Origin of the sequence: Paludisphaera borealis, assembly GCF_001956985.1 — a bacterium.
Classification (GTDB): Bacteria; Planctomycetota; Planctomycetia; order Isosphaerales; family Isosphaeraceae; genus Paludisphaera; species Paludisphaera borealis.
In genome coordinates this window covers 7,199,615-7,257,285 of record NZ_CP019082.1, presented here as the reverse complement: position 1 = coordinate 7,257,285, position 57,671 = coordinate 7,199,615, and the positions used below count along the sequence as shown (strand labels likewise).

At 66.5% G+C, this 57,671-nt stretch carries 37 protein-coding genes, 1 tRNA gene and 1 pseudogene (2 of these 39 running past the window's edge); 16 read left to right on the top strand and 23 right to left on the bottom strand.

Going from position 1 to position 57,671, the window contains the following annotated elements:
- The 3 genes from BSF38_RS28040 to BSF38_RS28030 all read right to left on the bottom strand — a co-directional run.
- Positions 1-537: the start of a cystathionine beta-synthase gene (locus tag BSF38_RS28040; protein WP_076350314.1), read on the bottom strand. The gene continues 816 nt to the left of window position 1, outside the view; 537 of the gene's 1,353 nt are visible here — the first part of the coding sequence; its start codon is at positions 535-537; its stop codon lies beyond the left edge, outside the window.
- Positions 538-751: 214 nt separating this feature from the next.
- Positions 752-1,765: a DUF1573 domain-containing protein gene (locus tag BSF38_RS28035; RefSeq protein WP_076350313.1), complete on the bottom strand. Its 1,014-nt coding sequence runs from the start codon at positions 1,763-1,765 to the stop codon at positions 752-754.
- A 188-nt stretch (positions 1,766-1,953) separates the two neighbouring features.
- The gene (locus tag BSF38_RS28030; protein ID WP_076351562.1) at positions 1,954-2,382 is read right to left on the bottom strand and encodes a hypothetical protein; all 429 of its coding nucleotides are present in this window, start codon (positions 2,380-2,382) and stop codon (positions 1,954-1,956) included.
- Positions 2,383-2,570: 188 nt separating this feature from the next.
- Between BSF38_RS28030 and BSF38_RS28025 the strand changes: the two genes are divergently transcribed.
- Positions 2,571-4,985 carry a hypothetical protein gene (locus tag BSF38_RS28025; RefSeq protein ID WP_210405658.1) on the top strand — a complete coding sequence of 805 codons (2,415 nt, stop codon included), beginning with the start codon at positions 2,571-2,573 and terminating at the stop codon, positions 4,983-4,985.
- A 4-nt stretch (positions 4,986-4,989) separates the two neighbouring features.
- On the opposite strand, the gene BSF38_RS28020 is transcribed toward BSF38_RS28025, so the two are convergent.
- From BSF38_RS28020 to BSF38_RS27985, 8 genes are all read right to left on the bottom strand, one after another.
- Positions 4,990-5,544, bottom strand: coding sequence for a hypothetical protein (locus BSF38_RS28020; RefSeq protein ID WP_237170655.1), 555 nt, complete (start codon positions 5,542-5,544; stop codon positions 4,990-4,992).
- Positions 5,545-5,770: 226 nt separating this feature from the next.
- Positions 5,771-6,001 carry a ferredoxin gene (locus tag BSF38_RS28015; RefSeq protein WP_076350312.1) on the bottom strand — a complete coding sequence of 77 codons (231 nt, stop codon included), beginning with the start codon at positions 5,999-6,001 and terminating at the stop codon, positions 5,771-5,773.
- A gap of 51 nt (positions 6,002-6,052) precedes the next feature.
- Complete coding sequence (locus tag BSF38_RS28010) at positions 6,053-6,961, bottom strand: hypothetical protein (protein ID WP_145952364.1); 909 nt, start codon at positions 6,959-6,961, stop codon at positions 6,053-6,055.
- Positions 6,962-6,981: 20 nt separating this feature from the next.
- The gene (ilvC, locus tag BSF38_RS28005; RefSeq protein ID WP_076350310.1) at positions 6,982-7,986 is read right to left on the bottom strand and encodes a ketol-acid reductoisomerase; all 1,005 of its coding nucleotides are present in this window, start codon (positions 7,984-7,986) and stop codon (positions 6,982-6,984) included.
- A gap of 175 nt (positions 7,987-8,161) precedes the next feature.
- Positions 8,162-8,719 carry an acetolactate synthase small subunit gene (gene ilvN, locus BSF38_RS28000; protein WP_076350309.1) on the bottom strand — a complete coding sequence of 186 codons (558 nt, stop codon included), beginning with the start codon at positions 8,717-8,719 and terminating at the stop codon, positions 8,162-8,164.
- A gap of 338 nt (positions 8,720-9,057) precedes the next feature.
- Positions 9,058-10,599: a DUF4340 domain-containing protein gene (locus BSF38_RS27995; protein ID WP_237170653.1), complete on the bottom strand. Its 1,542-nt coding sequence runs from the start codon at positions 10,597-10,599 to the stop codon at positions 9,058-9,060.
- Between the two features lie 55 nt (positions 10,600-10,654).
- Complete coding sequence (locus BSF38_RS27990; RefSeq protein WP_076350307.1) at positions 10,655-13,429, bottom strand: Gldg family protein; 2,775 nt, start codon at positions 13,427-13,429, stop codon at positions 10,655-10,657.
- Between the two features lie 149 nt (positions 13,430-13,578).
- The gene (locus BSF38_RS27985; protein ID WP_076350306.1) at positions 13,579-14,307 is read right to left on the bottom strand and encodes an ABC transporter ATP-binding protein; all 729 of its coding nucleotides are present in this window, start codon (positions 14,305-14,307) and stop codon (positions 13,579-13,581) included.
- A gap of 533 nt (positions 14,308-14,840) precedes the next feature.
- Between BSF38_RS27985 and BSF38_RS27980 the strand changes: the two genes are divergently transcribed.
- Both BSF38_RS27980 and BSF38_RS27975 read left to right on the top strand, forming a co-directional pair.
- The gene (locus tag BSF38_RS27980; RefSeq protein ID WP_076350305.1) at positions 14,841-16,535 is read left to right on the top strand and encodes a DUF1549 and DUF1553 domain-containing protein; all 1,695 of its coding nucleotides are present in this window, start codon (positions 14,841-14,843) and stop codon (positions 16,533-16,535) included.
- A gap of 81 nt (positions 16,536-16,616) precedes the next feature.
- Positions 16,617-17,903: a DUF1501 domain-containing protein gene (locus tag BSF38_RS27975; RefSeq protein WP_076350304.1), complete on the top strand. Its 1,287-nt coding sequence runs from the start codon at positions 16,617-16,619 to the stop codon at positions 17,901-17,903.
- Between the two features lie 110 nt (positions 17,904-18,013).
- Here the strand turns inward: BSF38_RS27975 and BSF38_RS27970 are convergent, their stop codons facing one another.
- From BSF38_RS27970 to BSF38_RS27955, 4 genes are all read right to left on the bottom strand, one after another.
- Positions 18,014-25,189, bottom strand: coding sequence for a hypothetical protein (locus tag BSF38_RS27970; protein ID WP_076350303.1), 7,176 nt, complete (start codon positions 25,187-25,189; stop codon positions 18,014-18,016).
- A 63-nt stretch (positions 25,190-25,252) separates the two neighbouring features.
- Positions 25,253-28,813, bottom strand: a complete 3,561-nt coding sequence (locus tag BSF38_RS27965; protein ID WP_076350302.1) for a hypothetical protein — start codon at positions 28,811-28,813, stop codon at positions 25,253-25,255.
- 289 nt (positions 28,814-29,102) lie between these two features.
- Positions 29,103-31,085 (bottom strand): hypothetical protein, encoded by a 1,983-nt coding sequence (locus BSF38_RS27960; RefSeq protein ID WP_076350301.1) that lies wholly within the window; start codon positions 31,083-31,085, stop codon positions 29,103-29,105.
- Between the two features lie 154 nt (positions 31,086-31,239).
- Positions 31,240-33,483: an ArnT family glycosyltransferase gene (locus BSF38_RS27955; RefSeq protein WP_076350300.1), complete on the bottom strand. Its 2,244-nt coding sequence runs from the start codon at positions 33,481-33,483 to the stop codon at positions 31,240-31,242.
- Between the two features lie 297 nt (positions 33,484-33,780).
- On the opposite strand from BSF38_RS27955, the gene BSF38_RS27950 reads away from it, so the two are divergent.
- From BSF38_RS27950 to BSF38_RS27935, 4 genes are all read left to right on the top strand, one after another.
- Positions 33,781-34,392, top strand: coding sequence for an SIS domain-containing protein (locus BSF38_RS27950; protein ID WP_076350299.1), 612 nt, complete (start codon positions 33,781-33,783; stop codon positions 34,390-34,392).
- 5 nt (positions 34,393-34,397) lie between these two features.
- Entirely contained in the window at positions 34,398-35,369 is a 972-nt protein-coding gene (locus BSF38_RS27945) for an ROK family protein (RefSeq protein WP_076350298.1), read from the top strand.
- A 164-nt stretch (positions 35,370-35,533) separates the two neighbouring features.
- A complete protein-coding gene (locus BSF38_RS27940) occupies positions 35,534-35,794 on the top strand; it encodes a toxin-antitoxin system protein (RefSeq protein ID WP_237170652.1) in 261 nt (86 codons plus the stop codon).
- 41 nt (positions 35,795-35,835) lie between these two features.
- Entirely contained in the window at positions 35,836-36,189 is a 354-nt protein-coding gene (locus BSF38_RS27935; protein WP_076350297.1) for a type II toxin-antitoxin system PemK/MazF family toxin, read from the top strand.
- Positions 36,190-36,206: 17 nt separating this feature from the next.
- On the opposite strand, the gene BSF38_RS27930 is transcribed toward BSF38_RS27935, so the two are convergent.
- Together BSF38_RS27930 and BSF38_RS27925 are read right to left on the bottom strand one after the other, a co-directional pair.
- Positions 36,207-36,644 (bottom strand): protein-tyrosine phosphatase family protein, encoded by a 438-nt coding sequence (locus BSF38_RS27930; RefSeq protein WP_076350296.1) that lies wholly within the window; start codon positions 36,642-36,644, stop codon positions 36,207-36,209.
- 99 nt (positions 36,645-36,743) lie between these two features.
- The gene (locus BSF38_RS27925; RefSeq protein WP_076350295.1) at positions 36,744-36,986 is read right to left on the bottom strand and encodes a hypothetical protein; all 243 of its coding nucleotides are present in this window, start codon (positions 36,984-36,986) and stop codon (positions 36,744-36,746) included.
- An 826-nt stretch (positions 36,987-37,812) separates the two neighbouring features.
- Here BSF38_RS27925 and BSF38_RS27920 point away from each other — a divergent pair.
- From BSF38_RS27920 to BSF38_RS27905, 4 genes are all read left to right on the top strand, one after another.
- Complete coding sequence (locus tag BSF38_RS27920; RefSeq protein WP_076350294.1) at positions 37,813-39,432, top strand: ArnT family glycosyltransferase; 1,620 nt, start codon at positions 37,813-37,815, stop codon at positions 39,430-39,432.
- 1,079 nt (positions 39,433-40,511) lie between these two features.
- The gene (gene hslV, locus BSF38_RS27915; RefSeq protein WP_210405657.1) at positions 40,512-41,096 is read left to right on the top strand and encodes an ATP-dependent protease subunit HslV; all 585 of its coding nucleotides are present in this window, start codon (positions 40,512-40,514) and stop codon (positions 41,094-41,096) included.
- The gene (hslU, locus tag BSF38_RS27910; RefSeq protein WP_076350293.1) at positions 41,078-42,463 is read left to right on the top strand and encodes an ATP-dependent protease ATPase subunit HslU; all 1,386 of its coding nucleotides are present in this window, start codon (positions 41,078-41,080) and stop codon (positions 42,461-42,463) included. Before hslV ends, hslU begins: the two co-directional genes overlap by 19 nt.
- Positions 42,464-42,857: 394 nt before the next feature.
- Entirely contained in the window at positions 42,858-43,520 is a 663-nt protein-coding gene (locus BSF38_RS27905) for an MIP/aquaporin family protein (RefSeq protein ID WP_076350292.1), read from the top strand.
- Positions 43,521-43,574: 54 nt separating this feature from the next.
- On the opposite strand, the gene BSF38_RS27900 is transcribed toward BSF38_RS27905, so the two are convergent.
- Positions 43,575-44,087: an opioid growth factor receptor-related protein gene (locus BSF38_RS27900; protein WP_076350291.1), complete on the bottom strand. Its 513-nt coding sequence runs from the start codon at positions 44,085-44,087 to the stop codon at positions 43,575-43,577.
- Between the two features lie 101 nt (positions 44,088-44,188).
- On the opposite strand from BSF38_RS27900, the gene tadA reads away from it, so the two are divergent.
- Complete coding sequence (tadA, locus tag BSF38_RS27895; protein WP_076350290.1) at positions 44,189-44,686, top strand: tRNA adenosine(34) deaminase TadA; 498 nt, start codon at positions 44,189-44,191, stop codon at positions 44,684-44,686.
- A 16-nt stretch (positions 44,687-44,702) separates the two neighbouring features.
- Positions 44,703-44,790, top strand: a tRNA-Ser gene (locus BSF38_RS27890).
- A 173-nt stretch (positions 44,791-44,963) separates the two neighbouring features.
- Here BSF38_RS27890 and BSF38_RS27885 read toward each other — a convergent pair.
- The 4 genes and pseudogenes from BSF38_RS27885 to BSF38_RS27875 all read right to left on the bottom strand — a co-directional run bounded on the left by BSF38_RS27885 (position 44,964) and on the right by BSF38_RS27875 (position 48,706).
- The gene (locus BSF38_RS27885; RefSeq protein WP_076350289.1) at positions 44,964-46,187 is read right to left on the bottom strand and encodes a hypothetical protein; all 1,224 of its coding nucleotides are present in this window, start codon (positions 46,185-46,187) and stop codon (positions 44,964-44,966) included.
- Positions 46,188-46,393: 206 nt separating this feature from the next.
- Positions 46,394-47,551 (bottom strand): hypothetical protein, encoded by a 1,158-nt coding sequence (locus BSF38_RS27880; protein ID WP_076350288.1) that lies wholly within the window; start codon positions 47,549-47,551, stop codon positions 46,394-46,396.
- 193 nt (positions 47,552-47,744) lie between these two features.
- Positions 47,745-47,882: a hypothetical protein gene (locus BSF38_RS31565; RefSeq protein WP_168189481.1), complete on the bottom strand. Its 138-nt coding sequence runs from the start codon at positions 47,880-47,882 to the stop codon at positions 47,745-47,747.
- 55 nt (positions 47,883-47,937) lie between these two features.
- Positions 47,938-48,706, bottom strand: a pseudogene (locus tag BSF38_RS27875) (IS5 family transposase).
- 306 nt (positions 48,707-49,012) lie between these two features.
- Between BSF38_RS27875 and BSF38_RS27865 the strand changes: the two are divergent.
- Both BSF38_RS27865 and BSF38_RS27860 read left to right on the top strand, forming a co-directional pair.
- The gene (locus BSF38_RS27865) at positions 49,013-52,153 is read left to right on the top strand and encodes a PSD1 and planctomycete cytochrome C domain-containing protein (RefSeq protein WP_237170651.1); all 3,141 of its coding nucleotides are present in this window, start codon (positions 49,013-49,015) and stop codon (positions 52,151-52,153) included.
- A 3-nt stretch (positions 52,154-52,156) separates the two neighbouring features.
- On the top strand, positions 52,157-53,620 hold the full coding sequence (locus tag BSF38_RS27860) for a DUF1501 domain-containing protein (RefSeq protein WP_076350285.1): 1,464 nt from the start codon (positions 52,157-52,159) through the stop codon (positions 53,618-53,620).
- A gap of 10 nt (positions 53,621-53,630) precedes the next feature.
- Here the strand turns inward: BSF38_RS27860 and treS are convergent, their stop codons facing one another.
- Positions 53,631-57,002, bottom strand: a complete 3,372-nt coding sequence (treS, locus tag BSF38_RS27855) for a maltose alpha-D-glucosyltransferase (protein WP_076350284.1) — start codon at positions 57,000-57,002, stop codon at positions 53,631-53,633.
- Positions 57,003-57,359: 357 nt separating this feature from the next.
- Here treS and BSF38_RS27850 point away from each other — a divergent pair, with 357 nt between their 5' ends.
- A protein-coding gene (locus BSF38_RS27850; protein WP_168189480.1) for a YifB family Mg chelatase-like AAA ATPase crosses the window boundary here: on the top strand, positions 57,360-57,671 show its start. It continues 1,314 nt past the right edge of the window; only the first 312 of its 1,626 coding nucleotides appear in the window; the start codon lies at positions 57,360-57,362; the stop codon falls past the right edge of the window.

The window sequence follows — 57,671 nt, the reverse complement described above, 5'->3', positions numbered from 1 at the left end:
CCCCGCCCCCGCGACGAAGGCCGTGATCTTCCCCTCGGTCTGCTCCCAGATCTCCGGCGCGGTGGTCCGGTAGTGGACCTCCGGATTCGCGAGGTTGGCGAACTGGTTGGGACGCCAGGCGTCGGGGATCTCGCGCGCCAGGCGGTCGGCGACGCCGTTGTAGCTGTCGGGCGAATCCGGCGGCACCGCGGTCGGCGTGATGACGATCTCGGCGCCGTAGGCCGTGAGCAGGCGGATCTTCTCGGCGCTCATCTTGTCGGGCAGGACGAAGATGCAGCGGTAGCCCTTGACCGCGCCGGCCATCGCCAGGCCGACCCCCGTGTTGCCGGCGGTCGCCTCGATGATCGTCCCGCCCGGCCGCAGCCAGCCTTGCCGCTCGGCCTCGTCGATCATCGCGATCGCGACCCGGTCCTTGATGCTCCCCCCCGGGTTGAGCGACTCCAGCTTCACGCAGACGGTGGGCAAGATCCCCTCGCCGAGCCGCCGGAGCGGGATCAGAGGGGTTCGCCCGACGTAATCCAGGATACTCCCCTGCATGGTCGCTCCTCCGCTTCGCTGCGTCGGATGAGGCTCGATACGTCCGCAAGAAAGGATAGGTCGCGGTTTCGCCGAACACCCTGATTATAGCAGGCGGTCTCTTGGCGAGGCAGTCCGAGGCTCTGGCGCGGCCTCGCCCGAGGCCGCGATGAATCGCGGAAGCCTCGGGCGGAAGAGGGGTTGCGTCGGGGGTGTCGATCCGTCCGTTGCGACGTCAGGGCGCGACGTGGAGGGTCGCGGTCAGGTCGAGCGGGGGCTCGCCGGGGATGTCGGTCGAGACCCGGAAGATGCGGCGGAGGTCGCCTCGGGTCGTCCCTTCCTCGGGCTTGTAGGCGACGGTCAGCATGTGCAGAGTCTTTCGAGCGGCGTCGGGAGGCGCGATGGAGAAGCCGTCGCCGGCGCCGTCGACCTGGGTGATCGCGAACGGCTTCGAGGCCCGGATGACGAACCGGCCCTGCTTGCCCTCGGTCGAGTTCACCTCGCCCATCGTGAGGAGCGACGGCGAGGCCGTCAGGTCGCCCCGGACCCAGCCGGTGACCATGATCGGGATGCTCGGGGTCTCGCGGTCGTTGCTCAGCAGGCGGATCTCCTCGCGGAGCGGCCCAGCCGGTGCGTCGGACTTGACGCCGACTTCCAGCTTGTACGAGACCGATCCGTTCGGGTCGCGCTTGGTCTCGACGAGCTGGGCCGTCAGCGCCCGGCTGCCGGAGACCATTCTCTCGAATCGCCAGTCGCGGCCGTTGATCCGGTCGATGGTCAACGTCTGGCTGGCCCCCTGGCCCTTGAGGACCGCGCCGAAATCGATTGAGCCGGGGTTGAGGACGATGTCGGCCAGGATGTTCGAGACGACGTTGAGTCGGACCTCGGCCTCCCGGCCGCTCGCGGTGACGAGCGTGACGAACAGGATCGTCGCCTTGTGGCCCAGAAAGTTGCGGGTGTCCATCTGAGCTTCGACGACCGCCGACTCGCCGGGGCCGACGTTCGACGTGCTGGCCTTGCCGCTCGTGCAGCCGCACGAGGGGCGGAGGTTGAGGATTGTCACCGGTTCCGCGAGCCGGTTGTTCAGCACGAACTCGTGCTTGACCTTGGCCCCGCGCGGCACCGGACCGAAATTGTGCGATCGTTCCGCGAACAGCGAATCCGCCCAGTTCGCGGCCTGGGCCTTCGGCGTCGAAAGCCCCGCCAGAACGCAGCCCGCAAGGGCCGCCCAAATCATGCGCCGAGCCATTATCGCCTCCTGCGATCAATACCTGGCATCGAGAAAACTTCCCATCAGGAAGGTTTTCACACTCTTCTTCTATCGGAAAGAGCGTCGGCGGCGCTCAATCTTGCAAGGCGACGCCGGTGATTGGCGGTCGTCGGGACGGCGCAAGTCGGGGCGATGCAACGGTGGTCGGCGACAATCCACGCGCCGGGTCAATGGCTGGCGAATCGGACGAACTTGTGGCACTGCACGCAGTTCATCGTCAACTTGACGTAGGCGAGCGTCGCCCCGTCGATGTTCTTATCCTTGGCTTGCTTCGATAGGTCGTCGGCGATCCGCTGGAAGTCGGTCGTGAACGCGACGTAGTCGGTTGCATTGGGGATGGTGGGGACTTCCCACTCGGCGGCCTGGCTCAGAATCTTGAGCGCTTTGGCGTTCTTTCCGATGGTCTCGTAGTTCTCCATTGCGAGTCCTTCGAGGAGGTTCTTGGAGAATTCGAGCTTCTGACGCATGAACTCGCTGCGCGTCCGCTTTTGATCCTGCGCCGCCGGTGCGGAGGTCCTTGCGGCGAGGACGGCCAGCGCGATCATCGCGAAGACGATCGGGACGAGTGCGATCCGGCGCCTGGTACGTGCTGTCATGGCTTCCTCGATTCCCAAACGAAACAGGGCGGCGACATGATGAAACACGGGCGAAGCGCGCGTTTCGGGTAGAGCGTCGATCGACCGACTTGGACGACGTCGATCGACGGAATACCATGATACCCAGCCCGAAACGGGTCGGGAAGAATCCGAGCGCGGGGCGATCTACTACGATGCGAAGGGGCGACATGGCGACGATGCACTTCCGAGGCGCTCTTGGGCTCGGCTTGGTTCTGGTTTGCGGCGGGCTCTTACGCGCGGACGACGCGACGATCGATCTCGCGCGCGCGGTGGTCGTCGAGCCCGCGACGGCGACGGCCGCCGAGAAGCGCGCGGTGCGACTGCTCGTCGACGACGTGGCCCGGCGGTCGGGCGTGACCTGGCCCGTGGTCCAGACCTGGCCGGACGACGCGCCGGCGGTCGTCGCGGTGGGCGCGTACGCGGCGGTCGCCGATCTCGCGGGCCCTCGCGGCGGCGCGTTCGCCAACCTGCCGCGCTCGATCGGCCCGGAAGGCTATCGCATTCACACCGAGCCCGGCCAGGGCAAGCCCGCCGTGCTGGTCGCCGGCGTCGACTCGCGAGGCGTCCTCTTCGGGGCCGGGCGGTTGCTTCGCGAGCTGAGGACGTCGAAAGGACGGATCGCGCTCCCGGCGAGTTTTCAGATCGCGACCAGCCCGAAGTATCCGCTCCGAGGCCATCAGCTCGGCTATCGCCCCAAGACGAACTCATACGACGCCTGGGACCTGCCGCGCTGGGAACGCTACATTCGCGACCTCGCCATCTTCGGCGCCAACGCCGTCGAACTGCTCCCGCCGCGCACCGACGACGACGCGTACAGCCCGCACTTTCCGCTCCCCCCCATGGAGATGATGGTCGGGATGTCGAAGCTGCTCGACGACTACGGCCTGGACGTCTGGGTCTGGTATCCGGCGATGGACCCCGATTATTCCAAGCCCGAGGCGGTGGAGGCGGAACTCAAGCAATGGGATGAAGTTTTGAGCAAGCTCCCGCGCGTCGACGCGGTCTTCGTTCCCGGCGGCGATCCCGGGCACACGCCGCCGAAGGTCTTAATGCCGTTCCTCGAACGGGTGGCCGGAGTTCTTCATCGGTCGCATCCCAAGGCCGCGCTCTGGGTTTCTCCGCAGGGTTTCAACCAGGAGTGGACCGACGAGTTCGTCGCGATCCTCAAGCAAGAGCCCGCCTGGCTGGCCGGCGTGGTCCACGGGCCGCAGGTCCGGCTGAGCATGAGCGACCTCCGCAAGGCGGTTCCCGCCCGCTATCCGATCCGAGCCTATCCCGACATCACCCACAACCAGCAGTGCCAGTTCCCCGCGCCCGACTGGGACCTGGCGTTTTCGAACTGCGAGGGCCGCGAGTCGATCAACCCGCGTCCCACCCAGCAGGCGGCGATCTTCAAGTATTACCAGCCGGGGACGATCGGCTCTCTCACCTACTCCGAAGGCTGCAACGACGACGTCAACAAGTGCGTCTGGAGCGCCCTGGGCTGGGACCCCGACGCCGACGTGGCCGAAATCCTCCGGCAGTACGCGCGAGCGTACATCGACGACGCGCAGGCCGACCGCTTCGCCGAGGGATTGCTGGGGCTCGAACGCAACTGGCGCGGACCGATCGCGACGAACCCCTCGATCGACAAGACGCTCAATCTGTTCCGCGATCTTGAAAACGAGGCCGGCCTCGCGACGCGGGCCAACTGGCGGTTCCAGCAGGCCGTCTACCGCGCCTATTACGACGCCTACGTCCGCGATCGCCGGGCCGTCGAGCAGGATCAAGAGAAGCAGGCGTACGACGTCTTGCGGAAGTATTCAAGCCTCGGCGCCGGCGCCGCCGTCGAGCAGGCCGACGCGATCCTGGCGAAGGCCGCGGCCGAACCGTTCGCCGGGCCGCTCAAGGCCCGCCTGCGCGCGCTCGCCGAGGACCTGTTCCTGAGCATCGGCATGCAGCTCAGCGTGCCGCTCTACGACGCGATCGGCGTCGATCGCGGGGCGAACCTCGACACGATCGACGTCCCGCTCAACGACCGGCTCTGGCTGCGGGCCCGGCTGGCCGAGCTGAAGCGAAACCCGAACGAGGCCGAGCAGGCCGATGGCGTCCGGGCGATCGTCGAGCGGACCGACCCCGGCCCGGGCGGGTTCTACGACGACCTCGGCGATCTCGCCCGGCAGCCGCATCTGGTGCGCCCGGTCGACTACGCCGACGACCCGGATTTCCGACGCTCGCCGGTGGTCGGCTTCGGTACGCGCGCCGGCTGGCCTGTAGCCTGGAGTCAGAACGCCCAAATCGTCTACGACGCCCCGGTTCAGGTCCATTACGACGGCCTCGACCCCAAGGCGGCTTACCGGGTCAAGGTCGTGTACGCGGGGGACAGCTTCCGCAACAAGCTCCGCCTGGACGCCGACGGCGAGGTGGTTCACGACTGGCTGCAGAAGCCCGTCAATCCCGCCCCGCTGGAGTTCGCCGTCCCGGCCAAGGCGACGGCCGACGGCTCGCTGACGCTGTCGTGGCGGCAAGAGCCCGGAAAGGGGGCCAACGGTCGGGGGAATCAGATCGCCGAGGTCTGGCTGCTGCGCAACGGCTCTCGCTGACGACTCAGCGGAGGCTCTCGTGGTAGTTCCGCTCGGCGTCCTCAAGCTCCAGCCGCTTTTCCGTCAGCAACGTGAACCGGCGGCCGAGGTCCTTCTTTTGCTCGGCGATGAACGCCGCTTCCTGCTTCGCCATCTCCTCCGCGGCTTTGCTGTTTTCCAGCGCCGCCTTCTTTTCCTCTTGTTTCGCGGCTTTCGCCGCCTCGGCCGCCTTTCCCTGGTCCGGCTCCGGCACCTGCCCCGGAGCCAGGCCGGGCGGCTCCGCTTGCGGTTCGTTGATCGCGGCCTGGAGGCCGCCGAAGGCTCCCATGAGCTGTCCGGCCATCTTCATCGATCTGCCCATCTTCAGCTCTTCCAGGACGCCGTCGCGGGCGAGTTCGTAATCGAACCGGAGCATCTCGGATTCGGTTCGGAGCTTGATGACCTCGGCGCGGAGCTTGTCCCGTTCCGCCTGCGCCGGAGCTGCTCGCTGGGGTTGGGGCGGTTGGGCCCACAGGAGCGTCGCCCCCGTCCCGAGGAGGGCCGCTCCAGAAAACCACGCCGCGAGGTGTCGCATTCTCATCCGAGGCTCCTTCCGAGGTTCAGGATCGCCGGGAACGTCCGGCCCGACCGCCCGAGAGTCGCGGCGGCCGGGGGAATGGGGGCATGCTGGTTCGCATGATAACCCGAACGTCCCCGTTTGTCCCGCGGAAGATCGAGCCCGGCGCCGAGGTCTCCGGAGAGTCTGCCACCGCGGTGTTCGACCCGGGCGCGCGGGCTCGAAGGCGACGGACGTCCCGGGAAGCCTCTCAGCCGTCGTCGCCGATGGCTTCGACGGGGCATTCCAGCATCGCCAGGTGGCAGGCGGCTTCCTCGTCGGGCGACTTTGGTTGCTTGACGACGAAGGTATGGCCGTCGTCGTTGTTGCGGACGAAGTGCGCGGGCGCGGTCTCGCGGCAGAGGTCGCAGTCGATGCACGTCAGATCGACGTAGTATCGGCCCGAGACGTTCTCCGGCGCTTTCTGAATGGGGTCGGCCATGGCTTTGAAAACAACCTTGATGGGAACGGGCTGGCGGATCGACCGCGAAAGCTAAAGCTCGTAGTTCTGGACTTCCTTGGAGGCCGTCAGCAGGAGGCCGGCGGATTCCCGTTCGGTGCGTGCTTCCCAGTAATAGAGGAACAGCACGATCGAGTAGAAGATGGCGAAGACATCGACCAGGCTGTCGAAGGCCGCGCGGGTCAAGGGGTCGTCGAACAGTCCCGCCTGGCCGGCGAGATCGCGGGTCAGCTCGAAGAAGGCGGCGATGAGGAAGAATGAGACGAGGCCGGCCAGAAAGATCTTGAGTTCCTTCCCCGCCGTCAGGGCGGAACTGCGGGCGCGTGAGTCGGCGACGGTTGCGCCTTCGAGCACCACCGCTTCGTCGATCAGGCTGTAGCGGATGGCGAGGATGATCCCCGGGATGATGAAGAGGATCACGCCGCAGAGGATGAAAAACCCCGAGACGATCCGAGCGGCGAACAGCGAGGCCCAGTTGTGGAGGCCCGCCTGGGCCGCCTCGCGGAACGTCGTCGGCAGGCCCGACATGCGGTTCGCCAGCAGGGTGACGATTCCGGCCATGTAGATCGGGCCGAAGAAGAGATCGACCAGGATCTTGAGGCGAAGGATCTCGACCGGGTCGACGCGGTTGGGGTTCTGGTCGGCGATCAGCTCGATTCCGATGTTCGACGGCAATTTGATGAGGAGCATCAGGCCGGCGATCAGCGCGAATTGCTCGAAGAGCAGGAACAGAGCCGTCGCGAGCTTGCCGCTCAGGGTCGCGGGGGCCGAGAGCGGGACGAGCGGACGCCGCCGCCGGGTGTCCGGGGCGGCGTCGGGGCTCGCAAACTCGCCATGGGCTCCGACCCGGGCGTCGCAATAGGGGCACAGCCCCTCGGAGGTCGTAAGCTGGTCCTCCGTGAGCAGGGCTCGGCAGGAAGGACACTCCCGGTAGAGCGGCATGAAAAACGACCTCGGATGGGTCAGACCGTCTTGGCTTTGATCCACGGCATGAGAGCGCGGAGCCGCTTGCCGACGGTCTCGACCGGGTGCTTGCGTTCGAGCTTCTTGGTGGCGTTGAACACGGGGTTGTTGGCCTTGTTTTCGAGAATCCACTCGCGGGCGAACTGGCCCGACTGGATCTCGCGGAGGATCTTCCGCATCTCCTCGCGGGTCTGCTCGTTGATGATCCGCGGGCCCCGGCTGTAATCGCCGTATTCGGCCGTGTTCGAGATGCTGTACCGCATGTAGTCGAGGCCGCCCTGATAGATCAGGTCGACGATCAGCTTCAGCTCGTGGACGCACTCGAAGTACGCGCTCTCCGGCTGGTAGCCGGCTTCGACCAGCGTCTCATAGCCCATCTTGACCAGGGCGCTGAGGCCGCCGCAGAGCACGACTTGCTCGCCGAACAGGTCGGTCTCGGTCTCTTCGGCGAAGGTGGTCTGCAAGACGCCGGCGCGGGCGCCGCCGATGCCCTTGGCGTAGGCGAGGGCCAGGGCCTTGCCGGCGGGGGAGCAGTCGTCGGCGGTGGCGATCAAGCAGGGGACGCCGCCGCCACGAACGTACTCGCTGCGGACGAGGTGCCCGGGGCCCTTGGGGGCCACGAGGGCGCTGTCGACGCCCTTCGGCGGCACGACCTGTCCGAAGTGGATGTTGAAACCGTGGGAGCAGAGCAGCAGGTTGCCGGGGCGAAGGTGCGGCTTGACGTCGTTGGCGTAGATGTCGCCCTGGACTTCGTCGGGGAGCAGAAGGTTGACCAGGTCGCCCGCTTCGGCCGCCTCGGCCGCCGAGACCGGCTTGAACCCGTCGTTGACGGCGATGTCGTAGTTGGCGGAGCCCGGCCGCTGGCCGACCACCACGTTGCATCCCGAATCGCGGAGGTTCTGGGCGTGGGCGTGACCCTGGCTGCCGTAGCCGATGATCGCCACCGTCTTGCCCTTGAGCAGCGAAAGGTCGGCGTCCTGATCGTAGTACATCTGGGCGGGCATCGCGTTCTCCTCGGTGGCTCGTCTTGTCGTAAGAGTAGGAATAGAAGACCCGGGGCCTGATCGGCTCAGTCCCGGGCGGGTTGGTTCGGCGGGCGTCGCTTGAAGGCCGGGCGGGAAAGCGACGCAAGGCGACGGGCTCGCGTCGCGGGGCGACGACGGCGTGGGCCGAAACAGCTCAAAGCTCGGAATGCCCATGAACCATCGGCTCTGCGTCCTCGACGGGCGACGACGCGTCCGGGGCGTTTTCCTCGATGCTCCGGCAGCCGCGGACCAGCGCGATCCGGCCCGTCCGGGCCATCTCGAGAATCCCGTAGCCGCGGACGGCTTCGATGAAGGCCTCGACCTTCTTCTCCTGCCCCGAGATCTCGATCATGACTTCTTCAAGACTGACGTCGACGATCCGTCCCCGGAAGATCTGCACCAGAGACTGGATTTCCATCCGGTTGGCCGGCGTCGCCTTGATCTTGATCAGCATCAAGTCGCGTTCGACGTAGTCTTCCTTCGAGATGTCATGGACCTTCACCACGGTGACGATCTTCTCGAGCTGCTTGCGCACCTGCTCGAGATACCGGTCGTCGCCCATCACCACCACGGTGATCCGCGAGAGCAAGGGGTTCTCGGTCTCGCCGACGGCCAGGCTGTCGATGTTGTAGCCCCGCGAGGCGAACATCCCCGATACGTGGGCGAGTACCCCGGGCCGGTTCTGAACCAGGGCGGAAAGGACGTGGCGCATCCCCCTGGTCTGCGAGGCTTCCCTGGTCGAAGGATTCGAGGTATCGATGCCCGTGCTGCTAGCCATCGCCGCTTCCCCAGTTCGGCGGCCAGGGCGCGGACCGAAATTCGGCCGGTCCCCTGGCTGCCTCTTCAAGAACAGAACATTCAAGACTTTACGTCTGACCACGGGATCGTTGCAAGACCCGTTCGGCCGCACGCGCCGGTCTGGCGTGCCGCCATTCTACCATAGTCGGGCCGAGACTCCCATGCGCCGGAAGCACAGACGCCCCGGCGGCCGTCGAGGTTCGGACTCGACGGCCCCGGGGGCGGGTCCGCTGGAAGGTCGTCGGCGAGGCGTCAGGGGTGGACCTGAGGCAGTCCGCCGGCGCCGTCGGGGAACGTCGGCATTTCGCCGCCGCCGGGGAATCCTGGGAATCCGGCGGCGCCTCCGGGCGGGGCGGGCACCTGCTTGGGGCGGACGAGGGCGGCGCGGTCGAGGTTGATCGATCGGAAGCTGGCGCCGGGCGTGACGTAGTACCACGACGCGAACCGGTCGGTCAGCTCCTTGGCCCGCTTCTTGCCGTCGGCGATCTTCTTCTCGTACTCGGCCTTCTCCATCTCGGCCTTCTTCTTGGCGACTTCCTCTGCGGCGATCGTCTTGGGATCTTTGGGATCGGGGGCGAGCACGTCGGCGGGGAGCTGGCCGACGGGGACTGACGGCTTGGCCTCCTCGACCCTGGGCTCGGGGATGAGCGTGGGGTCGAACGAAACGGTGACCATCACGTAACGGTTTTCGGCCGTCGCGCCGTCCTTCTTCTTGGGCTCGTCCTTCTTCTTCTCGGCGTCGTCGCGCTCGCCGACTTCGAGTTCGTCGCCGGCGCCGAACGTGACTTCGCCGAACCGAAGGGTGTAGACGACCCCCTCGTCGGTGTAGACCCGGACGTCTCCCTGGTTCGAGAGAAGCTGGCCGTCCTTGGTCATGTAGAAGCCCTTGCCTTGGAGCGAGGCGACGGTGGGCGCCGTGAGGGTGATCCCCTTCTGGTCGCTTTTCTTGAGGTCGCGCGTCAGGCCGGCGGGCTTGAGCCGCACGCCGACGATCTTGAGATCGGCCAGGGCGTCGGTGACGGCTTTCATCTTGTCGGGGTTGACCTCCTGGCCGGCTGCGAGGCCGGGCATCGTCCAGGGGGCGGCGGAATCCTTGCGGTCGACGTCGAGGACTTCGCCCTTTTGATAGCCCTGTTCGAGGTTGACCTTGTAGTTGTCGAACTCGATTTTACGCAGCTTGGCGGCGTCGACCTTGAGGAGGTTCGTCTCGATCCAGTCGGCGAACCGGGTCGAGGGCTCGGCCTTGACCGCGACGCCGTAGATCCGCTTTTGCCCCGGCACGCGGACGTAGCGCTGGCCGGACCGGTCCTTGACCTCGTCGCCGATCACGAACTCGGCGAGGACCTTCTCGGAGGCGTCGCGGAGCGTGATCCGCTTGCCGCGCCCCTTGAGGGCGCTGACCTTGGCGTCAAGCGGGTCGATGACCCCCATGGCTTCCTGGTCGTCGCCGTTGTCCGACCGGATCGAGTCCTTGGTCAGGTCCATGACGGCGGCGGCCGTCTTGGAGAGCCGATCGCGGGCGTCGGCCGGGTAGTCGTAGTGCGACGGGATGACCCACGTGTTGTCCTTGAACATGACCCGGAACCGCGAGGCGGTGGCCGTCGACGGGTCGAAGTCGACGACTTCCAGGTCGGTGCAGAGCAGGGGGTCCTTGAACTCGGGGAAGAAGGGCTGCCCCTGGTCGTTGAACGCTTCGTTCCGCGTGACGCGGTCTCGGGTCGTGATCACGGCGGCCCCGGTGAGCGCCAGGGCCACCGCGACGAAGACCCCCGTTTTCCAAAGCTCGGTCATCATCGTTCCTCTTGCGATTCCTGCGTGTTCTCTGGATGCGGATGACGTTGCGACGGGCTCAGGCCGCCAGCCGCTTGGGGCTGGCGCCCAGGTTCTCGCGACGGAGCCGGGTGATGAAGACGATGATCCCCAGGATCAGCGGGGGAAGCGGCGGGATCGCCGCGGCCAGGTAGCGGACCCGGTTCTCGATGGCCCGGGTCTTCTGCTCCGAGTCGGCCTTGCCCTCGCGGATCTGGTTGAGCTTCTCGTCCTCGATCTTCTGCTTTTCGACGTCGAGCCGGCGCTGGGCGACCTCCTGGAGGTTGGCCAGCATGATCTCCTTGGTCCGCTCGTCGAGGTCGGTTCGGGTCTTGACCTGGTCGACTTGCTTGTCGAACGCCTTCTGGGCGTCGTCGAGCTTGTTCTTGGCGGCGTCCTCGGCCGACTTGGTCTGGTTCTGCAACGCTTCGAGGAAGTCCTTGGTCTGCTCCTCGATCGCCACGAGCGTCCGGTGCTTGGGCCGCTTCTTGCGGAGCGTGACGAACGACTCGTCGCCGGCCAGGACGTCGACGCAGTTGAGCACGAAGGTCACGTTGTCGAAGTCGAGGTTCTCGATCTTCCGCCGCCGCAGCTCGAAGAACTGCTCGGAGATGATGTCGAGGTCGGCGATGGCGATCACGTTGATGGTCGCGGGCTTCTCCTCGGGCTTCTTCTCGTCCTTCTTGGCGGGATCGCTGGCGGGCTTGGGCTCGCCGGCCGCCGCTCCCTTGACCCGGGCGGCCAGCGTGTAGCCGACGTCGCTGGGCAGGTGGCGACGCCGGGGGTTGATCCCGGAGATCCCCATGAAGCCCTGCTGCGCCGTCTCGGACCAGGAGATCAAGCCGCCGGCGTCGCTGGTTCGCAACAGCGGCGTGAACTCGGGACCGGCTCCCCCCCCCTTGCTTCGCAGCATGCCGGGGAACAGGGTGACGATCTCCTGAAGGCCCGACGTCGCGCTCTGGTCCGGGTTGAACGCGTCTTTCTCACCACTCCCTCGGCCGATGAACACGACCTCGGGGGGGAGGTCGGCGAGCTGGGGATGGGGGTTGTACGAGTTCCAGACGATCTCGGTGGTCGGCCAGTCGATGCCCACCAGGTCGAGCAGCGGCCTGAGGTTCCCCTTCTGCTCGGGCGGAGGACTGCCGCCGAACGGCCCACCGGCAGGCGCCCGGGGGACTTCGGGGGAAATCTGCGGGTTGTCGACCGGGAACGGGTCGAGGAACAGGAGCGCGGGGCCCCCGTTCTTGACGTAGGCGGTCAGGTTGTCGATCTGCTTCTGGGTCAGCGACGACGGCTGGGCGACGAGCAGGGCGTCGAAATCGTCGGCGATCGGGGTGTCGGGCGAGACCGAAGTCACCTCGTACTGCTTCTTCAGCTCGGTGACGATCGACCATTCGGGCGTCTGGCCGAAGCTCTGCTGATTGAAGCCCCCCATCATCTTGGCGTCGGTCGAGAGGATGCCGACCTTCTTCCGCTTGCTCCGCGAGACCACCTGGATCGATCGCGTCAGCTCGTATTCCACGGGCAGGCCGCGGTCGAAGAACGGGATCACCACCTCTTCAAGACCCGAGGTGAAGGCGACGCCGAGGAAGATCTCGGTGGACGACTGCTTGGCCTGGTCGGTCGTGACGACCCGCCTGGGCTCGATCCCGAACCGCTTCTCGGCCTCACGGGCGGCGGTCGAGTACGTTTCGGTCGGCGTCAGGTTGAGCTGGATCTTCCCCCGGCTGCGGGCCGCGTAGCTCTGCAACAGGTCCAGCAGGTCGGTCTTGGTTTCGACGTACTCGCGGGGAACCTCCGGGCTGTAGAACGCCTGGATCATGACCGGCCGGTCGTCCTTGATCTGATCGATCAATTCGATCGATTCGGCCGACAGCGTGTGCAGCTTTTCGGAGCTGGCGTCGGCGCGGGCGCCCAGGTGCTCGATCATCATATTGAGGCTGAACAGGGCCAGGATCACCGCCGCGAACCGAACCGCCGCGTGGAACCAGAGGCCCTTGCTGGCCTCGCCTCCCGCCCAGTGCCGGCGGCCCAGCAGCACCATGTTCAGGTAGAGCATGGCCGCGGCCAGCGCGACGAAGTAGAAGAGGCCCGACAGCGTGACCACCCCGACGCCGAAATCGTGGAACTGGGCCGGCACCGACCACCCTTCAAGCCGGCGACGGAGCGGACCGCCGGTCGGCGACCCGATCCCTCCCAGAAAGATCGGTATGGCGCAGAACAGGGCGCCCAGGATGAACGCGACCGTGACGTTCGACGACAAGAGCGACGCCACCATCCCCACGGCGATCAACAGCGCGCCCATCAGCCAGTAGCCGAGGTACGTCGACGCCATCACGCCGAGGTCGGGAGAGCCGAGATACGAGAGCACCAGCAGGTGGCTCGACGAGAACAGCAAGGCCACCGTGAAAATGCCGAGGGCCGCGAAGTACTTGCCGAGCACCACGTCGAGGTCGTGGGCGGGGAGGGTCAGCAGCAGTTCGTCGGTCCCTTGCCTCCGCTCGTCGGCCCACGAGTTCATCGTGATCGCCGGGATGAAGAACAGAAGCAAGTACGGCATGTACCGGTTGAGCTGGTCGAGGTTCGCCAGGTTGTTGGTGAAGAACTCGTCCTGCCAGAACGCGACCGCCGAGCTGATGAAGACGAACAACGTGATGAACACGTATCCGGCCGGGTTGCTGAAATAGCTCTGAAGATTGCGCTTGAAGACGGCCCAGATCACGTGGGCCCGGAACGGTCGGATTCCGCCTTGCCGCGATCGAGCTCCGGAAGGAGCCGGCTTTTTGCTGCTGGGTTCGGATTCGAGCGTAGTCACCGCGGGGATTCCTCTAAATTGGGCAGTGGTCGAGGGTCTGGTCTGCTGACGATGAGGCGAAGCCGCGCGGCTCGTCGCTTCTTTAATTTAAGGAAGCAATCCGACGCTCACGACGCCCGGGCCGGGCCGACGGCCGCGCTCTCGGAGGGTTACACCGGTTGCGACGTCAACGAATAGAAGGCTTCTTCCAGGGTGCCGCTCTTGCGGGCGAGGTCGGCCGGGGCGCCGTCGAAGACGATCTTGCCGTCGTGGATGAACAGCACGCGGCCGGCGATCGGCTCGACCTCCTGGAGGATGTGCGTCGAGACCAGCACGGTCTTCGTCTTACCGAGGTCGCGGATCAGCGCGCGAACGCCCCGGATCTGGTTCGGGTCGAGGCCGCTGGTCGGCTCGTCCATGATCAGCACGTCGGGATCGTGGAGAATCGCCTGGGCCATCGACACCCGCTGGCGGTAGCCCTTGGAGAGCTTGCCGATCGCCTTGTGGGCGACGGTGCTCAACGAGCACTGATCGACGACGGCGGCGATGCGGTCGGCCAGCCGCGATCCCGACAGGCCGCGGGCCGCGCCGAAGAACCGAAGCAGGCCGATCGGCGTCATATCGGTGTAGAGCGGACCGTTTTCCGGCAGGTAGCCGAGCCGCTCGGCGGCCTCGATCCGGTTTTCCTGGACGTTGATCCCGGCGATCCGGGCCGAGCCGTGCGTGGGCGCCACGAACCCCGTGAGCAGCCGCATCGTCGTGGTCTTGCCCGCCCCGTTGGGGCCGAGGAACGCGACTACCTGCCCCTTGGGGATCGAGAAGGACACGTCGCGGACCGCCAGAAACGAACCAAATTGCTTGCAAAGCCCGTCGGCTTCGATCATGACCGGCGTGGACATGCCGATACGTTCCTCCCAGACTTTGAAATCGGATCGACCCTGTAAAAGAGGGCCGAGTTGGCCTGACCGGAGACCGGACGGTCAAGTGGGAACCGCCCGTCAGCCGGATACGACTCGGTCGTTGAATGCGATGCGCGGAGCCTTCGCCGTCCTTACCATCCCTTTACGAAGCTCCGACGAAGAGGTTCATTATGCGCAGCCGAAAGACCCGACGCAACCGTTCGGACGGCCGGCGTCGACCCTGCATCGGAAACCTCCCCAAGGCCGACGCTTACGAAGAATTCGGCGCAATGCGTGGATTGACGGGTGAGTCGAGGCTTGAATAAACTTGTGGCGGTCACATCGGTGAACTAGTCTGGTAATAGATCGTAGAAGGGTGTAGTCGTTCGAGGAACATCCTCCGCGTCCTGGTCCGGTCGACGCCTGTCGCTTTCGAAATTTCCACGCGCCGCATCTTGAGAAATCGAAACGACCGGTCCCGCGTCGGCACGACCCGAGATCGCCCGGGGTTGGCCTCTTGGGGGTGGTTTCCCATGAATTCGCGACAGGGACGGCGGGTCGGCCGGGGACTTCGTGTTTCGGCGGTCGCGTTCGCGACGGCGAGCGGCGCGGCCCTCGCCTGGGCGATTTTCGCGATTCCGATCCTAGCGACGGCCGGCGATCGGCCGGCGTCGAAGTCGTCGACGGCCTCCCAGGCTTCGGTCTCCGCCGCCGGGAACTTCCTCGACCCGCTGCTGGAAGCGGCCTGGAAAGAGGCCGGAGTCAAGCCGGGCAAGCCGGCGAGCGACGAGGAATTCCTCCGTCGCGCCTATCTCGACGTCCTGGGCCGCATCCCCAGCGTCCAGGAAGCTCGCGCGTTCCTGTCCACGCGTGAAGCCGACAAGCGAGGCAAGCTGGTCGAATATCTGCTCAACCACGTCGACTTCCCCAAGAACTTCGCGACCCAGTGGACCACCCTCCTGGTCGGCCGCAGCCCCCAGGGGCGGATGGTCGATCGAGCGGCCCTGACCGCCTGGCTGCGCAAGCAGTTCGCGGCCGACCGCCCTTGGAACGAGGTCGTCTACGACCTGGTTACGGCCAGCGGCTCGAACCGCGAGAACGGGGCGGTCAACTTCACGCTGGCGCATCTCGAATCCGAGGCGGTGCCGCTCACCGCGCGGACCACCCGGCTGTTCCTCGGCCAGCAGATCCAATGCGTGCAGTGCCACGACCACCCGAACAACGACTGGAAGCAGAGCGATTTCTGGGGGATCAACGCGTTCTTCCGAGGGGTCAAGACCGAGGACAAGAACGCGCCCAACGCCGCCGGCCTGGAAGCCTACGACCACACCGAGCTGCATGACGAGCCGTCCAACGCCACGGCCCGGTTCGAGAAGCGCAACGGCATGATGGGCGTCGCCTTCCCCACGTTCCTCAACGGCGTGAAGGCCGGCCACGGCGACGGCGTGATCCGTCGCGTCGAGCTCGGCAAGATGATCACCGACCCCAAGAGCGACCTGCTTCCCCGGGCCATGGCCAACCGGATGTGGGCTCAGTTCCTGGGGCGGGGGTTCGTCAACCCGATCGACGACATCGGCCCCCACAACGTCCCTGTGAACCCGGAGATCCTCGACAAGCTGGCCGACGCGTTCCGCGACTCCAAATACGACGTCAAGCAGATGATCCGCTGGATCATGACGTCGCGGGCCTACCAGGCGACGAGCCTCCGGGCCGGCAAGGGCGAGGTTTCCAAGGGAGGCGACCGGGACGACAGCGTCTTTAACGTCATGCAGCTTCGGCCGATGTCGCCCGAACAGCTTTTCGACTCGCTGCTCACGGCGACCTCGGCCCACAAGACCGCCGGCGGTCGCGACGACGCCAAACGCGAGGCCTGGATGAAGCAATTCCTCTTCGCCTTCGGCAACGACGAGGGGGACGAGGCGACCAGCTTTCAAGGGACGATCCCCCAGTCGCTGATGATGATGAACGGCGAGCTGATGAAGGACGCCCTTTCCGGCAAGTCCGGCAGCTTCCTCGCCGACGTCCTTGAGCAGGCCCAAAAGCAAGGACGCGCGCCGGCGCCTTACATGATCGATCAGATCTACCTGGCGGCCCTCAGCCGGTTCCCGACGGCCAAGGAGCGACACGCGGCCATGCAGTACCTGGATGCGTTCCCCGACTCGCTTCATGTCTTGCAGGACCTCTTCTGGGCGCTGCTCAACTCCAACGAGTTCATCCTGATCCATTGACGTAGCATTCCAACGCCGCCGCCTCTCCCTCGTCCGCCCGCCGCGCGGGGCGGTCCGGGACCTTCTAGGAGCCGACCTTTCATGTCGTCGATCATGGCTTCGCCCGGCGGACTCAGCCGACGCCACTTCCTGGGCCACATGGCCGCCACGGCCCTGAGCGTTCCGGCGGCGCAGTTCTTCACGGACCTTCGGGCCAACGCCGCGGACGTCCGCAAGAAACACCGGAGCTGCATCGTGCTCTGGATGTCGGGAGGCCCCAGCCATCTCGACATCTGGGACCTCAAGCCCGACAGCGAGAAGAACGGCGGGCCGTTTCGACCGATCGCGACGTCGGCGCCGGGCGTCCAGATCAGCGAGCACATGCCCAAGACGGCCAAGCAGATGCACCATCTGAACATCCTTCGGTCGCTCGACTCGAAGGAGGGCAACCACGAGCGCGGCACGTACCTGATGCACACCGGCTACGTGCCCAACCCGACGGTGGTCCATCCCGGCTGGGGCTCGTCCTGCGCGCTTGAGTTAGGCTCGCAGATGAGCGACTTCGACCTGCCGCACTGCGTGGCGATCAACTCGCCGGGGGCGGGGGCCGGGTTCCTGGGCATGTCGTACACCCCCTTCATGGTGCAGAACCCGAACGCGCCGATCGCCAACCTCAAACCCCCCGGCGACGTCGACGAGCTGCGCCTGGAGCGCAGGCTCCAGATGCTCAGCCAGGTCGAGAACCAGTTCATCGGCCAGCGTCGCAATCAGATGGCCGTCGACCACAAGGCCGTCTACGGCAAGACGATCCGGATGATGAATTCGAAGTTGAAGAACATCTTCAGCCTCGATTCCGAGCCCGCGCCGATTCGCGAGGCCTACGGCAAGGGGTCGTTCGGTTCGGGCTGCCTGATGGCCCGGCGGCTGGTCGAGCAGGGGGTCAGCTACGTCGAGGTCTCGCTCGGCGGCTGGGACACCCACACCAATAATTTCGACGCCCTTTCCAAACGTCTGCTCCCCGAGCTGGATCTCGGGATGTCGGCGCTCGTGGCCGACCTCGCGGCGCGCGGGCTGCTCGACACGACGATGATCGTCTGGATGGGCGAGTTCGGCCGCACTCCTCGGATCAATCAGAACGCCGGCCGAGACCATTGGCCGCGGAGCTGGTCGGTCGTCGTCGGCGGCGGCGGCATGAAGTCGGGGCAAGTCGTCGGCTCGACCGACAAAGACGGCGTCGACGTCTCCGATCGACCCATCGGCGTGATGGACCTGATTGCGACGATGACCAAGACCATGGGCATCGGCATCGACACCCAGTACACTACCCCCCGCGGCCGCCCGATGAAGATCGTCGACGGCGGCAAGCCGCTTCCCGAACTGATCGGCTGAACGCCTCGGGTTTACAAGCTCGAAGCGCCAGCGAGTGGATCTCCCGGACCACGTCGCATCCGGCGTCGGCCGTCGGGACGATCCACTCGCTGGCGCTTCGAGCTTGTATCTCAACGCGAGCTGACGAGGCTTGAGCCCAGGGTGCTCTCGACGCGGTCGGCCGGTACTCGCGTTCTCCAGGGAGCGGCGGACGACCAGCCCACCGCGACGGCCGCCGCGGCCAGGGCCAGTCCTGGAGGGCCGCCGGCCAGGGCCGCGAGCGCCAGGCAGGCGGCGATCATCAGGCTTTGGGCGCCCGCCAGGCGAGCCGTCGTCAGTCCGGTCACGCCCAACCCGAGCAGCAGGACCAGAAGCAGCATCGACCGCGCTCGGTCGGCGCTCGATCCCGCGTACCACGTCGGCCCGTCGACGACGACCTCGACCTGGACCGGCGGCTCTTGGAGTCCCGGCATTGAGCCGATCAGGAACGTCGGCTTGCCGAGCTTCCGGATCCGGTCGACGCCGGTCGGTTCGGGGACGCCGAGGGTTTGCGCCCCCGCCCCCTTGTCGGAGAGTCCCAGGTAGACCCGGGCCGACTCGATCTGCTCGTCCAGCCCCGCCGAGCGGACGGCCTCGACCACAGCGGCTCGCGACGACTTGACGACCTCAAGCTCGCGCGCGGCCCGGTCGCGCCGCGCGCGGTCCGCGCCTCGCCTCGACACGGCTTGCAACGCGTGCTCGACGGTTCGAATCGCCAGTTCATGGTTGATCAGGAGCGAGGTCAGACGTTCCCGGTCGCGGCCCGAGCCGCGATCCATCTCGGCCAGGAATTCGGTGATCCGCTGGGCGATTTGATCGGATCGCTCCTGCTCCACGCGTTCCGACCCCACGATCTCCAGGCCGCTGAGCGCGGGTTTGAGGACGCGTTCGGGAGGCAGATGGACGCCGACCAGAGTCGACGCCCGTCCCGTCCCGGCGCGCGGCAGGCCAAGCGACCGTGATCGAGCAGGATCAGCGGCGGGGCCTTCGTTCCAAACGACGGTCACGCACTGGGTGGTCTGTTCCTCGAGCGGGATCATCCATCTTCCGCCTTCGGCGAGCAACGGCTCCACGGCCGTCCCCTCGACGGTCGCCCAGGTCGGGACGCCCTCGGCGGGGAGGTCGACGGTGAGGAACTGGCCGGTGCGCGGCTCGGTCTGGTACGAGGCCCGGCCGAGGAGCGACCCGTCCGGCGACAGGACGTAGATGACTTCCGCCGTCTTCACGCGGGCGGAGTCGTCGTCCGCGACGCGGGACGCCTCGGCGCGGCGCGGCGCCTGCACCTTGAGCCACCAGTTCGCGCGCTCGACGTGGAAGCCGCGCGTCGTAATCCCCGCGGCGGCGCCGAACTCCTCGGCCTGAAAGCGGCTCGTGTAGGCGATCGACTGAAGGCCGGCCGATCCCGCGATCGTCAGCGGCGACGCCGTCGCGAAGACGAGGCCGAGCCAGGCGTCGGCGGCTCCCTGGCCCCGCGGCGTGACCTCGGGGAATTTGACCTCTTGCTCCGAGGCGATCGGCACGCTCGATCGCAAGACCAGTCGCTGCGACCCCCAGATGGGGCGTTCCGGCGTGATGAGCCAGAACGTCGACTGGTCGCGCAATACGGTGGTGAGCTGATGATCCTGACCCGCGAGTTGAAGCTGCGCCTTGGCCGCCCAGATCGCCGGGATTTCGAGATGAATTGCGTCGAGCGAGCCGCCGGCGACGTCGTAGCGGAGGATCGCGATCCACTCGGCGGAATCGGGATGGATCGTCATCTGGCTCAGCACCGAGACGTTGACGCGCGGGGGCGGGGGCGACCATCGCAACTCGGCGGCCTTCGTCGGGTCGTCGATCCGGTAAACCTGGCGCGACCCTGGTCCGCCCGCCTCCGCCGGCCCCGACGACAGCAGGACCACCCCACCGGGGGTGGCCGGCAGCTCGGCGGGTGCCTTCGAGACCACGATCAGCGAGCCGGGCGCGGTTGAAGCGCCGGGCAGGACGATCCAGGGCAGCGGAGTCCGGAACTGCTGAGGCTTGGCCTTCGCGTCCAGCTCCGTGACGGGAATCCAGCCCTTGATCTTGATCTTGATCGCGCGCCGAGACATCAGCTCGACGTGGTCGAAGCGAACCTGCAACGGCCGGCCGGCCGGCCGGCTCCAGTCGGTCATGCCCTCGGACTCGACGCCGAGCACGATCAGGGGCTCGGGAATCTGAAACGCCAGATGATCGAGCAAGCCCGAGATCTCGGTCAGCTCGGCCTCGATCTGGCAGTCGATCCGGCCCGAGTCGAGCCGAAGCTGGACCGACGGCTTCATCTTGAGTCGCAGCGGCGTCGGTCCGGTCCGAAATTCGACGGCGTCGCGCGCGTTGAACCGCACGGTCCCGGCGAAAGTGAGCGCGTCGTCGGGGAGGGTTCCCCAGGCCCGCACGAAGCTCTCGTCGCTGAGCGGCTCGGCGCCCTTGATCGGTTCGAGCCGTCCCGTCCAGTGCCCCGGCCTGCGGACCGCCAGCAAGCCGGAGTCCCGATCGACGCCCAGCGGCTCCATCTTCGGGAAGCGCCGCGTGATCGCCCCGGAAGGGTCGACCGGTTCCCCCGGTCGGCTCGCCGTCGTCGCTTGCAACGGACGCCAGAAGTCGAGGACCACCGTGGTCCGATCCTGGATCGGCGGATCGACCCGCGCGATCCACTCGGGATTTTGCGGCGTCCCCCCCCATGAGGAATCGACGAGTCCCGGGACCTGGATCTCGCGAGGGATCAGGCCCGGCTCCATGGCGATCCGGATCGTGGACGTCCGCCGTCGCGGCCGGTAGGTCAACCGCGCGCGAACCCTCTCGCCGGCGGGATCGAGATCCCAGAGGACGATGCTCTCGACGCTCGCGCTGGGCTGGTCGAGGACCGGTTCTGCCGAGGTCCAGGAGATCTCGATGCGATCGACGGGGCCGAGGTTCGCGTGGATCGTCTGATCGCCCTTCGCCACCACTTTGCCCCGGGCGCCCAGGTGCTGGACGGGGCGGAAGCCGGGGGGCTGGTCGAGGATCAATCGGGCCAGGGGCGACGGGTTGATCTTGAGGTCGAGCACTTCCATCGCGCCGTCGAGGGCCGGGACGGTGGTGCGCCGCAGTTGCAGCCGGACGGTGCGGCTGCCGGCGACCGTCACCACGCCGCGCTCGCCCCCGGGCGCGATGAGCACCGGGGCGCTCTGGTCGTCGACGGTCGCCTCGATGTCGCGCGCGCCGGAGACGGGGAAATCAAAGGCGACGGACCCGGGGCCGAGCTTCAGGGTGTAATCGCTGACGACCGCGACCTCACGATCCTTCGATCGTTTGGCGTGATGTTCGGCCGACAGGATCGCGAGTTCCGAGCCCGCTGCGGCGGGCGGCGGCTCGGCGATCCGCGCCAGCCGCTGGTAGTCTTCCTGCCGGACCACGATCCGCCCCGGCGGGATCGAGCGATCGTAGACGCCGTCGTAGGGGATCAGGGCGATGATCGGCTTTTCGACGTCGAGCACGGCGAGGGCCGGCGGGATCGCCAGGCACGCCGCCGTCGCCGCCAGGAGGGTCGCGACCCGCGCGCCGGTTCTTTTCAGAAACGGCGTGCGACCGTGGTTCGATCGCAATCCGGCTCTCGCGCCGCCGAGCGTCGTCCGCAAGAGCCGGCCGAGCCGGATCAGCAGCAGGCCGAGCGCCCCGAGGAACAGCCCGGCGCTCAGCGGCGCCGGCGCGACGCGGGTCCGGTCGTGCACGACCACCGCCGCCGTCATCAGCAACATCGGCACGATCAGGCCGCGGCGAGGCGATCGCCCTCCCTTCAGGCCGACGAGCACGATCAGGACGGCGGTCAGCCAGCCCGGCACGATCCGCGACGTCCTGTCGATCGTCTGGACGTGAGAGTCTTGACCTGGCCAGCCGGACGACGACAACCGCCAGGTCGACCACCCCGGAAGCTGCCGTTCGCGGCGGGCCGCGGTCGGATCGCTCGAAGACGCCTCGCCCCTCCAGCGCGCCGCCGATTGGAATCGGTCGGTCCGGTCGGCTCCCCAGAACAGGGCCTCGGCGACCGCGTCCCGCCACGTCGTCGCCGCGTCGGCCAGCCCGGCCTCGCGCCGCGACGTGACCACCAGCGTGTCGTCGACGAGCACCAAGGCCAGGCCGTTCTGCCGCAGGGTTCGCAGCGAGACCGACGAACCCGAGGGATCGCGCTGGGCCGGCTGACAGGGCGTGCGCGGGCCGTACCCTTCCGCAACGAGCGACAGCCGGTCGATCACCACCGGGAAGGAGCCGGAGTCCCACCGGGTGAACCATTCCGAGAAGGTCAGCTCCCGCGAGGCCGCATTCGTGAGCTGCTCGTCGAGCGCGCGGAGGCCCTCCTCGCCGAGGACGGGCGTCGGCCGTCTGCCGGGCCATCGCGGCCTGGGGAACCCCAGCGATCCGAATGGCCAACCGACCGCCTCGTCCATCGTGTTCATGACGAAGCCTTGGCCCGCTCGATCGATTTCCCAGTCGGCGGGCAGGACCAACTCCCAGCCGAAGGAGAGGCAGGGGAGCCCGAAGTCGGGAACGGCGGGGCGAATGGCTCGACGATCGAAGGATCGTCCGACGTTCACGTAATAATCCAGCTCGATCGTTCGCGTCTTCTCGTTGCGGGCGCGCGGCGGCGGGATCGAGAGGTTCCCCTGATCGAGGGTGGGGGCGACGTCGAGACCGTCGAGGCGGACGCGCGCCAGCTCGGCGTCGGCTGGGAGCTTCAGCGGGATCGCGTCGAGCTGATCGGCGCCGACGACCAGCCGGAGCCGGTTCAGCCAGCGTCCCTGGGGGTATACGAGCGTCGTCAAACGGGCGTCGTGGACGACGCCGCGGATCATCGCCGGCGTGAGTTCTTCGGTTGCGAGATCGAGCGTGCAGCCCGGTTTCCAGTATGTGAGGGCGTGGGCCGTCCAGTACGGGCTCGACGGCGACGACGTCGAAGGGGACGCGACGGCCGTAGTCGATGGGCCGGGGCCCGGCGCGAGTCGGCCCGCCAGCGACGCTTCGATCCGGCTCAGTTCTTTGGTCACGACCTTCGACCGCATCCGGTGCGGGATCTCGACCACGACGACCCCGCGCGGGGCGAACGCGTTCGGCAGGCACGGCAGCGGGACCCGGCCCTGGCCGGTCCACGGCGTCTCGGCCCGGAAGTCGACGGCGGTCCGGCCCGACGTCGGGCGGGTCGCGGCCAGCTCCAGGGCGACGCCCGAACGGGGCAGGCCGAGCTTTCGACGCGCGGATTCGGAAAGCGGCGTCGTCGCGATCTTCCGCCCGGTCGCCGGGTCGGAGAAGGTCCACGACAAGGCGGCGTTCGGCGACAGATCGATCCAGATCGGCAGGCTCTCCAGGCCCTCGCGACCGCCGGTCACGGTGATCCGGCCGCTGACGGCGAGGCGTCGGCCTTGATCCTCGATCCGGGCCTTCACATGGATCCAGCCCTGCCGCTCCTGCTCGACCCGTTGCCGGTCGATCATCGCCTCCGCCGCGTCGGCCGTCCACCGCCATCCGAGCGCCGGCCTGAGGTCCGACGGCGGAGTCATCGACGGGGGAAGCAGCCCCTTGACCTGCGCGGGGTCGATCCAGGCTAGACCGCTCGTCGAGATCGGCGTCAGGAGCGTCGGCTCGTCCACGAGCGCGACCCAGGCTTCGTCGGCGATCGTCCCCTTGACCAGGCGGACGCGCGGCAGCGCCAGGGGTCCCCGTCCCGGCGCCACGGTCGCCCCCGCGCTCAGGGTCAGCGATCTCCCCTCGGCCGACGCGTCGGCGGGGGGCGCGAGGACGCGGAGCAGGATGCTCCCGTCGGGACGGACGGTCTGGTGCCAGGAGACGGCGTCGTCGACCCCGCTCACCTGGACGCGGTCGAGAATCCAGTTGGGGGGGAGTTCGACGTCGTACTCCGAGGCCGATCCGCCCGAGCCCAGGCCGTCGAACTCGCATTCGAGCCGCGTCGACGACTGGCGCACGAACAGCCGTCCGCGAACGACGTACGGGGTCTCCGTCCCGGCGCCGCGAAACGTCAGATCGGCGACGGGACCGGGGGCGAACGACTCGAACACGAGCTGGGCGGCCGATTGGGGGTCGGCCGACGACGGCGGGATGCGCCGGCCGTCGCGCTCGCGGCACGCGCGGACCGTGTGGAATTCATCGAGCGTGATGCTCGTCGCGCCGCCGGTCCAGACCGCCGGGGGCAGCGGCCGGATCGAGGGGACGGTCCACGTGCCTTCGACGGGTGCTCGTACGTGGGCCTGAAACTCGACCGTCGAGACCGTCTGAGAGTTTCCCGCTAGCGTCACTGTCACGCGCGACGCGCCCTGTTCGGTTCGCGGATCGAGATGGAACTCGCGCACGTTCGGGCCGACCACGCCGAGCAGTTCGAGCTCTGGCGCCAGTTCGGCCGAGAACTCGCGGGTCTCGCTGGAGTCGGTCTGAACCGACCAGGCGGTGGTGAAATTGACGGTTCGGGCCTCTTTCCCGCCCCCCGCGCCCAGGTCGATGCGAGTCGGGCCCCCGACCCAGACGTGGGGCTGGTTCGACTCGTCTTTCTTCTCTTCCAGATCGACCAGGCGCAGCTCGCACTCCGCCGGACGGCCGTGGAATCGCCAGAGTTCGCGGTCGGTCCCCGGTCCGGCGACCGGTCCCTCGCGACGACCCGAGGGGCCCGACGGCGCCCAGCCCTTGGGCGCATCGAGCGTCAGCGAGGAGGTCTCGTCGCCCGGCAACGCCAGCGCGAAGAGTCGGCCGCGCGAATCCGGTCGCGCGCGCAGCTCCCATTCGAGCGTGATCGTGGTTTCACTCGTCGCATCGGTCGACTTCGGCGGTTCGAGCCAGAGGGCCGTCTTCCCCGAACTCAACGCCCCGATGGTCGCCCCGGACTTGACGTCGGCGAGGAGCGCCGGCGACCACGGTTCAAGCGGCAGCATCGCCGAACCTTGCGAGGCGTTCGCAATCACAAGCTCCGACCGACCGTTGAGCAGGCCCGCGCTGAACCGCGCCGAGTGCCGGGCGCGGACCAGTCGAGGCTGGCCCGAATCGCTTCGACGCACTCGCTCCTCGGCCGTCTTCACCAGCGCATCGAACTCGCGCGGGGTCATCAGCCGGAGCGGCGTGTCGGCGGGGAAGAAATTGGCGACCCGCTTCGATGGGATCGGCACGCGGACGACCTCGGGGAGGGCGTCCGCGGAACGCGCCGCGGCGGTCAGGACGATCGTCCCCAGGCCGACGAGCAGCAGCCGAGAAACCGCGATGAATCGAGCAGGGGCCATGAGCGGGCCTTGAGCCAGGGGTTGAGCGAACGTCGGCGGCCGATCCCGATCCGTCGGGTCGCGCTACGGGTTTGCGGGATTTCCGCTCAATGGGGACGACCGGGACGTTTCCAGCTCCGGCTCGGGGGTCGGCGGCAACGACAGGTAGTCCATGGTCGACGACACGCGGACGCGGACGGCCGTCGAATCGTCAGACCCGACCCCCATCGCCGACCGTTGCGACGAGTCGTAGCCCACGCCGCTGCCGGACGAAATCCCGGGCCGAACCGCGGGAGGAACGTCGCCGTCGCGTCGGAGCATCCGATGGATCACATACCCGAAGAAGGTCAGCAGGAAGCCGCAGCACGCCGACTGGAGAAACAGCGCGATCGTGCTGGGGTGGAGGAACATCGCCGACAGCAGGCCGGCGACCGTCGCGAACCCCCAGACCCAGCGCTCGCCCACTCGCGGGAAGGTCGTCGCGAAGCCCAGAGCCAGGACCAGGCCCGAGCACACGACGATGATCCAGGCCCGCGCGACGACCCAGGCGTTCAGGGCCGAGGGAGGTCCGGCGCGGCCGAACAAGTAGCCGTGGGAGTCGTCGCGGTCGGCGAAGATCTCGTCGATCGCATTGGCGTTCACCGCCGCCGTCGACTCCGAAACCCAGGCGATCAGCTTGTCGATCGTCGCAATCGGCCGGCGCTTCCAGACGTAGAGGTCCCAGTACCATCGATTCTCATCCGCCCAGCCGCCGGGAAGGCCGACCAGGGCGGTGTTCCAGGGGATCTGCACGAGCCAGTAGGATTGCAGGACGTCGGCGCCGTCGAGCAGCTTCGGAGGTTCCCAGGGCTTACGGACCGCCTTCGCGGCGTACTGATACTCGACCTCGACGACGACCGGCCGGCCAGCGGATTCGGGCGGGAGGCTGAACCGGTAGCTCAAGCCGTCGTCGTCGGCCTCGATCTCCTCGACGGTCCGGCCGTCCACCCGCGCCCGAATCCACCGCGCGCCCTCGGGAAGCGCCAGGGCGAGCGATGTGGGATGCGCGTCGAGGGCGTACCAGGCGTGAATTCGCAGGTCGTCGTCGAAGCCCAGGGTGGCGGCGACCAGCGCGCGCGAAACGATCAGGCGGGGCAGCGAGACCGATTCGACCAGCTCGGCCGAAATCTTCAGCCCGGTGGGGGCGGCCGCGCCGGGGATCAGTCGGCACCGAAGATTGCCGGCCGTCTCAGGGCGATCGGGATCGTCGTCTTCCGCTCGCGTCCAGGAGGGGTCGTTCATCGCCAGCTTGACGTTCGGGTCGGACGTCAGATTGAACGCGCAGCCGCCGGCGGTTCCTTCCTCGATCTGGATCCAGGGGATCTGGATCGGGGTCGGGGCGGCGGGATCGAGGCTTCGGCCCAGGGGGAGGCGGTAGAGAAAAACCAGGGTCGAGGCGTCCACGATCGGCCGGTCGAAGGTCAGTCGAAACCGCCGCGCGCCGTCCTTGGTCGCGCCCAGATCCTGGCGCGGGACCGCCTCCTTCTTGATGGAGGCCTCCCAGCGACTTGATACGTTTGCGGGGACTCGCACGGTCAGCGATCGAATCACGCCGTAGCGGACCTGGACGGCCGATTCCTGGCTGACGACGACTTCGCGGCGGGCGACGCTCGCCGACACCCGGTTCTCGTGCGTGATCGCCAGCGGATGGCGCTGAAGCCGCACCTTCAAAACGCTGGGATTGCGATTGCTCCGGAGTCGCAGGCTCGAGGGAGGCGAGCCGCCGCCGAAGACGTTGGAGATACGCGCTTCAAGCTTTCCGTCCGGCGTCGAAGGGTCGCGCAGGACGTCGTTGAAGAGCGTCTCGTCGAGCGTTTCGATCGTCAGGTCGCGGCCCGTGTAGAGCGAGAACGTGGCGGAAGTCGAGACCGCCCCGCGCGGGGTGAAGAGGCCCAGCCGGGCTTCGCCGGAATTGGGGGCTTCCTGGCGGCCGACCAGCTTGAGGCTCAGCGATTTCTGGTCCCGGCCGAGCGCCGTGAGCCGTAGCTTCAAGATGCGCTCGGCCTGCGCCGGGGAGGCGCCGGCGCCGTGCTCCTGGGCCAGCGGCGTGGTCGATTCGATCAGCTCGACGGGGCTCGTGACGACGTCCTTGAGTTCGGGGGCGAGGCCGATCTCGATCTCGAACAGCTTCCCTCGCACCCGCTGGACGTCGATCGTCGTCTCGTTGCGAACCTGATCGGCGTCGAGGGTCAACTTCGTGGTGGAATCGGCGCGGAACAGCGGCGGCGCGTCCTCGACCCCTAGCTCCAGGCGGAACGGCTGATCGAGAAAGTGCAACGCGATGCTCGTCCCGGGCTGGGCCAGGAGGGCCGTGGGAAGGTCCCGCGGGTCGATCCGCCGCAGGCCCTGGGAGTTCACCAGGTTGACCCACAGGTTCGGGCTCTGGGCGATCCCGATCATGCCCGACTGTTCGCTGGCGTTGGTCAGGGGGTATCCCGAGAAGATCAGCGTCTTGCCGGTCCCCGTCGAGAGTGGGCGACGGGTCTCCAGCACGAGCGGTCGCGAGTCGCCCGGCCGCATCGGCTCGCTCAGATGGATCGACAGGAGGTTGCCCCCCTTCGATTGCTCGATGCCGGAGGCGGGGAACTGGTCGTTGAGCTGGAGCCGGGAGACGACTTCCTCGTCTTCGAGCCGGATCTGGAGGTTGTGGCAGATTCCTCGGACGCAGCGGATCACCCATTTCGAGCGCGTGGTGACCGCCTCCGAGTCGACGTCGACGGCCATCTCCACGCGCGCCGAGAGCAACGGCGCGACCCGCGAACTCGCCCCGCCCTCCTCGCTCCAGCCGATCGTCAGGAGCGACCGCGGCTTGGTGCGGGCGAACAGGCTCACGCCTTTGCCGCCGGGCAACGGCTTCTGACCGATGGTCTCGCCTGTGCCGAGGTCGGCGTCGAACACGGCTTGCGGCAGGGTCAGCGAGAACGAGGTGGATGGGGCTTCGGGGATCGCCAGCACCAGGCTTCTCCGCTCGGCGTCGATTCGGACGGGCTTCAGCAGCTCGATCCGGATCTGGTGCTCGCCTTCGCCCTCAAGCCGCGCCTCCCACTGCTTCTGGTTCTGGGGCCACGGGCGGAGTTCGAGTTCTTTCTTGCCCTCCGTGGCGGATAGCACCACCTGGTCGTCGAGGCGGATCGGCACCCAGATCGGTCCGGCGATGAGCACCGTGAAATGGATCGAGATCACGACATGCGCGCGAGCGCCCTCGACGGTCCCCTCCAGCTTGACCGAGTTGACCACATACTCGCGGTCGCGGGTTGGCGGCGGGGCGTCGGACGGACCCGGCTTCGCCGATCCTGGGGCGGCCTTCTTGATCAGGATGTAAGGCCCGGCGAGCTTCTTCCAGAACTCGCCGATGTCCGCGACGTCGTCGAGGATGATGATTTGCTCGGGCCAGAGCCGGGGCGTTCGCCCGTCGTCAGGCCGTGCGTCGTCGACGACGGCCGGGGCAGGAGAGGGCGACGGCGCGGAGGCCGGAGGCGCGGCCGGATCGGGAGGCCCTTGAAACGGATCGGACCGAGCTTCTCCGATCGCTCCGAGCAACGCCCAGAACGCGGTGAGAAGCCAGACGCGCCCATTCAAGTTGCCGGACCATCTCGAAATGCTCAACGCACCAGCACTCGTCAGTCGAACAGCCCTGGCGAAAGGGCCGAGACCCGCATTCCCGGAACGGAACAACGGGAAGAATTTTCGCCGGTCGCCCATTTGACTCATTCTCTGAAATATACCACGCCGCTCTCGAAGTTTCCAGGAATCGAGTCGGGCGGCAGACCTCAGCGGACCCCGGGGCGGAGGCTGTTCGCCGACGCCTGTCCCTACAAACCATCATGAGACCGAGTGTCCCGACGGCGTCATGATGGTTTGTAGAGGATTGCGTCGAATTCGGCCGAGGGTTCGTTTACATCGGCGGTTTGCGCTTGGGGTCCAGTTTGAGGGTTCCTGCTTCGACGAGATGGTTCCAGGCGGCGAAGCCGGGCTCGGGGTGGTCGGCGTCGTACGGAATCGTGGTGCGGCCGGTCAGCGTCCTGAGGTTGTCGAACGCCAGCTCGCGAACGCCGAGCGCCTCGTTGCGAGGAGAGAGGTCGTCGACCAGCGCGCGGAGCGTCGAGGTCTTGGCGGCCTCCTCGTCGCCGAACCCGACGAGCAGTCTTTCGAGCTTGGCTCCGTCGGCCGGTCCGAAGTCGGCTTCGAGCTGATCCCAGGCCCGCTGGGCCGACGGCCCGCCGAGGGAAGCTTGCTCACGGATCGCGGCGATCGCGGCGCGGCGCGCGATGGGATCGCCGGGTCGGTCGAGGATCGGGGTCAAGAGCGAGAGGTCGCCGAGCGCCCGGAGGGCCGCGATCGCCAGCGTCTTGATCTCGGCGTTCTCGTTCTCGGTCGCCGAGACGAGGTCGGCCAGCACCGGCCGGTCGATCGAGAACTCCTTGCGGAAGCGGGTCCGCAGCTCGGTCGCTTCCGGCGAGCGTTCGGGTTCGATCGCCCATCCGGGCGGCTTGGCGGCGGCGGGGCGATTGAAATGGCCGCTGGCGGTGGCGAGGATCGTCCCCGGGCCCGACAGCTTCTCCTTGGCCTTGTCCATGCTCAGGGAAATCTCTCCATTCGCCGCATGGACGCCCAGAACGGCGGCCCCCGCCGTCGGTTGGCCGTAGGTCCAGCGGTTCATGAGCTCGAACCCGATCGCGGCGTTGGCGGGTTGTTCCAGATTGACCGTCCGACCGGCGAACATGCAGTGCAAGGCGGCCGGCGACGAGGAGGGCTCGACCGCCACGCGGCCGTGGACGATCCCGACCACCGGCTCCTCGGTTGGGTCCTTCTGCAAGAGCTGGAACTCCGTGTCTCCCTGGACGTCGAGCGCCGACTTGCCCGTCGCCACGACCGCCCGGAACGGGGCGAGGACCAGCAGGCGGTCCGACGTATGAATCGCCGCGCCCTCGGCGAGCCGTTCCCATTCGCGCTTGTCGATGTTGTAACGCAGCAGTATCCCCTCGATCTTCGAGGCGACGCCGACCGCGCCTTCGGGGATCTTGCGAGTCTCAAGGGGCTCGCCTTTCGGGGCGACGACGCTGGGGACCGCGGGTTTCGCGGCGTCGGCGGTCGCGTCGCCGGGCGTCGTCGCGGCGTCGGTTTTGGGAGCTTCCGGCTTCTCGGCGACGTTCTCGACGTCGGCGACGGCATCGGCGGGATGGGCGTTTTCGGCCGACGCGGTCTCGGGCTCGGTCTCTGGCGTCGCGTCGGCCTTGGCCAGTGCCGGCGCGGCGTGGGTGGGCCTCATTCTCAGTTGAAGCTCTCCCGGGTCTTGGGTCACGGCGGCCTCCGGTTGCAGGCTCTCGTACGCCGACCAGCACAGCAGGCTGATCAGCCCCAGGCAGGCCGCCAGGGGGCCGAACCGCTCCAGCGAGCGCCGCCGCGGGGGAGGCGCGACGACCCAGGGAGGGATGGGTTTGGTGACCGATTCCGGCTCGACCGGCGCGCCGTTGGAAGGAGGCGCCGGCTGCGCCTCCCTTCCCTTGACGAGCTGGTACATCCGCGCCTTGGCTTCGGCGGGCACCTGGACCTTCTGGCCCAGCAGGCTGAGGATCTGGTGGACGCTCGCCGCTTCCGCGAGGTTGACGTCCGAGGTCAGGCATTTCTTCTCGTACTCGGCGACCTTCTCGGGCTCAAGGTCGTTGTCGAGGTAGCTCGCCACCAGGTTGGGGTCGGTGGCGTCCGCGCCGTTCTTGCTCGGGACCGTCAACCGACGTTGTCGCGTCACCCGATGAATCCGCTGCACGAGTTCCTGGGCCAGCGGGCTGTCGGCGACCTGCTTGCCGATCTCGCGCACCTGGACCGGCGGCAGCGTGTCGTCGAGCCACGCCAGAAGCGTTCTCAGTGTCAGTCGCATCGCCTTGTCGTCTCCCCCGAGGCCGAGGATGCGGTGCCCGCCGGATCAGCCGGGACTTTTGAAGCCGCGCTCCGCGTTTATTCTATGTGTGGGGGCCGGCGGGCGAATCCGTGCGAGATTTTCGAGATTTCGGCGACGGCCGGCCTCGCTGACGTCACAACGCGACGTTCGCTGTACCACGATTCGCGCGGGCGTGGATGCGATAGAGGCGGAACCAGGGGTCGTGTTCGGCGATCCCGTAGAGCGGTTCGAAGACCTCCGGGTGGGCGTCGGCCCAATGCCGCTCGATGGGGAAATTCTCGGTGTCGGCGACGTTGTGCGGCCCCTCGCCGGGATTGGCTCGGGTGACCACCAGAAGCTGAATCCGGTCGGCTTCCAGGTTCGCCAGCCACGCCTCATAGTCGCCGCCGATCCGGTCCCAGCCGGGCCGAGACGAGGGCCACAGGCCCTGGCCTTGCTGACGACTCTGACGATGGTAGTCGTGCATCTGCCAGTCGGGGTGTCCGTCGATGTTCACGTATCGGACGTCGTTGCGCAAGCCGGAGCCCATCAGGTAGTACGGGATGTTGGTGCCCGCGTAGGCGACCCGCGAGCCGTCGGGCCCCGATCGCGCGTCGAGCTGCATCCAGCCGGCGTAGAAGTCGAGAAAGGCCGGGAAGAACAGCCTGCGAGAATCGGAGCCCACCATCGCGATTTCCGCGTAACCGACCGCTCCGACCACGGCCAGCGAACCCACGATCGACGCCCCGGCCCAGGCCGAGGCCCGGCCGTCTCGCCACGGCTTCGAGCACGCCAGGGCGATCACGAGAGCCGCCGCCGCCGAGACGATCAGTTCCGCCGGAGCCACGATTTCCGAGAGCGCGAAGCGAGACGCCGCAAGCCGTTGCAGGCGAGGGCCGAGTTGGATCATCGCGCCCATCCCGTTGGGAATCTTGGGGCTCAGGTCCCAGGGGATGTCCGACTCGCCGCTGGCGAGCGGCCAGGTTTGCGGCGTGAGCAGGTGGACCAGGAGGAGCACGACCGTGGCTCGCGTCAGCCAGCGGCGACCGTCCAGCAGCCGGGCGAGCGGAACGACCGCCATCCCCAATCCCGGCAGCATGAACCGCTGTTGCGTGCGGTAGGGGATGCACAGCCAGTAGAGCGCGACGTTCAACACGGCCGCGGCGCTGAAGGCCCAGACCCAGCCGATACGGCCCTTGGAACGGCCGCCGATCGCCCAGAAGCCCACGATCGACGCCAGCCAGAGCGGAACCAAACGGGGATCGAGCACGGCGACGATGTTGTCGATCATCGCCCGCCAGTCGCCCATCGGGATGTAGTAAACGCTGTTTCGCATGGCGTCCGGCCCGTACCAGCCGCTCAGCAACACGACGTCGCCGATCTGAAGATGGAGCGGATAGAGCGGATTGCCGGTCAACAGCCAGTTCCGACCGTACCAGAAGCCCGAAGTCGTCAGGGCCGACGCGAGGATCAGGGCGGACAGGAGGATCGTCGACCGCAACGACCGGGTCCGCCGCGCGACGATCCAGACGGCCGCGACCAGCAGAGGGGGGACGAACACCACGCCGATCGACTTGGTCCCGAACGCTTCGCCGGCCGCCAGCCCCCCGAGCGCCAACGCCGTCGTCCCATCCCGCCCCAGGCCGAACCGCAGAAAGAAGTACGCGGCCGTCAGGTAGCCGGCGATGAAGATCGTGTCGACGTTGGCTTCGAACGTGAAGAGGATCAGTGGCGAGCACGTCGCGAACAGGGCCGACGCCACGATCGACGCCTTCCGGCCGGCACCCAGCTCGCGAGCGCAGCCGTACGCCGCGAGAGCCGCGAGGAGCAGAAAAGGCGCCTGACCGATCCGCGCCAGACGGTCGCCGCCCCAGCCCGTCATCAGCCACGTGAACCAGAGTTCGCCGTTGGCCGGAAAATACGTCGCGGCGCTCTCGCCAAACGGCGAGGCCACTAGAAACAGCCGCCCCGCCTTCCACCACCGCGCGGCGAAGTACAGGTGATAGATCGGCCCGTCGCTGATGACCTTGACCGGGAAAATCAACGAACTCAAGCCGAGCGCCAGCGACGCCCAGACGGCCGCCGCGACGGCGAGCACCCCTTCCCAGCCCCAGCCGGTCGGTTCCTCGTCGGGCTCGATCGCGGGAGACGGGCCGCGAGACCGCCGGCACGCCAGGCCGGCAGCGAGGCCGAGGACCGTCCACGTCAGCAGCCAGCCGACCTGGATCAGGCCGAGAGTTCCCAGGAATTGCATCCCGAGCGTCGACCAGACCCAGGCGACGACGCTCGCGGCGACGACCTGCGTCAGCCGGCCTTGCTGCCGCAATCCGTACACGGCGACCCACCAGGCGGCCGGCGCCAGCAGTCCATTGAGAAGCAAGCAAGGCCACCCGGTCATCGCGTCTCGATCGTTCGTGAGGTTAATTCCAGGGTGGCACCGGTTCGTACTCGGCCCCGTGGACGCGGGCTGAGCCTTGCCCCACGATACCAACTCGCGGCGGCCCGGACCATCTCGGCGGCGGCTCCTAAAACGAGCCCGAAGCGCTAGCGAGTGCATTCCCAGTCGGCCGTTCAATCCATGCACTCGCTGGCGCTTCGGGCTCGTACCGGGATGGGGTTGCTGCTATGATCCCGGCGCGAGGGGACCAAGGCGTGTCGAGCCCAACTCGACGCGCGCACGGAAGGAGTCGCGAGAATGCTGGGAACGACGCTGTCGGCGGGGGACTACCTGTCGCGGGTTTGTCAGGAGATCGGGCGGCTCGACGTCGGCTCGGTGGTCAACGTCAGCGACGTGATCGAGCGCGCTTACGACGCTGGCAAGTTCGTCTTCATCATCGGCAACGGCGGGTCGGGCGCCAACGCGTCCCACCTCTGCGAAGACCTCGCCAAGTGCACGCTCCGCGACTTCGAGAACCAGAAGCGGCTCAAGGTCCTCAGCCTGACCGACAACACGGCGGGCATCATGGCCTGGGCCAATGACGAAGGCTACGACCGCATTTTCGTCGAGCAACTGAAGAATCTGGCCTCGCCCGGCGACGTCCTGCTGGCGATCTCCGGCTCGGGCAACAGCCCGAACATCCTCAAGGCCGTCGAGTGGGCCGAGGCCGAGGGCCTTGAGACCGTCGGCTTCACCGGGTTCTCCGGCGGCAAGCTCCAGAAGCTGGCCCGGCACAACCTTCACGTCGGCATCGACGACATGGGCATCGTCGAATCGTTGCACCAGGTGGTCTTCCACTGGCTGATCGACGACCTCAACCGACGGTTCGCGGCCAAGGCCGTCTCCCGCAAAGGCCCGAACGCGAGCTGACGATCATGAACGGCCCCTGGCTCTTAGGTATCGAGATCGGCGGCACCAAGCTTCAAGTCGGGCTCGGCCGCCGACAGGGCGCGATCGAAGCTCTGGAACGACGGGTCGTCGACCCCGCGCGCGGGGCCGAAGGCGTCCGCGAACAGATCCGCGACGCCTCCGAGGCCCTGTTCGCCGCTTATTCGCTCACCCCGGCCGACGTCCGGGGCGTCGGGGTCGGCTTCGGCGGGCCGGTCGATGCGGAGCGAGGACGCACCCAGGCCTCGTTTCAGATCGACGGCTGGACCGATTATCCGCTCGCCGACTGGGTTCGACGGAACCTCGGGGTCGACGCCGTCTCGGTTCACAACGACGCCGACACGGCCGGGCTCGCCGAAGCCCGCCTCGGCGCGGGCGTCGGACGCTCGCCGATTCTCTACCTGACGCTCGGCAGCGGCGTCGGCGGGGCCTTGATCATCGACGGCCGCATCTACCGCGGCGCAGGGCTCGGCGCGGCGGAAATCGGCCATCTCAACGTGCCCGGCCCGGACGGCGCCTTTCCCGAACTGGAGCAAGTCGCCTCCGGCTGGGGGATCGCCCGCGCCGCGAGGGCCAAGGCGGGCGAAGTCGTCGCCACGGGCGGCGGCTGGGACGTCCTCGATGCCGCCGACGGCGACGTTGATCGGATCACGACCGTCATGGTCGCCCAGGCCGCCGAGCGGGGCGACGCGCGAAGTCTGGCCCTGCTTGATCAGGCCCGTCGCGCCCTGGCCTTCGCGCTATGTCAGGCCGTCACCCTGGTCGCCCCCCAGCGGATCATCCTCGGCGGCGGCGTCTCGCTGATCGGCGAACGCCTCTGGTTCGACCCCCTCCGCCGGCTGGTCGACGCCCAGGTCTTCCCCCCGTTCCGAGGGGCTTTCGACATCGTCCCCGCCGCTCTCGGCGAGGAAGTCGTCGTCCACGGCGCCCTCGAACTCGCCCGCGACGCGGTCGGATGACCTCCGGGAACCTACTCCAGAATCGAACTACATGATTTTGCGACTTGCGGACGGGCGTGTATACTGTTGAGTATACTGGCTGTGAGGCCATCTTGCGCCCGTTCTTCCGAATCGCGACGCTTCCCTCGCGGGGGGGCGATCACAACCTGGAGTCGCCGCCTTTCGTGGTGGTGGTGGTCATGGAAACTCTTACCGTTCGGATTTCGCGATTGAGCCACTCCTTGCTGCGCGAACTCGCTGGTGAAACGGATGAGACGATGGTCGAGGTGCTCGACAAGGCGGTGCGGGCTTACAGGAACGCGACCCTCCTGGCCGGCCTCGACGCAGATTATCGGGCGCTTCGAGACGATCCCGCGGCCTGGGCGGAGGAGCTTCGGGAACGCGAATCCTGGGACGGCACGGTGGGTGATGGTTTGAACGACTGACTCGTGCCTCGCGCGACCCTTGACCTTGGAGGCCCAACGCGATGGCGGCGTCCCCTGGTGAGATCTTTCGCGGCGACCTCTGGTATGCGGATCTGAATCCGGTGCGAGGGCATGAGCAAGGCGGCGCCCGGCCCGTGCTGATCGTCTCGGTTGACTCTTTTCATCAAGGTCGGAGCGGCTTGGTCTGGGTGCTCCCGATCACCTCGGTGGAGAAAAAGATCCGCTCGCGCATCGCTCTGTCGGTAGGCGAGGGGGGCCTGTCGCTTCCGAGCTTCGTCATCTGCGAGGCGATCCGCTCCATCTCCATCGATCGATTGGACCGCCGACTGGGGACGGCTTCGACCGAAACCCTCGCGAAGGTCGAAAACTGGGTGAAGACCCTCCTGGGAATTTGAGAAAGCAAGGCGAGTCGTCACAGCCCGACGTCGGAACGCCAGGCGGCCAGCAGATCGCGCGTCTCGGCCCAGAGGCTCGGCGCGACGTCGCAGGGGCCTGAGTTCTTGACCTGGTCGAGGGCTTCCTCGGGAGTCAGTTGAAGGGCCAGCGACAGGGCCGCCGCCACGATGCAAGGCGATCGGCTCATTCCGGCTCCGCAGCAGACCAGCGTCGGAATTCCGAGTCCGATCAATTGCGCGACGGTGCGAACGGCCAGGATCAGAGACTCGCTCGGGTTGCCGGCTCCGTCGGAGAGCGGAATGCGGAGGAAGACGAGGTCGCGGGGAGGCTGGATCGCCGGCTCTTCGATCGCGAGCTGAACCACAGCCTGAACGTCGGACTCATGAAGCTCGGGGAAGTTCCGCCCGTCGCCATCGTGACCGATCCAGACCGAGTGGGGCGGCACCCGTCTCATACTCGACTTTCCGGGAGTGTCGAGGAACGAAGAAAGCCATCGCCCCCGCGGATTCGAGCGGGGGCGACGGCTTGATCGGAGTCGAACACGGCGTGGGAATCAGTTGGATTCGGCGGTCGGCGGTACGAGGGCCAGGCGGTTCACGATGTCGGCCGCGTCGCGGGCGCGGCGGGCGTCGGAGTATTTCGCCAGTGGCGCCGATTTGCTCTGGTCGGTGTAGACGCCGACGACTGTAAAGAGGCCGTAACACTCGCCCGTCTCGGCTCTCAAAAAGAGACCGGACCGGATCAGCGACACCAAATTGTGTTGCCAGAGTTGGGTTTCAGCCAGTTTCGCAGTCATGGCGAGTCCTCGATTCGTATAGATAAGCCCCTGTCACGACACCACCACCAGACGTCCACAGTTCCTCAGTCTTTCTCTTCGTCTTCGCCGGCTCCTCGCTTCGATGATTCCTCGACGGCTTCCGTGCGGAGATCGGCGGACCCGTGATTCCACCACTTCCTTCGACTTCGTCTCTCAACCATCTCTATCTGGTAGACGAATGTCGCGCCCGATGAGTTCGCGGTTTTTCTCTGAACCAGGCTGAGCACCTTCATCACTCTGCTAGATAAATGTAGCCCAATTACGGCCCAAGCAAAGTCCCCCAGGCTCGTTTCCTCAGAATCTCCCGAAGTCTGAACTTTGACCAGAGCAAAATCAGGACCGTTTCCATGGAGACTCAAGAAGTTGATCGGCCGCCTCCTCGGAGCGCCCGTCAGGAACGAACCTCGGACCGGTTTCCGTCCTCTCCCCGCCGCGCGGCGTCGTCGCCGGTCGTCGCATCTTACTTGAAGATTATCACGATCTTACGAGAACCGACTCGCCCCCGCGAGGTGGCTCGCGGTCGAGAGGCCGATTCCGTCGACCCCAACGACGGCTTGCGGCTTCATCCCGCCGTCCTTCTCGACGGACCACCGCGATGGAACCGACGACCTTGCAAGAAGAACAGGCAATCTTTGCCCAGAATCTGTACGGGGTTGAAGATTTTCGTGTCGCCTGTTGAATCTTGATTCAACAGGCTGCGGAGTCTGGCGAGGCGATTGACCTCGCTCTACGTCGGGGTTCGGGTTACAAGAAAGCTTGCGCCTCTTCTGGCAGCGTCGTCGCCATCGTCGAGCAAGGAAGCTCCATGACCCCCAAGCGTGCCCTGGCCCTCCTGATCGTCGTCTCGACCATGATCCGGCTCGCCGCCGCGGCGTTCCTGGGACTGGGGAACGACGAAGCTTACCACTTCCTCTACGCCCTGCATCCCGCGCCCAGCTATTACGACCACCCGCCGATGGTCGCATGGGTCGAGATGTTTGGATTGTTTGGAATGGGCGACGTCTCCTCGAAGCTGGCGTTGCGCCTGGGGTTCGTGCTGCTGTTCGCGGGGTCGACCTGGCTGATGGGACGGATCGCCGGGCGGTGGTTCGGGGCCTGGGCGGGATTCTACGCGGCTCTCGCCTTGAACCTGACCGGCTATTACGGCCTGGCCGCCTCGACGTTCGCCTTGCCGGACGGTCCGCTGCTGTTCTTCTGGCTGTTGACGATCGACCGGCTGAGCCTGGCGATCGACGAGCCGAGGCGGCTGGGCCTCTGGGCCTGCGTCGGCCTGGCGTGGGGCGGCGCGATGCTTAGCAAGTACCACGCGGTCTTCCTGCCTGCCGGGACGGTTCTCTTCCTGCTCCTCCGCCCGACGCAACGGCGACGGCTGATCGAGCCCGGGCCGTACCTGGCGATCGCGATTGGGCTGGCGATCTTCAGTCCGGTGATCGTCTGGAACGCATCCAACGGCTGGGCTTCGTTCGCGTTTCAGGGGAAGAGGGCGGTCGTCGGCCCGGCCTTTCGCCTCGACTACCTCCTGGGCGCCCTGGGAGCCCAGGCGGCCTATTTCTTCCCCTGGATCTGGCTTCCCCTGATCGCGATCGGCTGGCGACTGGCCCGGCGCTGGAACGAGCTGAAGACGGAACATGAGCGGCTGGCCCTTTGCCTTTGCGCCCTGCCGCTGGGCGTGTTCACGGCGGTTGCCTGCTTCCGGCCGGTCTTGCCGCACTGGGGGCTTGTGGGGCTCGTCTCGCTGTTCCCGATCCTCGGCCGCAACCTGGCGAATCAGAGCCTCGCACTGCCTTCACGGACCTGTCGCAAGCTGAACGCCGCGGCGTGCTTCTCGCTGGTTCTGCTGGCGGTCGCGGTCTCCGAGTATCGCTTCGGCTGGCTCCAGCGCGGAGAAGCCGGCGGTTTCGGCGTGCTCACGAGGCGGACCGACCCCACCATCGACTCGTACGGCTGGGACCAGATCGCCGACCGGCTCGACCGGCTCGGGATTCTCGACGACCCGCGCGCGTTTATCTTCACGCGGAACTGGTACATGAGCGCTCAGATCGCGCACGCCACGGCGATGAAGCGGCCCGTGGTCTGCTACAACCTCGACGACCCCAGAGGGTTCGCCTTCTGGAGCGAGCCCGAGCAGTGGGTCGGGCGCGACGGCGTCCTGGTGATGATCAACGACGACTACACGCCGCTCAGCTTCTACGACCAGTGGTTCGAGAGCTGCAAGCCCCTCGGCGACTTCTGGGTCGAACGATCGGGCAAGCCCGTGCGGCGCGTCCGGATTCTCCGGTTCACGAACCAGCTCGCGGCGCTGCCCTACCAGTTCACCCCCTCCCAGGCCGCCGAGCGGGCGGCGTTGCGTTCACAGCCCTCCGAGCCCGCGCCCGCCCCGCGCGCCGCGATCGATTCCGGGCCGCGCGACCGCGTCGCGCGTTGAGTCGACCCGAGCCGTGGCACCCGCGTGATTGGGTTCGTTCGCGCCGATTCCACCCCCGCGCGGCGTCGAACCGCGCCCCGAGGCAGCCCCCAAGACCCGGGCGCGATTGGCTTCGTTCGACCTGGAACGATCCTCCCGCTGGACGCTCCACGCCTGTCTCCGGGGCGTTGGCGCGGGCTCGCGATTGGGTTCGTTCGCGCCTCGGCGAATCCATTATTGTGAGTTGTAACTCATTGTTAAATAGAATGTTAGGGAATGAGGGCGGATTGGCTTCGTTCGCGCCGAAAGCTCGGTTTCGGACCCCGGCCGTCGGTCGTCGCTCGCCCAGCCGTGGTCCCCGGCTGGTCCTGGGTGATTGGGTTCGTTCGCGCGGGTTTGCCATGAAAATTCCGGTCTGTGGTTTGCCGTAGGGGCGCCCCTTGTGGGTGCCCGATCGCCGAGCGTGAGCGGTCGGCGTGAAACGAACCGGGCACCCACAAGGGGTGCCCCTACCGGACCCGGTCGACCGCAAGCCCCCATTTTCATCAGGATGGGTGCGCCCTTGAGGGCATGACTGATTGCTCTGAAAATAGCTTGTGGGACCGGCTGCGGGACGATCGAGGAGTGAAATACAAGCCCGAAGCGCAAGCGAGTAAATTCCTCGACCGGGGGGCCGAGTCAGCAAACGCAAAACAATGCACTCGCTGGCGCTTCGGGCTCGTATTCGGAGGCCGCCCGCGCGACTCCTCGGCACTCCCATTTTCATGAGGTCGGGTGTTCCCCAGGCATCATGACGATTCGTCCGCGCGGGTTTTCAAGATCGACCGAGGCGCGCCCACGCCTGCTACTGCAACCGAATTTCCAACGAGCGCGGAGCGACCCCAGGAGAAGGGAGTACGTCCCATCTTGAATCTACTACGAGTTGCCCCAGTTCGTTTCCGGGGCGGGGGGGCCGTCTCGATTTGGAGAGCGACTCCCGAGCCGTTCCGCCTCGCTTGGCACGGCTGGGGCGGAGCAGTATGCTCGCAGGATGATCCCGCGGGTTGGAAAAAAGCGATCCTCGGGCTTCAAGTCGTCTGGTTGAAGACGAGGGCGAGGGGATGAGGTCGAACGCCGGCAACCAGGGGGAAAGTGCTTTGAAGTGGCATGCAACGACGATCCTCTCGGTGCGCCGGGGGGGGAAGGTCGCCATTGGCGGCGACGGTCAGGTGACCCTGGGGACCCAGGTGATGAAGGCCGACGCCGTCAAGATCCGCAAGCTGCTCGACGGTCAGGTGATCGTCGGCTTCGCGGGCTCGGCGGCCGACGGCTTCGCGCTCATGGAGCGGTTCGAGACGAAGCTGAAGGACTACCCGAACAACGTCCCGAGGGCGGCGACCGAGCTGGCCAAGCTCTGGCGGACCGACCGCGTGCTTCGGCGGCTGGAGGCCGTCCTGCTGGTCGTCGACTCGCGTTTCAGCCTGATGTTGAGCGGGGCGGGCGACGTGATCCAGCCGACCGACGGCGTGCTGGCGACCGGCTCGGGGGGCGGCTACGCCCTGGCCGCCGCCCGGGCGCTCCTGGCTCACTCGAACCTCTCGGCGTCGGAGATCGTGCGCGAGTCGCTGACTATCGCCGGCGGCATCGACATCTACACGAACACCCATCTGACGGTGGAGGAACTCCCGTGCCAGAGCACGAGCTGACGCCCCGGCAAATCGTCGCCGAGCTGGACCGCGACATCGTCGGCCAGGCCGACGCCAAGCGCGCCGTGGCGATCGCGTTGCGGAACCGATGGCGGCGACGGCAATTGTCCGACGAGCTTCGCCCGCAGGTCACGCCCAAGAACATCATGCTGATCGGCCCGACCGGCGTTGGCAAGACCGAGATCGCGCGGCGGCTGGCCATCCTCGTCGGCGCTCCGTTCGTCAAGACCGAGGCTTCCAAGTACACCGAGGTCGGTTATTACGGCCGCGACGTCGAGAGCCTGATCCGCGACCTCCTTGAAGCCGCTATCCTCCTGGTTCGGAACGCCGAACGCGAGAAGGTCGAGGGGCAGGCCAAGGTCCGGGTCGAGCAGCGGCTTCTCGACCTCCTCCTGCCGGGGCCGGCGCCGTCGCTCTCGTCCTCGCCACAGACGCCCTGGGGCGCACCGGACGAGCCCAAGAGCGACGAGGCCGCCGAGCGCCGCCAGCGCACCCGCGACAAGCTCAAGGCCCAGCTCGTCGACGGCCAGCTCGAAGACCGTGAAGTCGAGCTGAGCATCCCCGGCCGCCCGATGGCCCCCGTCTCCATCCTCGGCGCGGGCAACATGGAACAGATGGAGATGGATCTTCAGGGCATGTTCGAGAAGATCATGCCCAAGCAGTCCCAGTCGCGCCGGATGACCGTTCGCGAGGCCCGCCCGATCCTCCTTCAGCAGGAGATCGAAGCCCTCCTCGAACCCGAGAAGATCAACCAGGCGGCCATCGCCTTGACCGAGGATTCGGGCATCGTCTTCATCGACGAGATCGACAAGATCGCCGGCGGCGAGGAGGGCTCGCGCAGCCCCGACGTCTCGCGCCAGGGGGTCCAACGCGACCTGCTGCCGATCGTCGAGGGGACGACGGTCAACACCAAGTATGGCCCGGTCAAGACCGACCACGTGCTGTTCGTGGCGGCCGGCGCGTTCCACCGCAGCAAGCCGTCGGATCTGATGCCCGAGCTGCAAGGCCGGTTCCCGATCCGCGTCGAGATGCACGACCTCGCCCGCGACGACTTCGCGCGCATCCTTCGCGAGCCCCGCGCCTCGCTGCTCCGCCAATACGAGGCGCTCCTGGCCGCCGAGGGGGTCGAACTCGCGTTCACCGACGACGCGATCGAGGCCATGGCCGACCTCGCCTTCCAGGTCAACCGTTCGACCCAGAACATCGGCGCGCGGCGGCTGCACACGATCCTCGAGCGCGTGCTCGAAGACATCAGCTTCGAGGCCCCGGAACGGGCCGGCGAACGGATCGTCATCGACGCCAAGATCGTCCGTCAACGTCTCGAAGACGTCGCCAAGGACGAAGACCTGAGCCGCTACATCCTTTGACGCCGACGTTCGCGACGGACGGCGAATCGCATGGGATCGTCCTATCGGCGATCTCGGCATGATGCGCGCAATCGATGCAATTGGCGACCATCGGACAGGTCAGGTCGTGATCTCCGCGGCCTGACTCCCGTCCGTGTCCTATCTTTAGGACTTGAGATTCGTGGAAAAATCGAGGGCGGGCCCTAGCGAACGTGAAAACAGGCAGAATACAGTGTTGTCGGCTGGATGATTCCTGGGTCGAACCGCGCCGAGCAGCCCCCTTTGGGAAGCACGGATCGCCATTCGCCGGGTGCGAGTCCCTGTCTGCTGACTCCTGCGATTCTCGGTTTGGAGAGTCCCCCCTCCACGCCCTCTACGGCCAAGTCGCCTCAAGACGCTTCAAAAGGAGACGCTGATGCTCGCCGGTAAGCTCGTCGCGGAATTTATTGGAACCTTCTTCCTGGTGTTTACGATCGGCATGACCGTCAAGAGCCCGGACGCGTCGGCCCTTGCGCCGCTGGCCATCGGCTCGGCGCTGATGATCATGGTCTACGCCACGGGACACATCTCCGGCGGGCACCTCAACCCAGCCGTGACGCTCGGCGTCACGCTCCGCGGTAAATGCACCTGGGCCGATGCGATTCCGTACATGGTAGCCCAGGTGATCGGTGCTGTCGCGGCGGCGGCCCTGGTTCTCTTCATCAAGGGGACCGCCACGGGCGGGGCGGTTTCGCCCCCGTCGCCGATCCAGTACACCGTGGCCGCGAAGCTCCTGGTCGAGTTCCTATTCACGTTCGCGCTGGTCTTCGTCGTCCTCAGCACGGCGACCGCCAAGGGAACCCAGGGCAATTCGTTCTACGGGCTGGCGATCGGCTTCACGGTCGTCGTCGGCGCCTTCGCCGCCGGCCCGGTTTCGGGAGGCGCGTTCAACCCCGCCGTGGCCGTCGGAGTCGGCGTGTTCGACAGCTCGACGATTCCCGGAATCTGGATCCCGCTGGTCGCCGACTTCCTCGGCGGCGCCGCGGCCGCAATCGTCTTCCAGGCCTTCGACATGGGCGGCGATCGCAAGGCGGCCTGATCCCGCGACCGACCGCCGCACCCTTCTTTCTCGGCGACGTTCCCCTTTCGGCCCTCACTGGGGCTGATCGGGGAACGTCGCGTTTTTCCAGTACGCTCGGGTGTCGGCCGAGATCCGGGCTTTGCCTTGCTCGACCAGTCGTTCGAGTCCTTGATAAAACGCCTCGGACTGATTCCCCAAACCGAGAAGGCGAAGGCTGGTCAGGACGCGGGTGATCCGCAGCCAGTTGTGGTTGGGCTCGGTGAGCCGCCACTGCTTCTTCTCGAAATCCGCCGCCGGGACGACCCGGTCGCCCTCGCGCGCGAGCCCGAGGAAGGCGAGGAAACGATCGAACGACCGGAGCAAGTTGTCGCGGAGCGCCGGGTCGTCTCGAAACGCCTCCAGGTCGGCCCGGGTCAGGATCGGGGCGTTCGGGTTGAACGAACTCGGCTCCTCCAAAGGAAACATCCACTGGATGAAGTCGTGGCGGCTCTCCATCTGGCTGTCCGAGAACGACCAGAAATCCGCTAGCGAACGGCTTTCCGAGTCGTTCGCCTTCCCTCGATGGAATTGGACGAGTTGCGACATCGTTCCCCTCCTCGATTTGTTCGTCCGGCCTGACCAGCGAATCAAGAAACCGCGCATCCCTATCGCCCCGCGATTTCGACGCCATGACGGGATGATTCTCGATGTCCCACGAAGTTCCCGAAACGGCCGGCGACGCGTTCGACCGTCGGATGATGGAGCACGCCCTCGGGCTCGCCCGTCAGGCGGCGGCGTTGGGCGAAGTTCCGGTCGGCGCCCTGATCGTCCGGGAGGGGAAGATCGTTTCCCAGGCGTTCAACCTCCGCGAGACCCTGCACGACCCCACGGCCCACGCCGAGCGACTCGCCCTCACGCTGGCCGGACGCGGCCTCGGATCGTGGCGTCTGGAGGGTTGCACGCTCTATGTGACGCTCGAACCGTGCGCCATGTGCGCCGGGGCGATCGTCCAGAGTCGCGTCCAGCGGCTGGTTTACGGGGCCGTTGATCGCAAGGCGGGGGCCTGCCAGAGCCTCTACCGGCTGGTCGACGACCGTCGGATGAACCATCGCGTTGAACTGGCCTCGGGGATTTTAGCCGAAGAATGCGGCGAAATCCTCAGTCTGTTCTTCCATGATCGCCGAGGTTTTCCTAAACTACGATGAAGCCGCTGCAAACACCGGAGGGGTGCCTGAGTGGTTGAAAGGGCCGGTCTCGAAAACCGGTGTACCGCTCCGCGGTACCGTGGGTTCGAATCCCACCTCCTCCGCTGACATGCCGGGACAGGTCCGGCCAGACGAAGACAACCCCCTGCAAAACAGGGGGTTGCGTCGTTTACGGGCGACTCGTCACCCCCAAGTCCGCTTCTCATGCCTGCGGACAACCATGGACGCCTTTGGACCTCGTTGGACGCCTCGAGGTGCAAACTCGGGTGCAAACCATTCACCCCTTCGGCGGACCTTCTTCGCCCTCCAGGTCGTCCACCGACGTCCCTGCCTTCTCCTCAATGAGTCGGCCTTCAACCGGCGTCGAAGGGGGAAGTTCGTTCACCATGGGGGCCAGGGGATCGAGCTTGGCCAGCCTCCGTTCGGCGGTTTCGATCCAACGGCCCATCCGGCTCTCGGGGGTGATCCTTCGTCCAAGCCTTGAAGCTCGGTTCCGAGCGTCCCGGATCATCCTCCCCAGGGACCGCCATCGCTCCCACGAATCCAGGGTGGCTTCAACCCATCGAACCCGTTCTTCCTCCTCTCGACGAAGGCGGTCCGCCTCTTCGCGGATTCTCCGCTTGCGTTCTTCCTCGATCCTGGCCAACCGGGCATACTCTCGACTCGCCTTCATCTGCTCGGAGGCTTCCACGAGGCCGACGATGAAGTCGTTCAACTGATCCTCAATTCGTTTCCGCTTCCCGTCCTTCCAGGTTCGGAGCGTGTAAGAGCCGTGGTCGCTCAGGATCTGGAGCCTAAACTCTCCTGATGGGATGTATATGTGCATCGTGTCGAGCCAGGACCGGACCCGGTCCGGAGAAGGGGGCCGGAGTTTCATTTGGACCTTTTCGGTGAGCCGGAAGCGAATGAGTTTGCCATCGACCTCGGCCAAGGTCCTCCGGTCGAACTCCTCTCCAGGAACTTGGACGCGGCACTTTCTCGCCTCCAGGGCTTTGATCAGGGCGTCCAAGATCCTCATGGCTCGGTCGATGCTTTCGGGACCCACCGCCACGTCGAGACAGCCCTCCTCTCTCGTGGAGATCAGTCCCCATCGGTCCCTCATGGAGGAATCCAGGTTGAGTGAGGCATTCAGGCTCTTCCTCGTGCGATCGACCAGGGGGTGTGGCGCCGTGAGCCGGCTGTTCACCGTGATGGCGGCTTCGGCGGGCTCCCTCTTGGGAGGGCTCTTCTTGAGAACGGGGGAGATGGTTTGCTTCTCGGGAGCCGGCCGAGGGGTGAGGTCGATCTTCTCAAGCGTTTCGTCGGAGATGCGTGGCAGCGGGATGCGTCGTGTGGGTATGCCGTTTCTCTTCTTGGCCCAGTAGCCACGCGGAGGGCGTGGGATGCCGTGTCTCTTGCAAAGCTTGGCCAGCCAGACGTCCGAGAATCCGAACCTCTTACACAACTGGGATGCGGGCGTCGCCCAGATCTGGTCGTACAGATCTTTTCTGTCGATAATCATATTTGAACAATTTGACTCGGGTCGGCTGGGCTCCTTCGTGCGGCTGGTGTCCAGTATGGTCGATGCTTCTCGCCCATCACAGCGAAATGCGTGAGGCTCGACGAGGCCTGGATTGAGGCTCGGCGTCTACGCCGATCGTCGTTTCCAGGCCCGGAGAAGTTGGTTCAGCGATGATGACGCAAGCCTCCCAGGAGCCGTAGCAGACCTCAACTTGATCGTCCGTCAGCCTGTCTCGTCTGCCGAAGCTCGGCCAGCATGAGGCCCAGGGGATCGAGCGTGCTCAACCTATGTTCGGCGGCCTCGATCCACCGGCCCAAGTGGCTTCCCGGTGAAATCGGGAGCCCAAGTTCCGAAGCCCGAGTTCGGGCTTCCTGGATCATCTCCCGGAGGTTCCTGCATCGGTTCCAGGCGTTCAGGGTTCCATCGACCCAGACGATTCGTTCGGCTTCCTCTTCCTGAAGCCGTTCCGCCGTCTCAACCTGTTTTCGGCGTTCCTCATCCGCACGACGGCTCACTTCCCACCGGGCCTTGTTTTCCTTCATCGCCACCGAGGCTTCTATCAGGCCGACGGCGAACTCGTTGAGCTGGTCCTCGACCCGCTTTCCGGAACCGTCCTTGAAGGAAAGAGGGCCTCTGGAAAAGGATGACGATTCGATCAGCAGTTCCAGGGCCCCGTTTGGGATGTACTTCTGATCTCGAGACCAGTGGGGATTCCGGCCGTTGAGGCTCTTGTGATATGCGGGCTCTCGGTGCTCCGAGAAATGCTCGTAGATCCGGAACGGGATGAGCTGGCCGTCGACCTCGGCGAAGGTGGCGGTCTTGGAGCCGTCCTTCTTGACGACCACCTGGTAGTCCCGCTCCTCCAGGGCCTTGATCAGGGCGTCCATGATCCTCATGGCCCGTTCGATGCTGTCGGGGCCGACCTTCACGTCCAGGCAGCCCTCGCCTCCCGTTTGGAGGAGTCCGGCGTAGTGGTACTGGGTGGTCGATTTCAAGCTCGTCCAGGTGCGTCGCACCAGGGGGTGAATGGCTTCGAGGGTCTCAACCACCTTGATGCGGGCTTTCGGGGATCGTTCCGCGACGATGCGTTCGGCGGCCATGGGAGGGATCACCTGCTTTGGAGGGACGGGCTGAGGCGTGATCTCGATCGTTTCAAGCTTCGTGTCCGTGATGGGCGGCAGCGGAATCTGGGAGGTCGGCTTGCCGCTCTGCTGTTTAGCCCAGTAGCCGCGAGGAGGTCTCGGAACGTCGTGTTTCTTGCAGAGCTTTCCGAGCCAGACGTCGCTGACGCCGAACTCTTTGGCTAGTTGGCTTGTGGGGGTCGTCCAGATCGTGTTGTAGAACTCGCGTCGATCGATCCGCATCCTCGGTCGCCTTCATGAGATCCAGAGATTCGCCTTCATCCACTTGGATCAGTATCGACGACGCCCGTCTTGTTGGATGAGTCGATTCATTGTCGCCAAAAAAAGAAGGACTGCCGGGGTGGTTGTTTGGACCACCGCGACGGCCCTTCAGGGGGATGGATGCCTCTCGTCATCTCGCCGAGATGCCGAACCTTCAACATGTCTTGGCTTCGTCCTCGTCTTGATCCGTCCCAGCCGGAGGGGGTTGAGAATCCGACTCGGCCTTCTTGGGCTCTCCATCGGCCTTGACGAAGGCGTCCAGCCGACCGACGGCGGCTCGAAGTTCGTCCATCTCCAGGTCGGTGTAGGTCGTGTGGACAGCAGCTGGTGAACCGCGGCGTTCTGGGCTATCGCAAGAGGATCATGATCGAAGCCACATGAACGAATCCGAGGAAGTTCTTGGCCGTCTTGTCGTACCGCGTCGCCACGCGGCGGTACTGCTTGGCCTTGTGCCAGAACCGCTCGACCAGGTTTCGGTCGCGGTAGCGATCCCGATCGTAAGGCCGCTGGATCTTGCGGTTGCGAAGCGAGGGGATCACCGCCTTGGCCCCGCGCGATTCGATCGCCTCGACCACGGCACGGCTGTCGTACCCCTTGTCGGCGACGACCACTTCCGTCGCCAGGCCGTCGATCAGCGCCTCGGCCTGGGGCGAGTCGGCGGCCTGGCCCGGCGTCAGGATCAGTCGCGTGGGGAGTCCGAGCCCGCTGACCGCCACGTGGATCTTGGTCCCGAATCCGCCTCGGCTGCGGCCGAGGGCCTGCTCGGCGTGTCCGCCGGAGCCGTCCCACTTTTTTTCGAGCCGGCCGCCGCCGGATGCGCGCGGATCACCGTGGAGTCGAGGATCAGCCATTCGAGGTCCTCGTCCTGCAACGCGGTCATGACCCGGGCCCAGACCCCCTTGGAACACCAGCGGTCGAACCGCCGCCAGGTGCTGTTCCAGTTGCCGAACCGCTCGGGGAGGTCGCGCCACGGCGCGCCGGTCTTGGCGATCCAGAGCACGGCGTCGACGAACCGGCGGTTGTCCTGGGCGACCCCGCCGTGCCCCCGGGAAGCCCCGGCAGGAGGTCCTTGATCCGGTCCCAATCGGCGTCGGAGATCTCGTGGCGGCGGCGCATGACAGGCCCTCCGTGATGGTGAAGCGTCGCCCGTCATTAGCCCACAACGCCTATCTGCTGTCCACACGACCTAAACCAAAAAAGTAAGTGCCATTGGGAGCTTGCTCCCGCATGGGCCACGCGCGGCGCGGCAAGCCGCACTCCACATCGGCATCGGACCGGCCTCACTGATGGTCGACGGGGTATGTTTCACGAGGCGGCGTCGGTTATAGTCGTGGATATTCAACAATTGCTCGGCAACCTCGGAACGCCGCGCCGGACGGACCAACCGACGGCGGGGACGATCAATCGCGGAGGTCCCGACTCGTGCGCGAATTCCCAGCTTGGAACGTCCCCCAGCGGGCGATGTTCGTTATCGGACTGCTGGCGACCATTTGCCCAAGATCTCCCGCGTCGGAGCCCGACGCCCGCGCGGCGGCGAGGGTCGAGTTCAATCGCGACGTCCGGCCGATCCTGTCGGACAACTGCTACAGTTGCCACGGCCCGGACAAGAACCGTCGCAAGGCGAAGCTGCGGCTCGACGAGCGGGCCTCGGCCCTCGAAAAACAGGCGATCGTCCCCGGCAAGCCCGATGACAGCGAACTCGTCGCGCGGATCTTGAGCGACGACGAAGACGAGATGATGCCGCCCCGCGAGTCGCACAAGACGCTGACCGCGCATCAGAAAGACCTGCTCAAGGCCTGGATCGCCCAGGGAGCCGAATACCAGGCGCACTGGGCCTACGTCGCCCCGGCCAAGCGGAAGCCGCCGCACGTCAAGCGGAGCGACTGGGTCCGCAATCCGGTCGACGCCTTCATCCTCGCCTCGCTCGAATCGAAGGGGATCGAGCCGTCGCCCGAAGCCCCCCGGCGCACGCTGATCCGCCGGCTCTCACTCGATCTGATCGGCGTCCCCCCCACACCTGACGAGGTCCGCGCGTTCGAGCAAGACGCTGACACCAAAGCTTATGAACATCTGGTCGACCGCTTGCTTGACTCGCCCCACTACGGCGAGCGCATGGCCGTCTCGTGGCTCGACCTCGCGCGGTTCAGCGACACCGTCGGTTACCACGGCGACCAAGGCCAGCGCGTCTTCCCCTATCGCGACTACGTCATCGACGCCTTCAACCGCAACAAGCCGTTCGACGCCTTCACCATCGAGCAACTGGCCGGCGACCTCTTGCCCAAGCCCACCACCGAACAACTCGTCGCCACCGGCTTCAACCGCCTGAACATGATGACCCGCGAAGGGGGCGCGCAGCCCGGCGAATACCTGGCCAAGTACGCGTCCGACCGCGTGCGGACCGTCTCGCTCACCTGGCTGGGCTCGACGATGGGCTGCTGCGAATGCCACGACCACAAATACGACCCGTTCAGCCAGCGCGATTTCTACTCGCTGGCCGCGTTCTTCGCCGACGTCAAGCAGTGGGGCGTCTACCAGGATTACGACTACACGCCCAACCCCGAGCTGAGAGGATGGAGCAACGACCATCCCTTCCCCCCCGAGATCGAAGTCGAAAGCGCGTACCTGCTGAACCGTCGCAAGCAGCTCGCCGACCGCATCCGACAAGCCTGCTCGACCGCGCCCGACGACGACGCCTTCGCCCGATGGCTCGACCAGGCGCGGGAGTTCTTGAAGACGTCGGAAACCGGCTGGCGGACCGTCCCGGTCTCGAACGAGCCGGACGCGAAGCCGCAGCCCGACGGCGGCGCGCTCTTGGCTGATCTTCCGAAGATCGCTGATGAGAAGACGAAGTCCAAAGCTAAGCCCAAGGAGACCTGGACGTTCCGCGTCGAGCCGGGCGCGGCCTGGGTTTCGCGCGTCCGCGTCGAGCTGCTTCCGCACCCCGCGAACGGCGGCAAGATCACCCGCAACGGCGCCGAGAACGCAACGGTCGCCCTGACGGCCTCGATCCATCCGGCCGGATCGAAGGACGGCAAGCCCGTCCGGTTCCACCTGGCCGAAGCCGACCAGAAACAGCCGCGCTATTTCAACGGCTATGAAGTCCCCGGCGTCTTGAACGGCTGGACGACCTCAACGGATCACGCGAAGGAGAAGCAGACAGCCGTCTGGCATCTCGATCCGCCGATCGAGCTGAAGGACGGCGACGCTCTGGTAGTCGACGTCAACGGGGCCCAGGCGGGCTGCGTCCGCGTCGGCTTCTCGCCGTTCGGCTTCGACCCACGGGGAAATCTCGACGGCGGCCTCGACCCGGACGTGAAGCCCGCCCTTGAAGCGAAAGCCGGCGATCGGACGCCTGAGCAGACGGCTCTGTTGAAGACGCTTTACCGGCTCGGCTCGGCCACCGACACCGCCTTCTGGAACGACATGCGCGGGCTCTGCCGGCAGATCGCCGAGTGCCGCGACGGCCGGGCGTTCACGATGATCACCCAGCCCGCCCCGCCGCTGGAAACCCGGGTCTTGCCCCGGGGCGACTGGCAAGACAAGACCGGCGCGGTGGTGGAGCCGGCGGTGCCGCATTTCCTCCCCCAGGAGGCTTCGAAGTCCTCGGGCCGGCAGACCCGGCTCGACCTGGCGCGCTGGATCGTGGCTCCCGAGAATCCGCTGACGGCGCGGGTGTTCATGAACCGGCTCTGGAAACAGTGCTTCGGCGCCGGCCTCAGCGGCGTGATCGAAGACGTCGGCGCCCAGGGCGAATGGCCGGTCCACCCCGAACTGCTCGACTGGCTGGCCGTCGACTTCCGAGAAGGCGGCTGGGACGTCAAGCGGATGGTCAAGACACTCGTGACCTCGTCGGCCTATCGACAGGACTCGCGGCAGCGGCCCGAGCTGCGCGACGCCGACCCCGCGAATCGCTGGATCGCCTCGCAGTCGCCCCGCAGGCTGGAGGCCGAGTTCGTCCGCGACAACGCGCTGGCTGTGGCGGGCCTGCTCAAGCTCGACCTCATCGGCGGGCCGAGCGCCTTTCCGTACCAGCCGGCCGGCTATTATTCCAACCTCCAGTTCCCCGACCGCGACTACGACGCCAGCGCGGGCGACCTCCAGTATCGCCGGGGCCTGTACATGCACTGGCAGCGGACGTTCCTGCATCCGATGCTCGCCAATTTCGACGCTCCTCCGCGCGAGGAATGCACGCCGACCCGGAACGTCGCCAACACGCCCCAGCAGGCGCTGACGCTGCTCAACGACCCGACGTTCGTCGAGGCCGCCCGCGTCCTGGCCGAGAATCTGCTGTCGCACGGCGATCTCAAGGACGACGACGCGCGGATCGAGCGGCTCTATGAGCGCGCCCTGTCGCGAGCGCCGAAGCCCGCCGAGCGGGCGTCGCTGGCCGGCTTCCTGGCGCGGCAGAGGCTTGTGTTCCGTGATCATCCGCCGGAAGCCGATCGCCTGCTCCACGTCGGCCAGTCGCCCTCGGCGAAGGGGCTCGATCCGTCCGAGGTCGCGGCCTGGACGACCGTCTGCCGCGTCGTGCTCAACCTGCATGAGACCATCACCAGGTATTGAATCATGAATCACCCGATCGATCCTCAGGCGTGGCGGACGGCGGTTCAGCGGCGGGTGTTCCTGCGGAACTCGGCCTACGGACTGGGGTCGCTCGCGCTGTCGGGTCTGCTCAACCCGAGCCTGTTTCAGCAGTCGGCCCGCGCGGCCGACGCCGTCAAGCCCGACTCGCGCTGGCGGGGCGTGGTCCAGCCGCCGCACTTGCCGGTGAAGGCCAAGCGAGTGATCCACCTTTGCATGGCCGGCGGGCCGTCGCAGTTCGAGAGCCTCGACTACAAGCCGAAGCTGAAGGAGCTGCACGGCAAGCCGTTCCCCGAGTCGTTCACCAAGGGGCAGCAGCTCGCCCAGCTTCAGAACAAGACCCTCATCGCGCGCGGGCCGTCGTGCGAATTCCACAAGCACGGCCAGTCGGGGCAGGAGATCTCGGATCTCTTTCCGCACATATCAACGCACGCTGACAAGATGTGCATCGTCCGGTCGATGATCACCGAGCAGATCAACCACGACCCGGCGCACGCCTTCATGAACAGCGGCTCGATCATCAAGGGCCGCCCGAGCATGGGCTCGTGGCTTCTCTACGGCCTCGGCGCCGAGACCGACGAGCTGCCCGGGTTCGTCGTGTTGACGTCCGCCGGCGCGTCGGGCCAGCAGCCGGTCTCGGCCCGGCAGTGGTCGGCCGGCTTCCTTCCCAGCAAGTTCCAGGGGATCATGTTCCAGTCGCGCGGCGACGCCGTCCACTACATCAGCACGCCGCCGGGCGTGAGCCCAGACGCCCAGCGGCAGAGCGTCGAGGAGATCAACCGACTCAACGGCATGCTGATCGACGACCGGCTCGATCCCGAGATCCAGACCCGGATCGCCCAGTACGAGCTGGCGTTCCGGATGCAGGCGTCGGTCCCCGAGTTGACCGATTTTGCGAGCGAGCCGAAGTCGGTGCTCGACCTCTACGGCGTCAAGAACCCCGGCGACGGCAGCTTCGCCTCCAACTGCCTGATGGCCCGGCGGCTGGCCGAGCGCGGGGTCCGGATGATCCAGCTCTACCATCGCGCGTGGGACCACCACGGCGGCATCGACCACGCCATGCCGGTCGCCGCTCGCGAGGTCGACCAGGCGTGCGCCGCGCTCGTCCAGGACCTTGACCAGCGGGGGATGCTCGACGACACCCTGGTCGTCTGGGGAGGCGAGTTCGGCCGAACGCCGATGGGGCAGGGGACCGGCCGCGACCACCACATTCTGGGCTTCTCGCTCTGGATGGCCGGCGGCGGGTCGAAGGGGGGCGTCACCTACGGCGCGACCGACGAGCTGGGTTACAAGGCCGTCGAGAACGTCGTCCACGTCCGCGACCTGCACGCGACGATCCTCGCCCTCTGCGGCATCGACCACGCGCGGCTCTCGTTCAAGTTCCAGGGCCTCGACGTCCACCTCACCGGCGTCGAGCCCGCGCGCGTGGTCAAGGAACTGATCGCCTGAAGCCGAGACCTCAAACCCCGAGCACTTCATTCGACGGCGGCGGCGCTTCGGGTTCGAGCATCCGCAGCAGAGCGCGGAGCGGGACGACCATCCAGTCGGGGCGGCGGGCCATGTCGCGGCCGACCTCGTCGAGCGCCCGTTCGAGCAGCATGACGTCGAGCAAAAACTCGCACTGGCTCCGGGTCGCGGGGAGGAGGCCGGGGCGGTCGAGCGATTCGAAGTAGGCGTCGACGAACTGGCGGGAGATCCGCGACTGCCAGCGCCGGGCCCACGGCTCCAGGGCCGAGCGGTCCTCATGCCGGACCAGGCCGGGGGGCCGGCCTTCCTTGTGTTCGAGGTCGAAAAGCACGCTGTGGGCCGCGTAATCGAACGACCGGATCATCGCGGCCACGTCGCGGAGCGGCGACCGTTTGACCCGGCGCTCGCCCGTCGAGTCTTCGAGATCGGCCTCGAAGTCGATCACGACGAAGTCGGTCCCGGTATAAACGAGCTGGTCGAGTTCATAGTCGCCGTGAATCCGGATTCGCGACCCGCCCAGCGGCGTGTCAGCGACCTCTCGAAAGCGTTCGAGCAGCGGCTCGCGAAGGCTGAGCAAGCGCGCGGCGTCGGCCTTGACCGGTTCCGTCAGTCTGGGAAGTTCGAACGTCAGCCGGGTGAAAACCTGATGAGTCAGGTTCCGCATCGCCTGGTAGAGCGACCGCTGATAGAGCCGACCGAACGGCTCGGGGCGGAAATCGGCGGCCCGCGAATCCGACGCGAGCGTGCGGTGGAGCAGGGCCGTCTGAACCCCGATCTTCCGCGCGATGCTCTCGAAGCCGCCGATGATCTCCTCAAGCGACGCCTCGGCGCCAGGGTCGGGAACCGCGGGGTTGGGGTCGCTCGGCGTCTCGGAGATCCGCCGGTGCGAATGCGCCGCGACCCGTTCGTAGAACTGGCTGAGCTGGTTGATCGTCAGATGCCAGGCCGTCCCATGATTGGGGATGTACTGGTTCAGCACGGCGACCGTCACCGGCGGGCCGTGGACCCGGCGATACTCGATATAACCAAGCACCGGCGCAACGATCGGGGCCTCCTGCCGGGCCGAGAGGAAGGTGCGGATCTCGAAGTCGGGATTGATTTCGGTCTCGACGCTCCGGAACGTCTTGAGGGTCAGCCGCTCGTCGAAGACGAGCGTGGCGTTGAAGCGTTCGCCGCGGATGAGGTGGGAGGGAACCAGCGTGTGGGCGTCGCCCACGGCCTCGGCCAACCCCTTCAAAGCCACGGCCGCCAGCTCGCCGTCGGCCAGGGGCGCGGTCATGCCGGCCTGGATCGCCTGCACGAGTTCCTGGCCGCAGGCGGGGGCGGCGACCGCGTCGCAGAGCAAGCCCGTTCGATTCCCCGTCAACCGCGCCAGCACGGCGGTCGACGCCGATTCGAGAAGCCGCGACGAGTCGTCCTCGCCGATCACCGTCAGCGGCAGGATGCTTGATTCGGTATCGCCCGTGTCGAGCTCGACGCGGACGACGAGCCACTGGATGTCGCCCGATCCCATGGGGTCGGCGAACGATCGCGTGATGTGGGCGGCGACGATCCGGGGCACGCCCGGCGGCCGCCGACGCTCCAGAAAGCTCGGCAAGATCACCCCCAACCGCGCGTGATCCTTGCCGCACAGTTCGGTCCGCCAGTCGTCGGCGACCGTCAGCGCGGGCAGATCGCCCACGCGCAGCGGCTCGCCGTCCAGGGCCGGCTTAGCGGCGTCGGCCGGCTTCAGCAAGAACCAGTAGAAGGCGTAAGGCGAAAGCGTCAATCGATACGGCCGCTCGTCGATCGGCGGCAGCAGGCTGCGCCCGGAAAGCTCCTCGGGGACGCATCCCTGGAACTCGCGGAGGTCGAGCTCGACGTATTGCATGAATCGCGAAAGGTTGGCCACGACCAGGATGCGCTCGTCCTCATAGCTCCGGACGAACACGAGGATCTTGGCGTTCTCGGGGCGGAGGAAATCCAACGTCCCCCGGCCGAACGCCCGATGCTGTTTGCGCAGCGCGATCATCCGCTTCGTCCACCAGAGCAGCGAGCTGGTGTTCTGCTGCTGGCTCTCGACGTTGACCGCCTCGTAGTGGTACTCCGAATCGGTGATCACCGGGAAGTAGAGCTTCTGCGGGTTGCAGTTCGAGAACCCCGCGTTGCGGTCGGGCGACCACTGCATCGGCGTCCGCACGCCGTTGCGATCGCCGAGGTAGATGTTGTCGCCCATGCCGATCTCGTCGCCGTAATAAAGCACCGGCGTGCCGGGCAGCGAGAACAACAGCGCGGTCATCAGCTCGATCCGCCTCCGGTCGTTGTACAACAGCGGCGCGAGGCGATGGCGGATGCCCAGGTTGATCCGCGCCTCGGGGTCCTGGGCGTAGGCCCGATACATCGAATCGCGTTCCTCGTCCGTCACCATTTCAAGCGTCAGCTCGTCGTGGTTGCGGAGGAACATGCACCACTGGCTGTTTTCGGGAATGGCCGGCGTCTGGGCAAGGATGTCGAGGATCGGAAACCGGTCTTCCTGATGCAGCGCCATGAACAGCCGAGGCATGACCGGGAAGTGGAACGCCATGTGGCATTCGTCGTCGTCGCCGAAATACGCCACGGCGTCCTCGGGCCACTGGTTGGCCTCGGCGAGGAACATCCGCGGGGGCGTCGGAAACTTCTCGTCGACGTGCTTGCGCAAGGCTTTCAAGAACTCGTGCGTCTCGGGGAGGTTCTCGCAGTTGGTCCCGGGGCGTTCGTAGAGGTACGGAACGGCGTCGAGCCGGAGACCGTCGACCCCCATGCCGAACCAGAAATCGACGAGCGGGAACACCGCTTCCCAGACGGCGGGGTTGTCGTAGTTGAGATCGGGCTGATGGGAATAGAACCGGTGCCAGAAGTAGGCGTTCGCCACCGGGTCCCACGTCCAGTTCGAGACCTCGAAGTCCTTGAAGATGATCCGGGCCTCGGGATAGAGGTCCGGCGTGTCGCTCCAGACGTAGAAGTCGCGCTCGGGGCTCCCCGCCGGCGCCGTCCGCGCGCGCTGGAACCACTCGTGCTGGTCCGACGTGTGGTTGAGCACCAGCTCGGTGATGACCCTCATCCCGAGACGATGAGCGGTCTCCAGAAACTCGCGGAAGTCCGACAGCCGCCCGTACTGCTTGTTGACCTTCGTGTAGTCGGCGATGTCGTACCCGTCGTCGCGCAACGGCGACGGATAGAACGGCAAGAGCCAGATCGCCGTGACCCCCAGGTCGCGCAGATAGTCGAGCTTCAACGTCAGCCCGCGAAAATCGCCGACGCCGTCGTCGTTGCTGTCGAAGAAGGCCCGCACGTGGGCCTCATAGATGATCGCATCCTTGTACCAAAGACCGTCGTCGTCTCGCACAGCGGTTCAACTCCATTCCAAGGACACGCATCAAAGCGTTGGTTCATCCCGCCGTCGGGGAGATCAAGAGTCTTCTCGCAGATCCGGCGCCACCCTTTGGCGGCATCGACCAATGGGTTTCAAGCCGAGTGCGAGGTCATGATGAAAATCGCCAAATTCGCGCCCGGCAACAGGCAGAGATAGCCAGAATATCGGCCACGAATTGCCAGCCGACTCTTCAAAGGCGTGATCTATGCTGTACCATGGATCATGGATGCTTCCCAGCGGGCGCGGCCGTCCGACAGCGATTGTCCAAAACAACACAGCCGCGAAGAATCGCCCGTCAACTCGCTTCCCAACAGAGCCGGAGGCCCTATCATGGCCAACCGCGATCAAGTTCAGAGTACGCAGAAGCTCAAGTCTTTGCTAACTCGCGACCACACGCTCAATGGCGGCATTCTCTTTGGGTTGGACGGTTACATCATCGAGATTCAGGCGCGAGCGATGGAGATCCTGCGCCTTCCCACGACCTGGAGAGGGGCGACGACGATTTCCGGGATGGCGAGAGGCTCGGTCTACGAGTCGCTTGATCGAATCTCCGGGGCCTTTTCGAAGCTGAAGATTCCCAACCCACAGGTTTCCATACTTGTTAATCTGGCTCCGCCGGATCTGCCGAAAGATGGGACCTGG

Coding starts and splice junctions, on each gene's coding strand:
- BSF38_RS28035 (WP_076350313.1), bottom strand. CDS start 1,765: ATGGCTCGGCGCATGATTTGGGCGGCCCTTGCGGGCTGCGTTCTGGCG.
- BSF38_RS28030 (WP_076351562.1), bottom strand. CDS start 2,382: ATGACAGCACGTACCAGGCGCCGGATCGCACTCGTCCCGATCGTCTTC.
- BSF38_RS28025 (WP_210405658.1), top strand. CDS start 2,571: ATGGCGACGATGCACTTCCGAGGCGCTCTTGGGCTCGGCTTGGTTCTG.
- BSF38_RS28020 (WP_237170655.1), bottom strand. CDS start 5,544: ATGAGAATGCGACACCTCGCGGCGTGGTTTTCTGGAGCGGCCCTCCTC.
- BSF38_RS28015 (WP_076350312.1), bottom strand. CDS start 6,001: ATGGCCGACCCCATTCAGAAAGCGCCGGAGAACGTCTCGGGCCGATAC.
- BSF38_RS28010 (WP_145952364.1), bottom strand. CDS start 6,961: ATGCCGCTCTACCGGGAGTGTCCTTCCTGCCGAGCCCTGCTCACGGAG.
- ilvC (WP_076350310.1), bottom strand. CDS start 7,986: ATGCCCGCCCAGATGTACTACGATCAGGACGCCGACCTTTCGCTGCTC.
- ilvN (WP_076350309.1), bottom strand. CDS start 8,719: ATGCGCCACGTCCTTTCCGCCCTGGTTCAGAACCGGCCCGGGGTACTC.
- BSF38_RS27995 (WP_237170653.1), bottom strand. CDS start 10,599: ATGATGACCGAGCTTTGGAAAACGGGGGTCTTCGTCGCGGTGGCCCTG.
- BSF38_RS27985 (WP_076350306.1), bottom strand. CDS start 14,307: ATGTCCACGCCGGTCATGATCGAAGCCGACGGGCTTTGCAAGCAATTT.
- BSF38_RS27980 (WP_076350305.1), top strand. CDS start 14,841: ATGAATTCGCGACAGGGACGGCGGGTCGGCCGGGGACTTCGTGTTTCG.
- BSF38_RS27975 (WP_076350304.1), top strand. CDS start 16,617: ATGTCGTCGATCATGGCTTCGCCCGGCGGACTCAGCCGACGCCACTTC.
- BSF38_RS27970 (WP_076350303.1), bottom strand. CDS start 25,189: ATGGCCCCTGCTCGATTCATCGCGGTTTCTCGGCTGCTGCTCGTCGGC.
- BSF38_RS27960 (WP_076350301.1), bottom strand. CDS start 31,085: ATGCGACTGACACTGAGAACGCTTCTGGCGTGGCTCGACGACACGCTG.
- BSF38_RS27955 (WP_076350300.1), bottom strand. CDS start 33,483: ATGACCGGGTGGCCTTGCTTGCTTCTCAATGGACTGCTGGCGCCGGCC.
- BSF38_RS27950 (WP_076350299.1), top strand. CDS start 33,781: ATGCTGGGAACGACGCTGTCGGCGGGGGACTACCTGTCGCGGGTTTGT.
- BSF38_RS27945 (WP_076350298.1), top strand. CDS start 34,398: ATGAACGGCCCCTGGCTCTTAGGTATCGAGATCGGCGGCACCAAGCTT.
- BSF38_RS27935 (WP_076350297.1), top strand. CDS start 35,836: ATGGCGGCGTCCCCTGGTGAGATCTTTCGCGGCGACCTCTGGTATGCG.
- BSF38_RS27930 (WP_076350296.1), bottom strand. CDS start 36,644: ATGAGACGGGTGCCGCCCCACTCGGTCTGGATCGGTCACGATGGCGAC.
- BSF38_RS27925 (WP_076350295.1), bottom strand. CDS start 36,986: ATGACTGCGAAACTGGCTGAAACCCAACTCTGGCAACACAATTTGGTG.
- BSF38_RS27920 (WP_076350294.1), top strand. CDS start 37,813: ATGACCCCCAAGCGTGCCCTGGCCCTCCTGATCGTCGTCTCGACCATG.
- hslV (WP_210405657.1), top strand. CDS start 40,512: ATGAGGTCGAACGCCGGCAACCAGGGGGAAAGTGCTTTGAAGTGGCAT.
- BSF38_RS27905 (WP_076350292.1), top strand. CDS start 42,858: ATGCTCGCCGGTAAGCTCGTCGCGGAATTTATTGGAACCTTCTTCCTG.
- BSF38_RS27900 (WP_076350291.1), bottom strand. CDS start 44,087: ATGTCGCAACTCGTCCAATTCCATCGAGGGAAGGCGAACGACTCGGAA.
- tadA (WP_076350290.1), top strand. CDS start 44,189: ATGTCCCACGAAGTTCCCGAAACGGCCGGCGACGCGTTCGACCGTCGG.
- BSF38_RS27885 (WP_076350289.1), bottom strand. CDS start 46,187: ATGATTATCGACAGAAAAGATCTGTACGACCAGATCTGGGCGACGCCC.
- BSF38_RS27880 (WP_076350288.1), bottom strand. CDS start 47,551: ATGCGGATCGATCGACGCGAGTTCTACAACACGATCTGGACGACCCCC.
- BSF38_RS31565 (WP_168189481.1), bottom strand. CDS start 47,882: ATGGACGAACTTCGAGCCGCCGTCGGTCGGCTGGACGCCTTCGTCAAG.
- BSF38_RS27860 (WP_076350285.1), top strand. CDS start 52,157: ATGAATCACCCGATCGATCCTCAGGCGTGGCGGACGGCGGTTCAGCGG.